Below are 57,671 nucleotides of genomic sequence, written 5' to 3'. Positions count from 1 at the left end.
TCATCACTTAGAATAAAATCGATGAACTTCTGCCCATTTGCAGTTAAATTCCCATCTTTATAGACAAATAAAAATGGTCTTGATAACTTATATTTTTGCTCTAATACATTTTCGGCAGTAGCAGCAACGCCATCAATATCGATAGTCGAAATAGCATCATCAATATATTCAAAAGAAATGAAGCCTACGGCATGTTTATTATTTGCAACTGTCGTTTTAATATTTCCATTTCCGCTGGCAATGATAGAGTTTCTAATTAATTCACCAGAGCTATAGCCTACAATTTCTTGAAAAGCATCACGTGAACCAGATCCATCTTCACGAGAAACAACAACAATCTCCATATCATCGCCGCCAAGCTGACTCCAGTTTGTCACTTTCCCAGTGAATATTTGCTTTACTTGTTCTAATGTCAATTCTTTCACTTTATTGCTAGGATGTGTGACAACTACTATTCCATCGTAAGCAATAACTACTTCTTTTAATTTTCCTTTCTCTTCATCTTTTAAATCTCGTGAAGACATTCCAATTTCGGAAACGCCACTCATCGCATTTGTAATTCCTGCGGAAGATCCAATTTGATTTATTTCAATTTTAGTTTGATCGTGTTCATGATATTTTGCTGCTAATTTCTCAGCAAGTGGTCCAACGGAAGTAGATCCTGAAATCGATATGGGTTTACTGTCATTTGTTGATTGTTCCGTTTCTTCATTACTTGAACATGCTGATAATAAAAGGAGTATAGACAGTAACGAGAGTACTATTTTTAGTTTTTTTATAATGACCATGATTTACCTCCAAAAAGAATAGCAACTATTTATGTCATTTCTTGTCTAATAGTATGATAAATCTCCACTGTAAATATTCTATTGACTGAATGTAAAGGTTTTGTAAATAACGTTAAAAGCAATCTACCTAATGTTATTTTTTGTAAATATCCAAAAAAAAGATAACAGTTATCCTGTTATCTTTTTCACTAAGTTCCTATATTTAAACTGGTATAACTTACTATTTTCCCCAACAACTTAAATGGTTTTGCTGCACATAGAATAATTAAAGGTGATTATCCTAATAAAGCTTACGCTTGAAGCAATACTGCCGCTCGCTTTATACTTTCTTTTACATAACTAGGTGCATGTGAATGATCTAATACCTCTTCAGTTGTCAGCCATTCTATATTTTCTACTTCATCAGGACTTTTAACAAATGCTTCGCCTTGCTCATGCTCGCATAGAAATACTATATCAATTACATGCTTCCCACTTTCTGTTACAAATGAGGTGCTATGCACATATTCCATTTTATCTCTAACCGTCACACCTACTTCTTCTAAAATTTCTCGTTTGACTGTTCTTTCGAGAATATCTATGGAATTCCCTTCTAAATCTACTTTTCCGCCTACAAGAGAGAGCATTCCCCCAGCATGTTCCTCTTTTCTACTTCTTTCTACAATCAACCACTTATCCGCTCTTCTAACTGCTCCTTCTACATTTACAATAAACATTTTCGTCTAGCTCCCTCCTCTATTCCACGATACCTTTTTTATGCTTCTCCTTCATTTCTATTAAATACTCCTCTGATTTTCCTTTTGGAATACTAAGACTCTTCCATTCTGTGTCTTTTATGAACTTTCCGATATAAACGATTTGCCCAACATGATAGGCATAATGAGCCATTTGTCTTTCTATAGCTTCGAGCACTAAATGTCCTTCTCCACGAATGTAAATAGTTTTTAATAAATCCTCTTCCTTTAAATTAGTCAATGAATCTATTAATACCTTCCACCCATTTTCCCACACTGTATGAAGCTCTTCCTTTGAAGAAATATTATCAGTAAATTCCTCCTCGCGATTCCTATATTCCTTTTCTCCGTCTGTGTTTAAGAAATCTGTCCATCTAGAAATCATATTTCCACTCATATGTTTTACAATAATGGCTATACTATTGGACGAGCTATTATAAGTCCAATTTATTTCTTTTTCCCCTATTTGCTCAAATGTATTATCTCCAAGTTTTTTTACCTCTTTAAATCGATTAACGACAGCCTGCAAATATTCCCTTTCTATGCTCATTTAGCATCTCCTCCATATTTATAATATCCCCTGCACTTCAAACACCACATCCCCTTTTCAAAAACAGCTTTTGAAATCTTATAAGAAAAAGCTTCCTTAAGAATATATTCGAATAGAAAGATCGAAAAACCTGCATATCCATCCCTGTCTTATTTATTCACTTATTCAATCGTTTATTTATTCAATCTATTATGATAATATACCTTTAATAAAAGCTAAGAAGAGAAAAGTAGAGTAGATATGTTCAAGCATTACAGAGAACTCCTATCGCTGGAAATGGAGGATGTAGCAGCATATTGAAGCAAGTCATTGAGCTGCACATAGGAAAGCTTCTGATTTTTGATTATGTGTCGGGTTCCCCCGTTATCGAGAAAAAGTATACACATTTATACAAATGTCATACTTGAGAGGTTTCTATGGCGACATAGTAATAAACTGGGGTGGCATCGCAAACTTCTAAATTTACAAAATCTCGTCCCAAAAGTAATACACCTTGGAGATGAGATTTTTTTTTGGAAATAATTTTGAATTTAGGGGTCGATTAACATGAAATGGAAAAATCCTTTATTACTATTGATAGGAATTAGTGTAGCAAACCTCGGTGCATGGGTCTATTTGATTGCTTTTAATTTAATTATTTTAGGATATAAGTATTCCAACAAAATATGAGCCTCCAAACAAATATACGTACGTATTAAAACATTCGTTTATTTGTTTGGAGGACTATTTATTTTAAGAATAGATATATCAGCTCATCACCCGCAGACTGAATATACACCGTGTTCCATGTGGCGTTCGCAAGTGCTGTGGGGTCAATCTCCCATAGGGAGTCTACGTATATTCAGTTTGCTCCGTTTTCTTTTGAAAAGGCTTATGGCAGAAATAGCAATGTTTCCCTATTGAACAATACCCGCGTTTTCCAAATATTGTTCGGCAACTTCACGCGGACTTTCCCCTTCTACATTTACTTGATAATTCATTTTTCTCATATCGTCATCGCTTATTTTTCCCGCTAACTGGTTTAGTGCTTCTACCATTTCAGGATGCTCTTTTGCCGTTTCTTCTTTCATTAAAGGAGCCCCTTGGTATGGTGGGAATAAATTTTGATCGTCTTCTAGCACCTTTAATTGGTATTGTTGCAACTCACTATCTGTGGAGTAGGCATCGACTAAGTTAATTTCACCTGATTCAACTGCTACATAGCGTAATTTAGGCTCCATTGTTACAAGATTAGGAAAAGTAAGTCCATAAAGATACTGGATACCTTGATAGCCATCTTCACGATCTGAAAATTCCAATGTAAAACCTGCCTGTATTTGCTCTTCTATCCCCTTCAAGTCAGAGATAGATTCTAGCTGAAATTGGTCTGCAAGATTCTTGGAAACTGCTAATGCATAGGTGTTATTATACTGCATTGGCTCTAACATTATCATTTGATATTTTTCTAACATCCCATCCCTCGCTTGTCGATACACTTCCTCCCGATTTGTGCTAGTAGCCGTTTCCTTTAAAAATTCAGAAATAGCCGTCCCTGTAAATTCCGGATAAAGATCAATGCTTCCTGTTTGCAATGCTTGAAACACAAAAGAGGTTTTTCCTAATCCCGGCTTCAGCTCTACTTGTAAATCTGTTTTTTCTTCAATAAGTATTTTATACATATTAATGAGAATTTCGGGCTCAGACCCTAATTTCCCTCCAATAACAATCTCTTCATCCTTCTGTCCTATTAATGGCATTAAGATTATTACAAGCGATAAAAGTGCAATCACTCCAATAGAAATAAAGGCTTTTTTATAGGATAGCTGCTCAAATTTTTTCAATAAGTAGTCAAACAGAAGAGCAAGCAATGCTGCTGGAATTGCCCCTAGAAGAATTAGATTTGTGTTATTACGATCAATACCTAATAGAATAATATCGCCAAGACCTCCAGCTCCAATTAAAGCTGCAAGAGTGGCTGTTCCTACAATTAATACCATGGCTGTCCGAATCCCCGCCATAATAACTGGCATCGCAAGAGGAATTTCTACCTTAAATAATCTTCTTCGTGTATTCATCCCCATCGCTCGAGCCGCTTCAATTAAGGACGGATCTACTTCTTTAATTCCTGTATATGTATTTCTTAAAATTGGCAGCAAGGCATATGCAACTAAAGCAATAATTGCTGGCACTCTGCCAATTCCGAATAATGGAATCAGAATACCTAATAATGCCAAGGAAGGAATTGTTTGAATAACAGATGTGATTCCTACTATCCCTTCGGCCACCTTTCTATGTCTAGTAATATAAATTCCTAGTGGAATAGCAATAATGACTGCAAAAAAGAGAGCAATGAAGGATATTTGAATATGCTCAAACAGCGCACTTGCTAATTCAGCCTTTCTGTCTTGAAATACTTGTGTCAGCTCCTTCATCCCTTACACCCCTTTCTGAAGTAGTCTAGAAGATACATATTTCATCATTGACCTGCGATTAACCAATCCAATTGGCGTTCCATCTCGTTCGATTATTACTTGTTCATACTTCACTAGCATATCCACTATCTCTTGCATAGTGGTAGTAATTGGGGCACTCACTTGATTTATTTGCTTATCCTCTTTTTCAATAATTGGCTCTAATAAGTCCTTCAGTTGAAAATCATTGCTCCAGCTATCATGTTTATTTCCAACAAAGTTCTTCACAAAGTCATTAGTAGGATTTGTGATAAGTTCTTGGGGGGTGCCTATCTGAACGATCTTCCCTTTCTTCATAATGCAAATTCTATCTGCTAGTTTTAAAGCCTCTTTCATATCATGTGTAACAAATACAGTCGTTTTTTTTAGATTTTTCTTTAAATCCAACATATCATCTTGTAACTTTTCACGGCTAAGCGGATCCAAGGCACTAAAGGGTTCATCCATTAATAGAATCTCCGGATCTGCCGCAAGAGCACGAATAACCCCAACTCTTTGCTGCTCTCCTCCTGACAGTTCACTAGGCTTTCGATTGGCATATGTTTGATGATCGAGACCAACCATATCTAAAAGCTCCTCGGTTCTTTGTTTAATTCTGTCTCTTTCCCACTGTTTTAATTCAGGTACGATTGCGATATTCTCTTCAATTGTCATATGGGGAAACAAGGCAATTTGTTGGAGAACATAGCCAATATTCCACCGTAATTCATGAATATCATATTCGCTTATCTTTTTTCCCTTTATATAAATGGTGCCATCTGAAAGAGGAATTAAACGATTAATCATCTTCAATGTCGTTGTTTTTCCACAACCACTTGGTCCGATAATTACAAAAAATTCCCCTTGCTTAATTTCAAATTCAATCGAATCAACTGCTGCTGTTCCATCAGTGTATCTTTTTGATACATTTTCAAATTTTATCATTGCATTTGTTTCTCCTTATTTAAATTGTAGGACTACTCATACCCCGCCTCTTTCACTAACAGATAGAAGCTTATTCTATAATCCTGTCTACCCATATTTAGAACTAATCATAACACGACATAGCACATCCTAAAAAAAGAATAGCTTAGCCAGAATCTCATTTTTCGATCTACTTATTTTCCTTATAAAAAAATGATATTTTAGAGAATAGCTTTTACGTTTATACTAAGCAAAGAGATATACAATTAGGAGGACAACGAAATGGACAAGCAAGGGCAAGAAAAGTTTTTAGCTTTTATCTTACAGCGAGTACAAGAGGGGAAAGAAGAAGAAGCAAAGGCTATACTAATGGATAACTTCCGAAAACAAGATGAGGGTACTTTTTCCAAAAATGATATCGAACAGTTTCTGCCTAAAATGATCAGTCTAATAAAACCAGAAAGATTAGAGGAAATCCAAGCAGTAGTAAAGCAGTTTTCTGGAAGCTTCGGCAGCAAATAAAAGGATTATCTTCTTTTTGAAAAAACAACTTGGAAACTTTATTCCAAGTTGTTTTTATTATATCCAGCTCGTTTTTATCCCATTTAAAACATTTTTGAATATGTTAGTTAGTGTAAAGGGAATGGGCGGTTGATATGGAATGAATGGTCATTTTAAAGAGATATTCGGATCAGCTATCAATACGATTGGTACTATCCAAGCAGCTATCGGAAGTACCCCCTCCTTCCACTTGTCTAGAGAAACAAATTATCAGCTTCGTTTAGTTGGCAATATATTACAAGGAACAGGCAGCGCATTGCAAGCTGACGGACAAGGGACTATTTCATTAGAAAAGCTAGGAGATGAAATTCAGGCAATTGGAAATTCAACGGTTGTAACCGGCTTACTTCTTTATAAATGGAGCAACACCCCAACAGAGCAGAAATTAATTATTACAGGGAATTGGCTTCAAGCATTAGGAAGCTTTGTCGGACTTACAGATGAATTTTTTGATCATACAGCAGATGGAAGAATCGAAAATATAATTGGTGGTTTATTACAGGGAATCGGGAATTCTTTACAAGCGATAAGTGGAACAGAACAATTACATGAAATAAGTAACCATGATCAACAAAATATCGGTGTATTAGGCAGCTGGATTCAAGCCGTTGGATCGGCTATTTCCCTTATTGGCCAAGTAAAAGAAGAATTAGAAGAAATTGCCCTAAATATTAATGAATAAGATGATGGAGGAAGAAAAATTCTTCCTCTAACCCTTTTTCTTTTTTGGCCAAATAAAATTGGAAATCGCGATAATCAAGTCAATGCCTAATACTACTGTCCATAATTTTAGTACACCGTCTAGTGCTTCTGTGCGAGCAGTATCCTTGATGAAAAAAATTAAGCCTAGTAATATCCCTGCCCCAATAGCATAAGCTAGCACATGTTTCCCCCAACTTTTCAAGTAATGCTTAGCATATGCCATCCCAAACAATGAAATAGGTTTAGTTCCTTGTTTGGCGACGTAATAACGAAATCTCTCATCCGCCCATTTAATCATGTCTTTTCCAAATGCGATCGAAACGCCTATATAAACAGCTGCAATGGCATGTGCAGTGGTGGCGGTAGCTCCTCGATACATATCCAAACTTGTTGTAATCAACAAAAGCAAATCAATTACTGGTGTTAGTGCTAAAAAGAAAAAGCCTAATTTCTCTCTTTTAAAAACATATCTAATTAGTAATCCTAAAATAATCACAATCCAAAAGCCTATTTCACTAGCAACAATCATCCAGGCAACAAAATTCAAAAATTCTCCTCCTTTATATGGCTTATTCCCATGATATACTTGGTCCGAGGTAAGTAACGAATTTCATATTTTTCATTTTGGAATACTTGTATGTTAAAATCGGTATTCGTTATCAATTTTTCACCATCCACTCCTGTATACACATAATCAATTGCTCCGCCATACATTCCAGAAGGATAGTCTACCTTGTATTCTTCTAAAATAATGACCTTTTCTTCTGCTCCCTTTTCAAAGTAATCTAAAGAAGCTGCTACATTATCACTCCAGCCTATTCCTATGAAAGCGTAACCCAAACCTAATAATATTAACGTGAGGAACGGCGCAATCCAGGCTAATTTTTGGGGACTCGCGGCCTTTTTAGTTAGGATGAGATAGATACTTATAACGAGAACAAAAAGGCCTGGAACGATAAATATTCCTCCCCAAATAACCGTTACCATTACATCCTTCAAAAAAAGAATAGGAAGGGATAATGGCCTTCTGTCCATTTATCTCGCTAGGTTTCCGTTTATTTCTTATTTTGTTTATATTTGTTATTTCTCTTCCTTTTCAAAGCCATTTTTCCCCCTCCATTTCTTCATAAGGGATTACGAATGCTAAGAGTGAAAAGTTCCCTTTACCAATTTTTCAGGAAAATAGTCGGGTAAGCAGAGAAAGGTTCTCAGAGGCCTAAGAGGCCTATAAATTGAGGTAGTGATATTAAAATAAAAATACTGTTTTATATATAAAGAAGCGGCGTCCAACTGAACGCCACTTTCCCCTATTTTATGTATTTAGTATACACGTAAAAGACTACCTATACCATCCTTTAAACAACGATCTTCCCACTAAGCAAATTTGCCTATTAAGAAAAAACCTTCCAACAAGAAGGTTTTTCTAATCAAGTTATGATATTAACTTATTCGTAAAATCGGTTTAATGACTTCTCCATTTTTAGAAGCTTCGAAAGCCTCATTAATTTGATCAAAGTCATAGAATTTAACTAATTTGTCAAATGGAAATTGACCGTTTTTGTAGTATTCTACTAGCTGTGGGATAAAAACATTTGGTACAGAGTCCCCTTCAATTACACCCATCATTGTTTTTCCTTCTGCCATTATATCATTATGAACATCAATATTCATTTCAGGTGTAACTCCCACTACCGCTGCCACACCTAATGGACGCAATGCTTGTAAGCATTGACGTACTACTGGAGGAAAGCCAGTTGTATCGACTGCATATTTTGTTCCGCCAGTTGTTAATTCCTTAATTTCTTTAACAACATCTACTTTTGTTCCGTTGAATGTATGTGTTGCACCAAGTTCTTTGGCAAGCTCTAACCGTGAATCATGAATATCAACAGCAATGATTGTTTTACAGCCAACTATTTTAGCAGCCATAATAGCACTTAAGCCAACAGCACCTGCACCATAAATAGCAATAGTAGCTCCAAATTCAGGCTTGATTTTATTTAAAACAGTACCCGCTCCTGTTTGGATTCCACAGCCTAAAGGTCCTAAAAGCGCTAAATCTACCTCTTTATCCACTTTAACAACGTTACGTTCATGGGCAATCGCAAATGTACCAAAGGAAGATTGACCAAAGAAAGTGGAAAGTGGTTTACCATCTTTAGATAAGCGATGTGTATGATCATCATGAGCGCCACCAAAGTTCAAGTCATTAAACGTTTCACAAACAGTTGGATGACCTGTTAAACAATTTTCACAGTGTCCACAATGTGCAAAGGATAATACAACATGATCCCCTTTTGCTAGACGTGTAACGCCTGAACCAACTTCTTCAACAATCCCTGCTCCTTCATGTCCCAGTACTGCAGGTAGTGGAGCAATTGCTGCATCACGGGCAACAGCATCTGTATGACATACACCTGTTGCAACAATTTTCACTAATACTTCATTTGCTTTTGGGGCAGCTAATTCTACTTCTTCTAAAAGAAAATCTTTACCTTGCCCTGGGGTAACGGCTGCTTTAATCTTCATACGATCTACTCCTTAAATATATTCAATTTAAATGTGACAAATTTGTGAATTCGTTTTTATCGTAATCCTTTCCGAAAATGGATACAATAGAAGCAAAGGAATATATATATTTATTATGATTCATAAGAGGGGTTCGTATGCAATTATTACAGTTACACTACTTTCTAACTGTTGCCAAGACTGAGCATATGTCTCAAGCAGCACTTCATTTAGATATTTCACAATCATCACTAAGCAAAACAATCGCTAGATTAGAAGAGGATTTAGGTGTTCCTTTATTCAATAGAAATGGGAAGAATATTCGGTTGAATAATTATGGGAAGTTTTATGCGAAAGAAGTAGAACACGCTCTAAGAATCTTAGAAGACGCCCATGAAACAATTCAAGAAATGGCTGAAATAGAGGAAGATCAAGTATCGGTTAGTGTCATGAGTTCCACTATTCTTCCTTCTATATTCAAACGTTTCTATGAAAGAAGACCCAATGTACGGATTCAACAATCGATATTACCTGATTTTATTGCAAAGGAACGGTTAATGCGGGGAGAAATTGAATTATGCGTTTCTAATACACCCATAACAGGGCCGGATATAGAATGGCTGCCTATCTTAAAAGAACGGTTGGATTTAATCGTTCCAAAAAACCATCGACTAGCACACTTAGATGAAATTGATTTGCAAGATGTAAAAAATGAACGATTTATTGGCTATAAGTCAGGATTAGAATCTACAAGTATGTTTGAACAATGTTGTATACAAGCTGGCTTTACACCTAATATTGTATTTGAAGGAACGGAACTGTCGATAGTTCTGCAGCTCGTTGACGAAGGACAAGGTATTTCCTTTTATCCTCAGTATTCTTTTTTAGGAAAACAACTAACTAATAGTAAAATCATTCGTTTAAAAAATCCCCATTGTTATCAAATGGTTGGTTTCGCTTGGTTAAAAAATAGACATTATTCATATGTAGCAAGACAATTTCGGCAGCATATGATTGATTCGTTTAAGGAAATTAATAAAAAGAACTGAGACATTTGCAAAAGAGGTAAGATATTTTTAGGATATTAGCCAAAGTTAAGGGCTTATCAGCCAAACTCCAGCTCTTATCAGCCAAACTCCAGCTCTTATCAGCCAAACCTGGGATTTATCAGCCAAACTCCAGCTCTTATCAGCCAAACCTGGAATTTATCAGCCAAACTTCAACTCTTATCAGCCAAACCTGGAATTTATCAGCCAAACTTCAACTCTTATCAGCCAAACCTAGAATTTATCAGCCAAACTCCAGCTCTTATCAGCCAAACTCCAGCTCTTATCAGCCAAACCTAGAATTTATCAGCCAAACTCCAGCTCTTATCAGCCAAACTTTAGCTCTTATCAGCCAAAGTACAAGAAATTAATGATAGCTTTTAAGCTATCAACCTCCATCATTCAAAAAAGAAAAAAGACTGGATTAATGCTCCAGTCAAAATTCTGTTTTCTCCCCTTATATAACTAGACTGTCATTTTCCAATTAGATAAAGCTAGCCACTTCTCTTTCTCCTTGTAGTTAGGCATTATCTTCCCAACAAGTCTCCAAAAAGAGCGATCATGATTAAGATGAACCATGTGACACATTTCATGAACAACAACATAATCAATTACCTCAATTGGAGCCATCGCTAACCTCCAATTGAAGGTTAATTGGAAATTAGAATCACAGGTGCCCCAATTAGTTTTGCTATCCGTAATCCGTATCGACCGAGGCTTTGTTTTAAAGTTACTTTGATAGAAGGAGACCCTCTCTTCCACTAAAGACTTACTTTGCTGATAATAATACCTTTTTAATAATTTTTTTATTTTTTTCTTATCATACTCTTTTATATAGATACACAGCTTGTCCTCTTCGAATTTAACCTGTTCTTGGACAACCGCCATTTCTTGGATAATATGAATAGGATAGGTATTACCTAAATAAAGAAATCTCTCTTTATTCTCATATACCTTTTTCTGTGGACCTGCCATTCTTGTCTGCATTTCTTTTATTCTGGTTTGAATTTGGTTCCAATTTTGCTCTAGTACTTGATGGACATATTCGTCTGGTGTCTTTTTGGGAGCCAAAATTTCAATGTTTCCATAGCCATCCATTGTTATTCCAATGGAGGTACGATTTTTATATTTATTTCATAACGGATTGTTTCCCCTAAGTAGGTATGTAGCATATCGTCACTACCTTTACTTATCCTCTGTATTTAATAGCTAATCCCTTTAAGAAGTTTCTGGCGAAATTATCTAAACATACTTTATAGTTTTTATGGCCTTCTTTTCTTAAAAAAGCTCCTAATTCTCCTTTGGACACATTTAACCCCGCTTTTTTAAATATATCAATCATATCCTCTGTCGTTAATGACAGCGCAATTTTAACTTTCTTTAATAAAATGTTATTAACACTTGTATTGTTTTTTATCGATGATTCAGGTGTGTTTGGTTGTCCTGGTTTTGGCTCTTGCTTTCCTCGCTTATAAATAATAAAGCCATTTAAAAAGGAATCTAACATACTATTTGTCAATTTGATTTGATCATCATTTTCTGCCTCTTCATCTGTCTTCTTCAGTATTCTTACTACTTCAGGTACAGAAACCTCTTTTCCCCCAAGCTTAAAAATTTCTGCCATTTCACTATTTTTTATTTCTAACGCGTATCTTAAACGAATTAAAATATCATTATTTTCCATGATTTTACCTCCATTTTTCAAAACAACTATATGCTTTTCATCTACCTTCAGTAGAGTTCTAGTGTTAATCATAAATAATTATCCTTAAAAAGTATAGTACCTCTAGATCACAAAGGATCTTCTACTAATAATTAAATAGTCATCAGCTTGCTCTCTGAAAGTGCATAGCTAACCACTAGGCATACCCCAATTCAAAAAGAAATGCATACTGCTTCCTTTCCTTAAACAAACAATCCCTTTCTAACAAAAATAACCCAATTTCTTGGGCTAAATGAATTTTAATTAGGGAGATTATCTAACTTAGATATCCACTTATAATACAGTAATAAAATATACAAAAGTACCGGATCAACCATTACAGAAATCCACACATTCCACCATCCGTAATGAAAATATCCCCATGGCTCTGGTAAAAGTGTAATGACCTCATAAATTAAAATCCCTATCGTCCAGCAGGCAAAATAAATCAAACGTTTAATAAATGATTTTTTAAACGGATACCAATTTAGGAAGATAATATTCACAGGTGGCACAAGAGCGAGATGTGGAAGAAGCCCTATCCATTCAATCGCATCTTTATCAAAATACCAGTAACCATGGTATTTAAAAGATATATAAATATCAAAGCCCGCTTGAAATGCAACGGTAAAGGCCCAGATGCTTACCATTTGAGCTTTTGTTACATATTTGTTTACCTTAAATGCAAAAATATTGACCCCAATAATAGCGATGAAAAGTCCAATCATTTGTTTATTTCCTTTTTTATTAGTTATCCCCATAAAGAAAAAAATCATTCCAATCGTTTTCCTTTTTCATCTATAAAAGCTAAAACCTAGAGAAAGAGTATTCCCTAGGTTTTAGCTTTCTATTTATACTAGATAATACGGAAAACGAATGATGGTCGTCGTTCCATAATCCTTTAAGCTTTTAAATTTTAGCTCGCCATTATATTTTTCTACTATATTAAAACAAATCATCAAGCCAAGACCGGTTCCTTTTCTTTTTAAAGAATAAAAAGGGGTTCCTAGAAAGGCAATTTCTTCTTCTGACATCCCTTTTCCATAATCGATGACATTTATGACAACAAAATCTTGCTCTCTTTTTGCCGTTACCCTTACTAAATCGCCATATTTAGAAGCCTCAATAGCATTTTTTATAATATTAATAAACAATTGCTTTAATTCAATGATGTTTGCAGAAACAATACAATCATCTGTCACATTCAATTCAATTTGATTATCGTGTAAATGTCCATATGAATGCAGTAAATCTGTTACACTCTGAAGGACAGCTTTAACATCTACGATTTCTGTTACTTTTTCTTGTTCCGGTTTCGCCATCGTTAAAAATTGAGAAATTACTTCTTCTGCCATATTCAATTCATCGATCATTAATGCAAAATGATGCTTCTGATTAGGAGTAAAGGAATGATCTTCTTTATAAAACTGCAAAAAACCTTTCACAACCGTTAAAGGATTTCTAATTTCATGAGCAACCGCAGCCGCAAGCTGACCAGATGTCTTCAACCTCTCTGAATGCTGAATTTGTTCGTCATATACATGTTGCCGCTTCATTCGAACATTTGTTAAATAAAAAATAAAATAAACGATAATTTGGCTCGCAAGAAAGCTCAATAAATTTCCAATTACATCTTGTTCTATATAGCTATATTGAGATTTTTGATTTACAAAAAGAATGTAAGCAAATAAAAGCAAAATGAAGAAACTATTTAAAAACAAGGAAAAATAAAATAGCTTCGAATTGAAAAATAAAATAGAAAGCATTGGTATAAAACAAAGTAAAATAAAATTGGATCCAGTTTCGGGATATAGGATACACAATGTATAAAAGTAGGTGGAGCCCAATAAGATAATGATTAATCTATAACTATCTGTCCCATTCTTTGGATACAGCAACAAACAAAGAGATAGACAAAATGCCATTATCAGCTGAAATACATATGCCACTCCAAAATCATCTAGACGGGGATTATTAATAAATAATCCAGCTATAATAATAGCTATCACTGTCCAAACGATAATATAGTATATTTTTCTATTTACATTATTTTTAATCTCTTTCATGAGTACCCCTTCTGCTCTTAATCTTTTTCCATCTAAAATATAACATTTTTTCAGAAGAAAGGGGTATATTTTACTATTAACTCTATTTAACACACCTTAATATTTGATTCTTTAGACTCATTACCACAATTAATTTTCACTACAATAGATAAAGAAAGAACGAATCTGTGATTATTCCATTCGTACTTTCTTAAACTGCTCTCTTTTTTATCCAATTTCACTATATCATCATATTTTTTGGTCTTGCTAAAATTCTTTTACTCTGTATGTTTTAGTTTCCACCTATTAAACGGAATCTTTTCATATAAAAATTGAAAAGCATATAAGATTAAAGCTAACACCGTAAAAACATACATTAGCTGCATTTTGGATATTCGTACCAAAGATGCTATTCCAAACTTAGTTAAATAAGGTACAATAACATAGGTAAACATGGAATCAAATGCCATATTGATCCCCATATAAGTAAAGAACTTTCCGTATGTCCATTTTAATATCCAAATGGAACCTACAAAAAAGGATCCTAGCATAAACGGAATGTCTCCTGGTAGTATTTGATGGATTTTTTCATACCACCACCACCATTTACGTCTTTTAGCAACAATATTTGTCACTCTCACCATCAACGCAATAAACGTGCTTGCAGCTATATATCGTTTAAGTGTATTTTTACCTAATAAGGGTACCGTAACCCAAGGTACGATCATCGACAAAATCAACAGTGTCTTGGAATATTTCATTATTTTCATCGTGCCCACCCTTTATTATTCATTAAGATTACTATTCCCCAAAAATCGGATTTTATTTTTTTATATACAGCGCCTTTTATAAATTACCTAACATTAGATAGTAATACTATTTCAAATATATTTATAATTTCCTCTCAAGTTTAAAGATGTAAACCTACTAAAAAACCCTAAAAAATGCGGTTAGGCAATTTTTAGGGTTTTTTAGTATTTAATATAAACGAGATTAATAAAAATCAATTACTAATTACTTCTTAAAAATTTGTTTTTCTTCTCTTCACAAAATACAAACCAATACCAACTATAAGTAACATAAACCCTGCAACTAAAATATTAAAGTTGTTTGTCGCTGTATCTGGAAGCTCATTAGCTTGATGAGCTGGAGCATTAGAAGACTTTGGCTGTCCTTCAAATACACCATACGTACTAAAGTGATCCGTATAAACGGACACCTTGCCGTTCTTATAGTCTCCACCAATCAATTCCCATTTTCCTGCTTTTTCATTCCAATAATAAACTTTTACATTTTTAGGATTTTTGACTCGTTTTAGATCAACTTTAAATGTGAGTTTCACTTTATCATCAAATTCATGGTACGTTTTCCCATCAGCTTCTATTGTAAAGTCATAAGCAATAATGGAACCTTTTACTTCCATTTTCTTCACGTTAATATTTACGTTTTCAGCTAACGGAAGAACGGAGGCAGGGATTTGTACTTCTACATTTCCATTACTTACTACAATCGATGCTCCTGCTTTCTGTAAAGCTTGGACTTGCTCTTTTGTTAATGTAAATGTTGCATTGATTTTGTTATCCAGTTTGATAACAACTACAGCATTATCCGCAATATTTGCAAGGGCAGAATCACTAATCTTATACTTGCTACCATCCTTTATTACTTTCGGTTTAATTTCTTTTACTTTATTTGAGTTACCAGGTTTTTCTCCTGGCTTATTGCCTGGCTTTTCTCCAGGTCCTTGTCCTGGCTCTTTACCTGGTTCTTCACCCGGCTCTTGTCCTGGTTCTTCACCCGGCTCTTCTCCTGGCTCTTCTCCTGGCTCTTCTCCTGGCTCTTCTCCTGGCTCTTCTCCTGGCTCCTGACTCACATCAATAATTCTGCCTTCTACTTCAGTAGGAATTCCCTCGCTTCCAATACTTACTAAATGGTCACGGAAGTTTTCCCAATCAGATAGTCCTAAGTCTGTAACGCGTCCTTCTGCATAAGCTTTAGCAAAAACGTCATAGCCGTCTCCACCTTTGGCAGTAAATGCATTTGTAGCAATTGTGTACATCGTATCATCTTGTACTTCTACATATTTACCAGCTTCATTTAAATAGGAAACAGATACAATTCGCTCTCCAGGTAGTTTTGTTTCATCATATACAACTTTTCCACCCGCTACATGTAAGAAACCACCATTTTCTGTTGGATACTGACCTAAAGAAATTTCAAATGCCTCTTTTAGCTCAGCACCTGTTACATCCATGGTTGCTAATGTGTTGTTAAATGGAAGGACCGTGATTATTTCACCAACAGTGATTGGTCCTTTATCAATTGCTGCACGGATTCCCCCCCCATTTTGCAGGGCCATAATAATATTTTTACCAGTGAACGTTCTTGACTTCTCAAGCATTCCATCAGTAATCAAGTTCCCTAAAATCGTTTCATTCTTGCGGACACTTGGTTTTGTATCATCGCCATTCGTACGTGGACTTTCTAATGCAATTGGTGAGGACACGCCGATTTCCGTTTTTGCCACTTGATTAATTTTCTCTTTAAATGGCTCCAATACTTTAACAGCTTCTTCATCCTCTTCTTGAGCACCGATAGCTACTAAGTGACCGTCATAAGTCTTCACTACATCATTTTCATCAAAAGTTACATTTACAACGCCAAGATTGCTGTTTGAGTTACCAGTTTGAACAATTAGCGTAGGTGTTTCATCCTCGTCTACTATTACTGGTTTCTCCAATGTTGTATGGCTATGACCACCGACAATCACGTCAATACCTTCTACTTTTTCCGCAAGAATTAAATCATTATCAATTGCTGCATTATCGTCATATCCAATATGGGTCAAGGCAACAATTCGATTTACCCCTGCTTCTTCAAAAGCTTCTACTGCTTTTTCTGCTTCTTTCAAATAGTTTTCAAAAGCAATCGATCCTGGGCTAGAAATATCCGCCGTTTCCGCTGTCGTTAATCCAAAAATCCCAACTTTCTCTCCGTTTACTTCTTTGACAATGCCATTATATATCTTTCCGTTTTCACTATTCGATTCAATCGATTTGTTCTGAAGTCCAGTAAATTTCTCATCTTTCGAAAAATCAACATTCGCACTGACAAATGGGAAGTTTGCTCCCTTAATAAAGTCAGCTAGCGCTTGATGACCTTCTGCAGAAGATCCTAAATCAAATTCATGGTTTCCAAAGGTCATTGCATCAATGCCAAGCAAATTCAGCATCGCTAAATCAGCTTTTCCTTGGAATTCATTAAAGTATAAGGTCCCTGTAAACTGGTCTCCTGCATGAAGGAGAAGGGCATCTGGATTTGCTGCTCTTATTTCTTTTACCGCAGTAACTGTCTTCGGTATGTTATCCAAAGCTGAGTGGATATCATTAGTATGCATAATAGTTAAATCAGGTACTTCTGGTAAATTAGATAAATCAAGTTGAACCATTACTGGATCATGGTCAGATGCTTGTCCAGTTGCTTCCGTAAAGTTTGCGTTAATATGAATCATATCAGCCGTTGTTACATTTGCTAATCTATTTGTTACTAAAATATGGTCTAGTACTTGGTTGTTACCTTGGAAGAAGTAGGAGAAACGATCTTCAGCTGGAACCTTTTCCACCATATTTGTTAAAATCTCACCCTTTAAAGCCTTAAGAGCCGGTGTAAATTCAAAATCATTCATGTCTCCAGTTACAACCACATTTAAGTTAGGGTTTTTGACAAGCCCTTCTTTAATAAAGTTGTTTACTTCTTGGGCAAGCTTGATGCGCTCTGCTTCAGAAGACAGTACAGGCGGCTGGTTAGCTCCCCATAAAGTTTGATCTCCACCTTTAGAATTCAAATGGTTTCCGATTACTACAACACGCTGACCTTTAAATTCAAATTCTGCAGCAAGTGGTTTACGTGTGTTAGTAAATGCTTCTGGGTTAATAACACCTGGGTTTAATGTAAGGTTCCCTGTTTCCGTCCATCCATTTGCTTCCGTTGCTTTTCCCTTCGTTCCTTCAACCAATGTTACACGTTCAGGGTTGTAAAGATGACCAACACGAATATTGCCACCAGGAGCTCCACCGTTTGTGTTATTTACAGGAGCCACGTCTATCCATTTATATGCTGGACCACCTGCAGCAACAATTGCATTGATTAAACGTTGATAGCTTTCTGATGCATCAGAGTTTCCTGAATCAGTTTCTCCATCATTATCCTGAACCTCTACTAACGTAATAATATCAGGAGATTTCATGTTTTCTACAAATGACTTGGCAATTTTAGCTACTTTGGCATCTGGAGTGTTTGCTTTATTATTAGAGAAATTCTCAATATTGTATGAAGCCACGGTTAATTTATCCTCTGCCGGGACAATATGAGTAACTTCTTGTGTTAAATTGGATTTTGTTAAAGTAGGTAATTCGTTTTTATTAACAGATAATTGATAACCATTACTTGAATAGGTTACGACACCGATAACATCACCATTAAACTTATCACCTGGCTGGAAATCACTTCCCACATTATCTAAAAAGATTTTTTCTGGGTTATAATCGTCTTCAGCAATATTTAATCCACCTTGATTATTTAACGTATTATTCGTCGTGCTTTCCACAATAATAGGCACATCATTCGAATACGGTGGTCCTACTACTAGTGCATTTGGGAATGATACACGCATATATTCAAGAGATTCCCAAAAGTCAATTCCATCTTCATCTGGATCAAAAGATGTCATTTCATCATTATCAATTACTTTGTTTGGAGGAAAAATATCTTTCCCAATAATAAGTGGAGCTGGTAGTTCAGCCGTCCCATCTTTAGTAATGGATGTTGCGGTAATTTGTGTTTTGGACAGATTAGCTCCTCCGCCATATTCCGTAACAGTTCCATTAACGGAAACTTTGTCTCCAACAGAAACCCCGTGAGAGGACTTGTATACTTCAATTGCTTCAGATGTTTCGATATCTGTATCTGCTCCATCCACATCCTGCATAACAAAACTGCTTGACCCAAACACATGGGTTACAACACCAGTTATGTCCGTAACAGAAGAACCATTATATTCAGAAATATGCCCTTTTCCTTGTATATCATGGATACGGAGATTTTCCGTATTTAGAATTTTAAAAGTAAAGCTAAATACATCACTTACTGTACCATTTGTTACAGCAATTGCTTTAATCGTAGTTTCACCCGTTTTTAAAGAGATTGGCTGTGTGTATTTTGTACTTTTTTCAGTTGGTGTAGAACCATCTGTTGTGTAGTAAATAGCTGCATCTTCTAGACCAGAATTCAATTCAACCTCTGTACCAGCTGGGACTACCCCTGGTGTTTGTGTGGAGTAAACGGCTGGCTTATTCACTAAATCATAGCTATTAAGACCAGTAGTTTTTAGATGATACCCCGTTTCATCGATTGATCCGATTCCGGTAAGATGAACTTTATCTCCTTCTTTGTATTGCTTGATTAAGTCATCATAAGTGGAACCTGTACGATTATCGTGGATAACACGTACCTTTTCTCCACTTTCAAATACAGCTTGGAATGTAGCAGTGCCATAGCTATCCTTTGTCATTTCAGAGATTGTAACATTTTGTAATGTAAGCAATTCACCTTGTGTGGAATCAGTTACTTCCGTAACAGACTGCGCTTCTGGCAGATCATTGTCTGAAGACACGATATCAAGACTTTCTGGTTCAATTTCCAGTTCATTTTTATATGTCTTCAATACGCCCGTTATTTTTATCTTCTCTCCTGGCTTAACAGATTTAGGGCTAGCATAAACATACATTCCAGCAGTGGAATCTTGCATATAAAAAGTTTCGCTTCCCCAAAGTCCTGAATTTGTTGTCACAATTCCTTCTATCGTGACTGTTTTACCAGTGCCAAGTTCACGAGCATCTGCGATCGAAATAGCAGGTTCTGGTTCTGCAGGTTCAGTTGGCTCTTCAGGAGCAGCTGTACCAAAAGTATGTATGCCAAGATTATCAAAGGAATTAATTCCTTTGTTCGTCCATTCTACATTTCGATCAAAACTATCTTTAATATTTTTGTCACCAGATAAAACATCACTATTTCTAATTAACGTAACGTCTTTAGCAAAATCAGCATTCGAACCAACTTGGCCAAGTGAATCAATAATAGATTCTCCTTTTAATAGAACAAGAGGATCGTTACCATTAAAATTAATTACCGTCGAATTTTCTAGATTTCCTTTTGCCTTTATTTTTTCATCGGCTTGACCGTGATAAATAACATAAGTTTCGCCATTTTTTAATGTACCGTTTAGTGAGAGCTTATGGGAAATTTTCTCTGCACCATTTGTATGAATTCCAAGACTGTACTGACTTAAATCAAGATCAGCGCCAGTTCCGTTATATAACTCAATCGCCTTATTAAAGCTGCTTCCCTCGATATATTCTGAGATAATCAAATCTGTAGCTACAACCGTTTCTGCCTTTACATTTAGATTAGCTACTGGTGAGAATAAACTAAAAAGTATAGCAATTATCGTAATAACACTAAGATTCCTCTTATTTCTTCTTTTCATGTTTTTTCTCCTCATATTTTTTAGATTAGCTTCATGATTCGGACGTCTCGAAAGGAGACTATCTTGTTTGAAAATGACACATACAAGATTCTGAAGATGAACTACTAAGGTCCTAGTCCTGTTAGAAAATTATCCTAATAGAATAGTAGTTTTCCATATTCAGCTTCCCATCCATAACTTTTTCACAATCCACTGTACCACTGCAAAATTAGCTAGTTTCTTTGTCACATCCTTTTTCTTACAATATAGTTGTAGCTCATAAAATGTTATAGGCCTAAACACCTATACAACTAATCGAAGGATAATAAGTTATATTTTTACTATTAAAATATAACAAACCTATCCGTGAATCATTGTATAATGATATAAATCGCATAACAAGATACATTTTCAAAAATATAAAGAATTTACAAAAAAAATAGAATTTTAATGCTATTTGTCGTAATATGAATAAGTTTTTTTTAATAAAAAAACGTTTTCTATAACATGAATTCGGAATAACAATCTTTAAAAAGTCCAACTTCTTCTGTCTAATTTTTTTGATACCAAATAAAAAAACTAGTAACAAACTCCTATTTATAAATCAGCATTCCTTTAGATATTTAGATATACTTCCTACATGAATAAAAATAAAATAAGCAAGTTTACGACTAAAAAAAGCTGAATTAAAAAATTCAGCCCTAAATTGGATCCGTATTTTGAAAATGAGAATGACTCCAGACATAATGGAAAAACTCCTCATCACTACTTTGTATAATATAACAAAAGTGTGGTATATTGTAATCTTCATAGATTACAATATATCAAGTAGAAATGGAGGTTAAATATGCCCTTTTTATCATTCCTTTTGTTTGTATTAGTTAGCAGCTTTACTCCAGGTCCAAATAATTTTATGGCAATGTCGTTTGCTAATAAATATGGATTTAAAAAAACTATTAAGTTCAGTTTGGGAGTTTCAGCTGGCTTTTTTGTTTTAGCTTTGATGTGTAGTATTTTTAATCTTTTGCTTATAAGTATCCTGCCCATTATAAAGTTACCATTAACTATTTTAGGTGTCGGCTATATTCTTTACTTAGCTTATAAAACACTTACGAGTAAAAGCATCCATAATAATAATGAAAAAAATGATGAGACAAACAAAAATCTTTTTTTAATCGGCGTTTTGATACAATTTATTAATCCAAAAGGAATTTTGTATGGGATTACAGTTGTATCAACCTTTATATTGCCTTACTACACTTCTTACTTTAGTTATTTTATCTTTTCATTATTTTTAGGGATTATCGGATTTCTAAGCTCATTATGTTGGAGTATATTTGGCTCCATCTTTCAGAAGTCATTATCAAAATATCAGAAGCCATTTAATATCATAATGGCCTTGTTATTAATATATAGCGCTATTTCCATTGTTTTACATTAAATTCATACATACGACAAGAAGGAGGGTGGTGAATCCCCCTCCAATTTTTCTTGCTGAACTCTTCCTTCTTAAAAAAATTTCAAAACGATAAAGCATAGATAATAAGAGACTGTTCCAAGAGCTTGTCTTTAAAACCAGCTCTAAAAAAACAATCGAAAAAATTCATCTATATCCCTTTACTTTTAAAATCATTATCTTTTGGAAAATTCCGCTGCAACACTATGCTCATACCAAATTTCTCTGTTCCCTCCTTATCACTCACCAGAAGGAATGGTAATCGGTGTTGATGTACATAATGGGATTCCAAAATTAGGAGAACCATCGGCATTCCAATTGAATTTTTGAATTCGGGTACTTCGTCGCTGGCTGCCTCCTTCTGATTCGGAGATAGCATGATATACAATCCAATCTTCTGTGCCATCAGGGGATTGTGTAAAACTATTATGGCCAGGAGCAAATACCTTATTTTCGATACTTTTCTTAAACACAGGCTCTGTAGATTTAAGCCAAACTTCGGGATTCATAACATCCTCATTTTCTGAAATGGTTAACATCCCCAAACTATAATCATCTGACCAAGTGGTACTAGCAGAATAGATTAGAAACAACTTATTATTCCTCTTTAACATTACTGGTCCCTCATTAATCGCCATTCCACCTTGCTTTTCCCAATCATACTCAGGTTTTGACAATAAAACATTCGGACCAGTAAGTGTCCACGGATTTTCCATCTCAGCTATATAGAGAGCTGATCCATACTCAGGAAAGTTCCCATATCCAGCATATATAAAATAAAGTCGACTTTTATGTTCAAAAATCGTTCCATCTAAACCAGGGTATTCTGTATTTACATATCCTTTTTCTACCCAATCCCCGTTAAACGGGTCTTCCGCCGAATTCTCTAGCACAAAAATCTTCCTTGATTGATCATCGCCTATTCCGTCATTCGCGGTGAAATATATAAACCATTTCCCATTTATTCGATGAATTTCTGGAGCCCAAATATTTGCACAATTGATTCCTTCATTCGGAGCAGACCAAATCGTTTTACAACTTCCTTTTGCTATTCCACTTAATGTGGGTGACTTCCATAAATCAAGTCTTGTCCTTTTCGTTACCATAAAATAGTAAGTATTGTTATCTTTATACACCCAGGGATCTGCCCCAGGTTCTAGAATTGGGTTATAAAAAGTTAATTTGCTCATCATTTCCTCCACTATCCTTTTTTTATGTTGAAATCATCCGTAAAGTAAGGGTTTTCATTTTTCTCCCTATCAATAGCTATGATCAGATAAGGAGCAAGCTCTGCTTCTTCATTATCTCCCCGTTTGTTTAGAATCCCCCGCTTCATCGAAAATATATAATTTTTATTCTATTAATCTCCTAAACGAATATTTATAGTTTCATTAATCCCCGAATTCCATACATATCCCTACTCTCTCTTTTACTTATCTAATCTATTTATTCTCTACAATTCTTTCTTTTCCTTTAAAATTACCAAAGAGTATGAATAGGCTGCACTTTTTTTAGATCACATAGATTATTATATGTTTAGCCGCTCTATCTTTTCGCCTTACGATGGAATGTACCCTCTAAATTTCTTTTTAGTCATCAACCAATTATTTCATTTTTTATTCAACTATTCCCATATGGGAAAACCTCTTATCATATTGTATAATAGATTTTTATCCTATTATGAGAAGTAAGAAAAAGATTTCCATATAGAATCAATAAAAAACGTTGAAAGTTCCTTTACCATCCAAATCAAAAGACATTTTAGACAATATAAATTTCCAGTTAGAAAATCCAGCCAAAATCAAGTATGATATCAACATGTGATAGTAGAAAAGGGGTTAAAAAATGAGCGTATTAAACGTAAAAAATTTAAGTCACGGTTTCGGGGATCGTGCAATATTTAATGATGTGTCTTTTCGGCTTTTAAAAGGAGAACACGTTGGACTAGTTGGGGCAAATGGTGAAGGTAAATCTACTTTCATGAATATTGTTACTGGAAAGCTACAGCCTGATGAAGGGAAAATTGAGTGGTCACGAAAAGTCCGTGTTGGTTATTTAGATCAGCATGCAGTCCTTCAAAAAGGGACGACGATGCGTGAAGCGCTAAGCACTGCTTTTCAATATCTTTTTGATGCGGAAACAGAGATTAATGAGCTTTATGCAAAAATGGGTGATGAAGGTGCTGATATTGATGCATTACTTGCAGAAGTGGGAGAGCTGCAGGAAACGCTAGATAGTAATGATTTCTACCAAATTAATGCGAAAGTCGAGGAAGTTGCTCGTGGTCTAGGATTAGACGATGTCGGACTAGATCGTGATGTAGCTGATCTTAGCGGTGGACAACGCACGAAGGTTTTGCTGGCTAAGCTATTACTAGAAAAGCCTGAAATTCTATTACTAGATGAGCCTACAAACTACTTGGATGAACAGCATATCGAATGGTTGAAACGCTACTTACAGGAATATGAGAATGCATTTATCTTGATTTCCCATGACATTCCTTTCTTGAACAGTGTTGTTAACTTGATTTACCACATGGAAAACCAAGAATTGAATCGCTATGCTGGCGACTATGATAACTTCTTAAAAATATATGAAATGAAAAAGCAGCAACTAGAGTCTGCTTACAAGCGTCAACAACAAGAAATCGCTAATTTGAAAGATTTCGTTGCTCGTAACAAAGCAAGTGTTGCGACTCGTAATATGGCCATGTCTCGTCAAAAGAAGCTCGACAAAATGGACATTATTGAATTAGGGAAGGAAAAACCAAAACCTGAGTTTAAATTCAAAGAAGCTCGCGCAGCCAGTCGTTGGATTTTCGAGACGGAGGATCTTGTTATTGGTTATAATGAACCACTTTCTCGCCCTCTTAATCTAAAAATGGAACGGGGACAAAAAATTGCCTTCGTTGGGGCAAACGGTATTGGTAAGTCTACGCTTTTAAAAAGTATTCTCGGCTTGATTAATCCTCTTTCGGGTAAAGTAGAGCGCGGTGATTATCAACATATTGGTTACTTTGAGCAAGAAGTGAAAGAATCCAACTACAACACTTGTATCGAAGAAATCTGGAGCGAATTCCCAAGTATGAATCAAGCAGAAGTCCGTGCTGCTCTTGCAAAATGTGGATTAACAACGAAGCATATTGAAAGTAAAATTGAAGTCCTTTCTGGTGGAGAAAAAGCCAAGGTTCGCTTGTGCAAGATTTTAAACACAGAAACGAATTTATTAATACTAGACGAACCTACCAATCACTTAGATGTAGATGCAAAGGAAGAATTGAAGCGTGCTTTAAAGGAATATCGCGGAAGCATCTTAATGGTATCCCACGAACCTGATTTCTATCGTGAAATTGCGACAGATATTTGGAATTGTGAAGATTGGACAACGAAAGTATTTTAAATAAAATTGAGGGGTACTCAAATGAATAGAATCCAATTGGGTACCCCTTAATCTTTATATCCCAGCTATATACATCAATGTTTTATCTTACAGGTTTCCTTTCCTCATTACTTTCAGATTACTCCGGTAAAATACAAATAATATAAAGATGAGAAGCAACAGACAGATGCTAATTAAAATGCCTATTAATAAAGCCATCGATAGCTCTGTAGAATTTTCCGCTCCTACACTGTCCACTCTGTAGTGAACATTCTCTTCATCATCTGTAAATAACTGAAGCTCCTCTGCTTTCCTAGTAATGCTACTGCCTGTTTCCACCTTTTGTGTAAAAAGCTGTCCTTTCCATTTGTCATGGTCATTTGCTTTGCTTCCATCAAAAGAAATAGCACGTTTTTCTGCAGTTAAACCATCTTTCTTAGATGATTGGCTCGATTCTTTTAGAAAATCTGTATTCTTTTGATTACGACCGCTTTCGTATTCATTAGGCTGTAATCTATCAATCATAGAATCTGCCCTTGCCGTTTGCTCGGTCAGCCAACTGAAGATAGCCATGATTACAATTAAGATTAGACTAAGAAAGATATGTTTACTATATCGATTCATTTCTCGAATCATCCTCTATTTCATTGCTTTTCCATCTTTCTATAAGAATTTGTACTCCTATCAGTATCAGTAACCCAATCAATAGAATGATAGCTGCCGGAGCAAATAACGATTGCGTTCCATATTGAATAGACATATAAACTTTGGACATCGGATCATCATAACTGAAATTCGGTGTTGTTAAAGCTAATAGCGGTGTTACATATAAAATAATTAATCCGACTGTAAGGAATAAACCAAGAAGTTTTTGTGCTGCAAAACTGACTGCAATTATGCTAGAACTCACCAATAATAAAAGGATAGTAAATACAGTCCATTGCATCGTACTGGCTTGAGAGAGTTCATAGATATTTAATCCATATAAACTAATCACAAAGCCGACAATCAAATTAAGTAAAAGAAAGACGGTTCCACGGAACCACAATGGAATACGTTTAAAGTAATAGGTTGTATACCCAATTAGTAAGCTGCTAATTAAAACAATAAACATAATAACCACAGGCGGAATATTTTTTTCCTGTTTTACTTCACTTGCACCAGCTGTTAATTGTAGTGGACTAGATAAGAAATTATAAACGTCACCTTTAGAGCGTCCTTCAATAAATGCATTTTGCAGAACACTAAAGACATCATCCTTTATTTTTCTTGTTGAATCTACATTTACAGCCCATTTATTATTTAAGGCATCTGCATCTGTCTGTACAAACGAAACTTCATCATGCAGTTCATTCGTATGGTCAATAACAGTCTGCTGGTGCTTTCCTGCGTCTTTTATGGAAGAATGAATAGCATTCACTTGCTCGATGATCTGTGAATGTACCGTTACCAATTGAGTTCCCTTTGCCGATCCTGGTTCATGTGTCGTAGTTTGTTCCCCTTGCTGTATTTGCTGAAGTAATGCTTCCCCTTCTGTTTTAATCTCGGATAAATTCTGAGTTAATTCTGTGTGATGTGTGTCAAGGCTTTCCTTTGATTTAGCCAAGAATACAACAAATTGGTCTTGAAGTGCTGTTAAGCCATCTCCAATTGTCGGTATTTCTGCTTCCACATTTGTCCAGTCAGTTGTTTCCGCATCTGTTAATTGAAAAATCCTTGTAAGTTCTGTAAGGAATTGTTCGTTTTTCATTACTTCGCTCTTTGCTTTGTTCTCAGAAAGCATATTGTTCAACGTCGTTTCATATTGATCTAGATAAGCATAGTAATAGAGCAAATCCATAATATCTCCAGTAAGAAATTCCTTATGGAACCAAGTTTCAAGGATAAGTCTTCTATCCCCGGACAGTGCTGGTGATGCTAAAATTGCCTCTTCTTTCTCTTCTATTCTAGCTATAATAGAATTCATATTGTTTGTAAGAAGTGTCAGCTGTTCTCGCAATTCATCATTTACTTCTATGAGAGATTCTATATATTCTTTCAGCAATCTGTTCTCTTCGGTAAGAGAATTTTTATTTTCTGTAAGCTCTTTGATCGTATTTGCCAGCGTTTCATTGTCAGTGAGAAGTGCAGCAATTTTTTCTTTCAATTGCTGAATAATTTGATTGTTACCCTCGTCACTCGTTTTAAGTGATTGCTTCACATCCTGCAAGTTTTTTTGAATGTCCTTTAATTGTATTTCAAACTGACTCTTACTTTCATCAGGAATTTGTTGATCTGCCTGTATATATTCATGAAGTTTTTTCAATAATTCTTCCATTTGTGCTAACTGCTCTTCTGCAGACAAACTTTTCGTTTCCCTGTTTGCTCCATTATCAGTATTTGAATTTCCCTTTGTATGTTGCGTACTTTTTAATACAAACTCTTCTCCTGTTTGGTCGTCCGTATCCTTATCTTCATCAGATGTCGGCAAATTAGGAGATTCTGGATTTTCTGGCGGTGCTTCTGGTAACAAGCTACCTTCCCCTTCTGCTAATTTTTCTTTGGTTTTCACTATCTTTTCTTGAAAAGAATTCAAGGATTCTGTATCAATTAATTGCTTGTAATAATCTAGCATTCTGCTCTGATAGTCAAGAATTGCTTCCCTTTGTTTATCCAAAGCCAGTAATCTATTTTCTTTTAGTAATGTTAATAGCCGTTTACTATTGTCTAGCTTTTCATAAACGGAATTAACGTTGCTCATTAATTGTTGGTTATTCTCAGACAGAAAAAGTGACTGTTCCGCAAAATAAGGAGATGAAGCTTCTGTCGCTGACTGTACTGTAGAAAGAGCAGTAGTCTGCAAGTCTGTCAATTTTTGTTTTTGTTGTTGCTGATACTCTTCATATGCCTTGATATAGTCAACTAAACTGCTTAAATCCTCAGAAAATGACTTCATAGATTGATTCTGACTATCACTTTGCGTGCCAATTTGTTCTATAGATGACTTCATGGACTTTAATACGCCCTCTTGTTCTAAAATCTCATCAGCAAGATTCTTGGAACTTGGTTTATAGAAAGCTAGCATTGTCTGCTGAAAGTCTATTTCCTTTTGCAAAATTTCTTCAAATTCAGAGCGTACCATTTCCATATCTTTCGCTACATAATTCCAATATAAGGAACTGATACGTTCATTTGCCCGCTTTGTAGCCCTTTCTATCTCCAAATTTACTTTTTCAGTATTTACTGCATTTAACTGACTTTGAACATTATATTTAAATGTCACTTTACTCGGATTCTCTTCTTCATATGCCATCACTTGTTCAGAGAAATTAGATGGAATATAGATGACAGCATCATATTTCTTATTCCTTAATCCATTCTCTCCAGCGCTTCTAGAAACAACAGTCCACTGAAAAGAAGACTCGTTGGAGAGAATGGAAGAGACATCTCCCCCTAAAAGTCTATGTTCTCCAGCAATATCAACACCAGCATCTTCATTCACAATTGCAATTGTTTTGGTTGTATTTGGCTTCTCCAAAAATGGATGATCTCCAATCAGCTGAAAAAATAATACTGGAACACCAATTATAACAACCAGGGCAATAACCATCTTCCACAATTTCACTTTTCCCATCAAGAATATACCTTCCTCTCCATAAGCACTAAAGGAATTTGAATTTTTCTCTCAAGCCCATTTTTTACATAATATCCATAGCCAGGCTGGATTTCTGGTTCCTTACGCTCATATGACAAAGTGTACAAGGATTGTTCCGATTTCTTCATTAGCAACAATGCCTGCCTAATTTGCTTTATTTCTAAAGTTAACGGATCATAGCCTTTTGTTAATTCATTAGTACTGCCTGAAACTACAATCTGAAACCCTAAGTGACTATAATTTTTCATTAGTCTCACAATCATCTCCTGCATTCTATTGTCTATTTCCTGAAGTAATCTTCCATATCCATCTACAACAAACAACAAAGGAGTAAAGATCGGAAGTGCCTTTCCTTCTAAAATCGCCTTATCATATTGACGATTTCTTTCTAAAAGCATGGCTTCAGTAGATTCTAGCCATTTAGCAACAGTACCTCGATCTGTTAGATATTGAACCCGGTCATCTTCCGCTAAATAAGCTAACCCGCGATTGATAGAATCCCATATTCCAATTCCTTCCATACCTTGTTGGATGGCATGGTTTATAAGTAGCTTAATAACATTTGTCTTTCCTTTTTGTGCTTGGCCTAAAATCATGAAATGATTCATAGCATGAAAATCAACAAATACAGGCTGGACAGATTCTTCGTCTAAACCAATAGGTAAGAGACCGACTGAAGTTTCTTCCTTTATATATTCCTTAAAGCTAATGTTAGTTAACTCTTTTGGAAGCATTGGAACCCTTTGAGGAGTTCGACAGGATTCATATTTCTCTCGTAGATTTTGAATGGATGCCTTGAGTTCCGTTAGCTGGTCGAAATCATTATCACCAATGCAAGACAGTAAAATCTGCGTAAAATATGTGCCTTCTTTTTTTATAATAGCCCTGCCTGGAATAGGCTCGGGTTCATAAGGAATTCTTCCCAAAATAGAATAAGCTTCTGTATGGTCCATTAAGTAATGCACTATTTTCGTCTTTAAATTATTCATCAAAGATGGTCTAATGGAACTTACACGAGTAGCGCCAAAGAACATATATATTCCTAATGATTGACCATCCCGAGCGAATTGATTTATCTGTGCTTCTAAATCAGCCATTTCGTCTTTGACAATATCGTAATTATCAATCACGATAAACCACACTGGAAGCGTCTCATCATTTAGCTGATTATACATAGAGATAGAACTTACTTCTGTTTGCTGAAAAAGCTGTTTTCTTAGATTTATCTCATTCTGCAAAATAGCCATAAATTTATTGATTTTTTGCTGTTCATCCATTAAGAATAATTCACCGACATGAGGAAGTTGCTTAAGAGGCATTAATCCACCATTGCCAAAATCCATTAAATAAAAATGGACCTCTTCTGGAGAATAATTTTCTGCAATTCCCATAAGAAGAGTAATTAAGCTCTGCGTTTTTCCATAGCCAGATGTGCCAAAGACTCCAACATTTCCGTCTTCTAGCAAAGTATAGGGATAGATCGATTGACTTTGCGCTTCAGGATCATCTATCATAGCCAGATTAATTTTTCTGTAGTTCTCATCAGGCTGATAATCTGGACGATATATTCTTGGAGATAAAGGCGGAAGCCATGGACTTGATAGTTTTGTTAGCTGAAGCTCCTTTTGTAGCTCTTCTATTTTTCCCACGATAACATCAATCTCACTGCTTGCTTGCACTTTCGTTTTTTCCTGTACGGATAACTCTGATAAAGGAATTAACCCTAGATCCGATACAATTGCAATTTCATCTTCCATTTGTGAAGTATCTTCTTGATAATTCGCACCGCTCCATGCAGATTGGAATAATTCATACACCTCATTATTGCCGACTTGCAGATAGCCCCTACCAGTAATAGTAAGAGAGGCTGCATCACTGTTCTTTAAAATCTCCCTGCTGTCTTCTGCATTTTGAACCTTAAGGGCAATGCGGAAACGAGCGTTACTCCAGATTTGAGAATCAATTACTCCACCTGGCTTCTGTGTTGCCAATATTAGATGAACCCCTAAACTTCTCCCTATTCGAGCAGCACTTACCAGTTCTTTAATGAAATCAGGCTCCTCGCTCTTTAATTCAGCAAATTCATCAGAAATAAGAAATAAATGCGGCAGCGGCTCCTCAATTTCTCCCCTTTTATACATGCTTGTATAGTCATTAATGTGATTGACTTCGTATTTATCGAACAAACGCTGTCTTCGTTTAAGTTCACTTTTAATAGAAGCAAGAGCACGATTACTAAAGTTTCTGCTGCCTTCAATATTGGTAATAGTACCTAACAAATGTGGCATATTTCGAAATGGCTGTGCCATCCCTCCACCTTTATAGTCAATGAGTAAAAATGCTACTTCATGTGGATGATAATGAACTGCAAGTGATAAAATATATGTTTGCAAAAGTTCACTTTTCCCCGACCCAGTTGTACCTGCCAACAATCCGTGTGGTCCATGAGCTTTTTCATGGAGATTTAAATAGACAATATCAGACTTACCTTTCAGTCCGATTGGAGCGGCCAATGTTTTAGCAGACTCATTTGTGAGCCAATTTTCTTTAATTGGAATTTCATCAACATCTTTTGCCTTAAGCATCTCCATAAACGAAACCGTTTCTGGTATAGAATTAGTAACCCCCACCTGATGATTAAGTGTTTTAAGCATGCGGGCATACTCTTCATTACCATTTAAAGCATGATTATCCAAATTAAAAGGAATCTGCACTGCGGCTTTATTTTGGATTAATATATCGCCCTGTCTTCCGTTCACATATCGAATCAATGTATGAATATTATTTGAGAAACTTTCTTTTGCTTCACCTGCAAAGATAGCAGATATGCCCAGATGACTGTAAGAGCCTTCTAAATATTCTAGAATTACATGTTCAGCTAGGAGTTCCTGATTCGTAACAATAAAGACAAAATGGGGAGCAAAACGAGTTTTTTCATCTGTTTCTTCCACATCTCTTTCCCTGATCAATTCATAAATAGATGACAATAGCTGATCCCTCGTTTGTTCATTATAAATAAACCCTTTAGCAAAAGATTGAGGAATTTGAAAATGAGGCAGCCATTTCATCCATTCCCAATACTTATATTCCTCCTCATGAAAAATAAAAAGAAATCGTACATCATGATAACTATGAAAAAATGCAAGCTGCCCAATGATTTGGTGCAATTCTCCCTTTAATACGGACATCTTACCAATAAGACCAATGGATCCTTTCGATAAATCGGCAGTAATTGGAAGATTTTTCACATGCTGATAGGTCTTCTGCAGATGCTTTGACCTTTCAAGCAATTCATCCATCTCCCGATTAGATAAATCAGCAGAGTTTACACTTATTTGGTAACTTGCAGGAACATCCCCTGTCCCCAGTCGAAATTGTAAAAAGTCTTTACTATCTATACTTCGCTCCCAGATTCGGTCAGAAATCTGTTCCGTCAAATATTTCATTCTTTCAAAAGAAGGAAAATGAAACTCCAGTACTTGTCGCTGCTTTGAAGCTAAGGATTCAAGCTCCCTTCTTTTTTCTTCCAGATAATTAGAATAGACTCTTTTTCTTCGTTCTTCTTGCTCTTTTCTGGATGTCTTTTCTTTAAAATACTGAATCGTGGAAGTAATAATAGTCATAGAGAACATCACAATGGAAATAAGAATAAAAATTCCTCTTGGTATTAATAAAGCAACAAGTCCCATCACGATCATCATCACTAAAGGTGGAAGAATGATTAGCCATAGACTTCTTTTAGATTGCATCGATTCTTGACCTGGAAAGGATAACTGCACTTTCTCCTTAGGTAATTCATACAGCATTCTAGGTGTCCTCCGATAATTCGGATAGCGTTTCATCATCTCTGATTGAGGAAGGGAAATCTCTTTTAGAGATGACTCAAATTCATAGAAGCTCTCTATTTGAATTACATCCTGATCCATCAATGTAACATATATGCCATTCCAGAAGAGTATATCGCCAACCTCTAGCTTTTGTTTGTCTAAAACCATATGACCATTTAGATAAACTGTAGAATCTCTAGAAATAATTTCCCAATACTTCTGATTTTTTATTAAAGAAAGCCCTTTTGCGCCATGTTGCATATGCGCTTTTTTTATGTAAATAGATTTTTTTTCAAAATGGCATTCTTCATCCTTTGAAACTGGTTCTACCATACATACTACTTCAGACTGATTTCCAATATAGTAAGTTTTTTCGAGCTTCTTCCTGCTTGTCATAAACAGCGTAAGGCTTTGACTTTCCAGGCTTAGTTGATAAAACTTCTCTGTCCCCATCACAGTTTCAGTCGAATCTATCCTATATATCGCCCTGTCATCTTCCCCCACTTTTACAAGTATGGAAGAAGGGAAAGATGGAAGAGTAATATTGTCTCCAAATTCTGGACCAATGGTAATACTGCTATTTTTTGTTAATTTAATAGAATAATAGGTTTGTTCATGGAAAACAAACAGCGTATACATTACATCACCTCACAATTGTTGCTATTATTATTTTTATATTTTCTTCTTTATTTAGGATTCTGGCCTTGATCTTTTGTTGGCTGATCTTTTTTCAGAAGAGTATCCTTTTGAGAAGATTCTTCTTTCATGTCTTGCTCATATTTATTTAGCTCATTTTCAATTTTATCGATTTGTTGCTGACGCTCTTCACTGGTGAGCGAATCATCTCTCTGAACATGGGCCTGATACTCTAGCAAAGCATACATGATAAGACTGCGATCTTCTAGCAAGCGAGCATTCTCCAAGGCAGCTTCAGCGTCCCCTCTTCCAATATTAATCCAGTATTCATAATAATTAGAATCAGATTGAAGAGTAACTGTATTTTTTACAATATCCCTTTGTTTATCGGATAAGTCCGCACTATATATATAGGCTGTTGCTAATTCATATTGCGCAACAGTCGGCAAACTATCAATATCATATGATTCGAGACTAGTGATTACATCACTGTAAGCATCCGCTAAAAAGTGTTGTTGGGCATCCATTATATGATTATGTTTTGGCTGGAGAAAAAACAGGGTATAGATAGAGTAAATAATTGCTGGTACTAATAAAATACTAGTTGCCCAAATGGCATATTTCATCTGCTTCCACTTATTTTTCGGAAGTTCGACCAACTGTTCATATTCCTTTTTTTCCTGTAAAAAAGCTTGATCAAGAACAGCTTGCAGATCATCATAATTATTTGCTTTCATAATCGCAACTGCTGCTTCACTTAATTTCAATGTTTCATAATAGGCAATATATTGTTCAAAGGAATATTGGTTATCAATCAATGCTGCTGTCATTGCTTTCAGCTGCAGCCATTCTTCCTCCCTATTATCTTCATATGGAGGAATACTTTCTTTTACTCCATAATGGAGGAAATAAGGCGCCAAACCTTGATCGACAGCAATATTTTCTGGACATATAAATAAATGAAGACGGGATAAGGAGTGATTGCGGACCTTTTCAAGCAATTGATGAGCAATTATGTATTGTTCCTTTTTTTTCAAAGAGAAGATTCCTTGATTATAAATAAAAGACTTAGGCAATTGAACCTCTATCTGTAATAAATCCTCATGTTTATTAAGAGTTCTCTTAACTTGACTATCTATATCTTCTAGAAAAGCTGCTTCCAGCAAATGATTCAGCTTAATTTTCTCAATTTGAAAATTAAATATAATTCGCTGGTCTTCCTTCTGGATAACAGCATCCAGCTTTTTTTCCATATATGATACATGTTCATTTGACATACTTGCTGTCTCCTTTATAATATTTGAATCTTGTCACCTGTCATTATTCCGATATCTGCTAACCGCTTTTCTCCAGAAAAAACTCTCTTTTTATTCATTACCTTTATCCAATATCCATTTCTTGGTGTATCTAGCCTGTTAGTTGTCTTCCAGGCAATATCCACTAACTTCTTCACTGAATGATAATCAGAGAGTCGAAGTTCTAAATATTCTCCATTATATTTAGAAAGATCTACCGTTACTTCAATGTACATGTCATCACCTCTTAAAAGAAAAGAGCGCCTCCATTTACAGAAAAGCGCTCTTAATAAACCATATTCAATCTTTCAATCTTATCCTCGAATCTGATTTGCAATTTGAGCGTCTGCATCTTCCAATGCTTTTGCTGTACTTTTTAATTGAGAAGAAATTTCTTCAAGCAACTGCTGCATATCTACAAAGGATGGTCTTAACGATTGATATTGTTCGCTAAACGCTCTGCTTGACTGACCTTCCCACATAGTTTCTAATTCTTGAATCATGTTGTCTAAGCGAGAAATTTGATCTCCCACTTGACTTCCTTCACTAGAATAGCGATCGGCCATACCTACTAATTCTTCTGGTGTAACGCGAATGATCCCTGACATATTATCTCTCCTTTTGTTTTTTATATATAACACACAATGAATGACATTATGCAGTTACCACAATTAAATAATCTTTTAAATTATATTCATTTTATAAACTAACTATTATAATCTACTAATGGCATGAAATTAATTTTTCTGGTAGTCAATTTCATATTTACTTGCCAACTTTTTCATCTCTTCATGATAGCTATTAATTAGTTCAATGTATTCTTGTCCTTTTTTGTTTGACTCTTCAATAAGTCCTTTATCCTTCTTTTCTAGTGCCTTTTTCTCTAGTATTAAAGCTTCATAGTAAGTGCTAGTCGCTTCTTTGATTTTTGATTTCATTGGCTCTAGCTCTTCAGTAGACACTTGAAGGTCCCTCGCTTCATTAACAGCTTTTTCATAAGTAGGAATGACCTTACTTGTCAGCACCTCATATAATTCCTTATCGGAATTATAATTATCGCCAGAAACGGTCGCTAATTGCTGATTCGCTTCTGTTTCATATGCTATTATTTTTTGGATGTCATTGTTAATAAAATCCACGATTTCCCCTTGTTTGTCTTTGTAAGAAATTTCTTCTTTATTGACATTTCCTTTTGTCTCTTGCTTTTCTGAAGTAGATGAATCATTGCTACAGCCAACAAGCATCAATACTACAGTGATTATGCTGTATAATAGTTTGGTCAAGATGCGATACCTCTTCTCTATTCTATGATTCTATCAATGTAGGATCATTTTTTATAAACGCATTCCGGCGTTTTAGATACTTCTTCTTTTGCACCAATTTAATAATGGTCATCATCAACAGCCCGACAATAATTCCTGATAATGCATAAAGCTTTACGATAAAAAGCAAAATAATATAAACAAAGAAAATAACTAAAAATAGCGAATAGATTACTAGGAGCAGAGTATTAAAGACCTGAAGCTGAGCTATTCTGCCTTTTTCCTTTGCATTTGTTCCTGAATCTTTCTTCAAATTAGCTAAATAATGAAATTCAGACCATATAATATGATATGGTTCCCCAAAAAAGCTAACTATCTTTTTCATCACTTTTCATCCCTTAGATGAAAGGAATTTAACTTTTCTCTCATTAATTTTTCTCCCTCTGATTCCAATCCTTTAAAGATGACTTGTTTGATTTGCTCATGATTGAAAAAAACATTTGTTTCATCAGAGATATGTCCTTGTGGATAAGGACATGCCACATATTGCCAAATTTTGTTTTTCTCTGCTTGTTGCTGCATTCTCCCATAAATCATCAAAGGCTGTGAAAATATATCGAGCAATACAATTGTTCCAATCGGCAATAATTCGGTTCCTTTATCAATGATTAATGAGTTGACCTCTTGCGACATAGTACTTTCTCCTTTTATTACTGGATTTCTTTATTCCTCTTTTTCAAAACTTATGCCTATCTTTACTCCTAATAGCAAGCGAAGATCGAGAACAATTTCTTTCCCTACTTTTGCCTCTCCACCTATCCCGACAGCAGAAGCGCCTACAGTCCCTTTAATCGTATAGTCTGTAAAAGGGATTGGCGCTATTCCCGAGACTTCTCCTTCCGCTACGGAAGCTTTTGCTCCAAAGCCAACGGAACTACCATCAACCCCGGCAAAGGCATTTGCTTTTAGAATTTCCCCTTTGGCTTCTAATCCAGTACTTCCTACAAAGTCGACCTCTTTATCTATCTGAGATTTTACTTGTGCAGTATAAACAGACCCACCTGCTTTAGCAATCGGCAGAATACTGCTTCCTCCAACACTTGCCTGGCCTTCTGCAAATAAAATATCTTGGCTGAAGCTACTATCCAAAATAGTTGTATCATATTCTAAGCCAGCATGAATGCCCCTGAAAGAACTAGCGCCACCAAGCTGGCCACTTCCATTTTTGAAGTCATCGAAACCAGACCAGTCATTTTCTATTTTTCCAAGTCCGCCTTCTGCTGAAAAATCCCCTTTTGTCACTTTGTCTCCGACTAGAAATCCGTCCTCATTAATTTCCTTATCTACTTCCTGCTTCTCTGATGATGAAGTATAATTTAATCCCAGCCATCTATATGGATATTGTCCATATGCATCTAATAGAAAGATAGATTTTTGGGAATCGTTACGATAAGGAGGGTTACTGTCAAATCTACTGTTAGATGGCTTTATACTAGAAACCAATAAAAAATGGCTAGTGCTTGTTAAAAGGTTGTATGGACTGAAATGACGAATCAGTTCAGGATTTAAGTTAACATTTGTATTTAGCTCTGATAAATAACTTTGCATGATTGCTAAGTCACTTTTTATTTCATTAAAGGAATCAGCATTTTGCCGATCTATGGTTTCAAGCTGATTAATTGTTTCCGCTATTTTATTTTTAGCATTTTTAATCTCGCTATTAAACATGGAATCATCAAGACTAGCTAAAGAAATAATATCTGAAATTTTTTCCATTACACTATTTCCATCTGCGATAACATCATTTGTATAGTTTTGTACGGACGTTAGGCGGTCTGAAAGCTCTTCTTGTAAAAAACTCTGTCGAATAAAACCATCTTCATTTGGCTCAAAAGAATTTATTGCCTCTCTGCATTTAGATATTTTTTCTTGATAATCTTGAATAACTTGTTTTAGTTTCACTAGAAAAGGCTTATGGCTTGATTCATAAAAGAATTTGATTGATTCAGCACCTTTTCCATGAAAGGAACCATCCAAACCTACTAATTCCATCACAGATTGTTCTAAAGAATGAATCTGCTCTACCTTTTCTTTAAAGGATTTTATCGTTTGGTCTAAATACTCTTCTAAACTTGCAACCTCTAATACTTTCATCTTAATACCTCTGAAGAAATAACGTCTCTCAGTGCTTCATCTGTCTCCCTCATTAATGTTACAGAATCTCTTACTGTATTTGCATTTTTTAGCAAAAGGGTTTTATATTCATTCATTATTTTTACAAATGATGCATTCACTTCTTCTAGTTCCGTTAATAAATCTAACTTATTATTCTTAGCATTATTTTCTGGCAGATTTGCTTGAAATGCAGTTATGTTAGTATCCATTTTTTTTAAAACACTTTCTATCCCACTATAATCAAACTTTATTTCTCCCATATTTTCACCACAACTTTACTACTAAAATTTAGAAAAAATAAATAAAATTATCTGCAGTAAATACCCTCATTTAATAATAATTCCATCTATTTCTTTTTCTGTTTTCTTTTCATTTCCTTTTCTCTTTCTTCTTCGAGTTCATGGATCGTATGTCTTATGCTGTTCATTTCACTTTGCAGACTGTTAATCTTTTCATTGATTTCAGAAATCCTATTAGGTAACTGCTTTATTTCAATATCTTGATATTGTTGAAAAGCTCCCTTTGTTCTTATATTTTCAAATTCTACAGCTAATGTCCCATGCCAAGTTGAAGCTGATAAATCTGGCTTGACAACATTATCACTATAACTTGTCATTTCATGCTTGATAGCCTTCAGATCAGATTTCCCATTCTTTAGCCTGCGAAGCTGGTCTTCCTTCTCTTGCAACAACCCATAATAATAGAATATAGACAAGTAAGATCACCCTTTCTGGTGCTATTCGTCTTAATAACTATGTATTTTTCCTTACGTGATGACGCCTTCTCAAAACCCCTTCTTTTTCCAATCTTTCTCATTATAACACGCCTAAAATATGGAATAATGAGAAAAAATATCTAATTATTCCATATTTATATTAGGTAAATAGAAGTAAATTAATTTGAAATCTCTGTATATGTAAGTATCTAATAGTCTAATTGCATACTGAAAGCTCAATCTGTAAATAAATTCCTTATTCTGCAATACCCTGTTTTTTTAGTTTTAAACATAAAAGTGAAAAAAAGGTCAATTGGAATAGATACTCTTCCTATTAATCAAAAAACAGGAAGTATCTCACAAAACTGCTTTCTATTATGAAATCGCGACTGTTTATTGGAATTGTGAGGATTGGGTACTGAATACATTTTAAATAAAAATTAAAAATTGCCAATGAATGAGAAATCAATTCTGCACCCTATCTCTTTTATAGTTCTAAAATTTCTCTTCATCCTAAACTTGCCAACAAAGCCATCATTCCTTTGTAATACCATGAATCAACGATGGCCATAGTGAGCTCATCCGCTCATATGCCAGCGCAAAAACACTTAAAATATTTCAATATATAGGAATACTTTCAGGATTTTTACCAATGATAAAATAGATCAGAAGTTATATTCCTCAAGGGAGTTTCGAAAATGGTATTAAAAGAAAAAATTTCTTTAAACCAATTATTCCACATTGTTATTGGATTTAATTTGGGGAGTTCTCTTATTATCGGGATTGGGATAAATGCAAAACAGGATGCCTGGATTGCTGTTTTATGCTCTTCCATTATTGGCATTCTCATCGCATTATTTTATTACCATTTCCAAGAAATATTGCCCAATAAACATTTTTCCGAAATACTGGAATACATATTAAATCGTCCCATTTCTATTTTTATTACATATATCTATACACTCTATTTTTTTATTTAGCCGCTAGGGTTATTCGTGATTTTGGAGAATTAGTTACAACCTTTATTCTCCCTAACACTCCAATAGAAGTTTGCAGCTTAAGCTTTGTGATCATCCTTACATATATCATATATTTAGGGGTGGAAGTGCTTGGAAGAGTTACAGAAGTATTTACACCATACTCTATTCTTTTTATTATCCTTGTGACCATTCTATTATTTGGTAATAACGATATAAAATTAGAGCGAGTTACTCCTATTTTAGCTACAGGGGTTAAACCATTGTTAAATACCATTTTCCCATACGAACTGATAAGGCCATATGGTCAATTATTCGCTTTAACATTTTTATTTTCTCATTTACCTAAACAACAATATGCAAGACACACATTAGTTTATTCTGTCCTTTCATCAGGATTTTGGTTAACAATAGGAACCTTCATTGTGACTACTTCCTTAGGTCCATACGTTGCATCTCGTAGTACTTTTCCTTTTGTAAGTGCAACAAGATTAATTAGTATAGGTGATTTCTTACAAAGGCTAGATGCCTTCGCCATATTTATTATTGCATTAGGTGTAGTAATTAAAATTTGTATTTTTTCCTTTGCTGCCTTAAAGGGGCTGGAATATATCTTTAAGCTCCCTTATCGCGTATTAGTCATTCCAATGATGTGTATTTTAACCATCTGTTCATCTTTGATTAGCATAAACTTTTCTGACCATATTACTGAATCAATAACGGTAGTTCCCTATTTTTTAAGCTTACCTTTATTTTTTCTTCTTCCGAGTTTATTTATGGTATTAGCCTTAATAAAAAAGAAAAAGGATGCTTAGACAAGTATCCTTTTTTGAATAGTTATATTGGCAAGATATGTGAAAAAAAGCACCTACCTTGCATAGAAATTCTATTATATCAATGTTAGTTGTGCCACACATTCTACGTGGCTTGGGTGGTGATCGCAGACATATTGATGTGGCAATATTTACCGTAAATAGTTATAGGCTCCAATTTGTTAACTTAGTTCCTTTTTAACCACCGCCAACGCAGACGCAATAACTTGGTGCATATCAAAATACTTATACATCCCGAGTCTGCCTCCAAAAATGATATTTGGATGTTCCTCAGCTAGTCTTTGGTACTTTCTATACTTTTCATTATTTTTGTTATCATTTACCGGATAGTAGGGTTCATCCCCTTCTTCCCAGCCTTTTGGATACTCCTTTGTAATCACAGTATTGGGTTGGTTTCCAAATTCAAAATGTTTATGCTCAATGATCCGGGTAAATGGAGTTTCAGCATCGGTATAATTGACCACTGCGTTTCCTTGATAATTTTCCTGATTCAATATTGAAGACTCAAAATGTAGGCTTCGATATTCTAACTTACCGTATTGATAATCGAAAAATTGATCAATCATTCCTGTATAGATAATTTTAGAATAACTCTTTACGTATTCATCTTTATTTGTAAAAAAGTCCTGATTAACCTCTACATCAATCAATTTACTAGACAGCATCTTTTCAATTATCTGGGTATATCCACCAATTGGAATTCCCTGGTATCGATCATTAAAGTAATTGTTATCGTATGTAAATCGTACTGGTAAACGTTTAATAATAAATGATGGCAGTTCAGTAGCCTTACGTCCCCATTGTTTCTCTGTATATCCTTTAATTAGTATCTCATAAATATCCGTACCTACAAGCGAAATGGCTTGCTCTTCGAGGTTTGTTGGATTCCCAATATTTGCGTTTTTTCGTTGTTCTTCAATTTTTTTCTTTGCTTCTTCTGGAGTAGCTACTCCCCACAATCTATTAAAAGTATTCATGTTAAATGGCAAGTTATAAATTTCCCCACGATAATTAGCAATCGGGCTATTTGTATATCGATTGAATTCTGCAAATTGATTCACATAGTTCCAAATTTCCTTATCATTTGTATGAAAGATGTGTGCTCCATATTTATGAACATTGATGCCTTCTATATTTTCGGTATAAATATTTCCTCCAATATGGTTACGCCTCTCAATGACTTTTACACTTTTTCCTTTTTTAGCTGCCTCATATGCAAACGTGCTTCCAAACAATCCTGAGCCTACTACTAAATAATCAAACATCATACATCTTACCTCCTGAAACTACACAACGTTCTTATTTACTATTTCCTGAATTTAAACGGATGTACTCTTAAAGTAAAAATAGCTGCCTATGATATTCTCATAGAAAGCTATTTTCAAATCATTAATTAAATCCAACCAGCTTCTGTGAGAGCTTATATGCACCTACAGAAATACTTCGCCCTGGTCGGCCAGGTAGATTCATTAATTGCCCCATCATTCCATACCGTATTTCACGGTACAATGCCAAGTCTTTTTCCTTTATATATCTCCATAATTCCTTTTTCTTTTGAAGATTCTCAGCTGTTCCTGATCGTATTAAAAGGATGGCAGAGATGACCGTAACAATTTCGAGATGGTGTAATAAATATTGACGAAGATTTGGATTCGCTATTTCGTCTAACTGAACAAGATCTATCATGAGTTTATTAACTTTTATCTGCTGGTCTATTCTTTTAATCATGATGCTTTCATGAACAGATTGATCTTCTCTACCAATATAGTATCTATAAAATTCAACATTTATATAGTACATGGTCTTTACATGTTCTAGTGGAACATACACAAACAGATTATCAACATAAAATGTATGTTTTGGAAGCTCTAGCCCACTTTCCTTAAGCAATTGGGTTCTATACATGAGTGAATGCATTAAAAGGTACTGACCTTTACGAAACGGTTGAATATCATCCCATGTAAATATTTCGCCTACTGGGAGAACATTTTCATACTTCATTACCTTTTTATACTTTGCGCCTTCTTTTTCATAGACAAAATTACTAATGACCATATCCACTAATTTGTTGCCAGCAACAAATTCATTAAGCTTTTGTAAGATTTTGAGATAAGCTTTCGTGTCAACCCAGTCATCGCTGTCAACTACCTTTAAATAGAGACCTGACGCATGGCGAATTCCTGCATTTACAGCTTCTCCATGTCCCCCGTTTTCCTGGTGAATAGCTTTTATAATAGTCGGGTACATTGCAGCATACTCATCTGCAAGGACTGCTGTTTGATCAATGGAACCATCATTTACTATCAGCAGCTCGACACTTTCGCCACCAGGTAAAAGGGATTCGATGCAATATCTCATATATTCTTCTGAATTATAGCAAGGAATGACCACTGATAATACTTTCATACGAACACTACCTTTACTTTTCTTGTTTAAAAATGATTTTAAAAATTGGAAAGAACACCCAGAATGAAATTGCACTATTAATAATCATGGTAATCACGTCAGCCGTTGTTTCACCAACAGCCCCCATTTCCCATGTATTCATCAATAAATTATATATTGGAGCTTTATAGAAACCTTGTGCAGCTGCCGCTCCTATGGTAATCACAATATATGCTACTAGATACCAAAAAGCAGCGGTCCAAATATTGCTGTTTGATTTAAATGTAATACTTCTTTGTGCAAAAAAGTTAAGAATCTGTGCGATTGCTATCGTAATTTGAACTGCAAGGAAATAGGCAAGCCCACCTCCACCTCCTGATGCAAGTGAGCCTGCTGCATAGTCAAATACATAATAAGGTGTACCATCAAAATTATGACCAAACTGTAAAACCTGAAAACTTGTAGATACTAAATCTGTTTTTGCAAATATGCTTTTAAAAACAGGCATAAAAACAAGTTGTAATACAGTGATCCCATTACTCAACATAAAAAACACAAGGAATTGTGCAATATTAGGATGCTTTTTCTTATAATTTTTCCAAAAACCTATAGGTCCTGAGAGTTTTTTAGGCTTCTCTGTATTTAAGTTGCTCATATATTTTACAACTCCTTTGCTGTTCCTGCTATGGTTTTTTCTGTTTTATCAGCCTTAAGCATCCTACTACGTTCCTTTAACACATGTCTAAGCCCCTTAAAGAATTGACCATTAACAATCATTAGGATTCCATCTAACATAGGCATATTTATAATTCCGCCAGTCATTCTGGCCACTCCTCTAAACGGCATATGGTAGATAGACATCATAATTAAATTCGCAGTACTTCGCTTTCCAATTTTCCGTAAAAACCAATGAGCAAATGTAATAACATGAAACGCAAATCGAGCAAATCTACCCTTTGCATACTGACATTGTGCAATTGTATCATTGTAACCAAGTGGCTTGGATCGATTCCATTGCGACAACGGGACTTTGTGACCAAGTAGGTTTTCAAATTCCCCTACACTCACACTATTTACTTTTCCAGTGTAATAGGAGGGTAGTTTCATTCTATCATAAGGAAGTGGTGCTCCAGTACCTTTAATGAATTGAATATCTACCAATCTAATATCTTCACTTGAGGCACCAATCATGATCTCATAATTCGCTTCTTCAATTTCCCATTTATTTGTTTTCACATTGAAATAACGGAAGGTTTTATCATCAAAAGGAATAGCCACTGATTTTGTTTCACCTGGGTGTAAGAAGATTTTCTTGAATCCCTTTAATTCTTTGTTTGCTCTAAAAATAGCACCTGTTTTGCATCCAACGTATAGCTGGACAACTTCCATTCCAGCACGATTCCCGGTATTTGTTAAATTAAAGTTAACTCCATCCTTATTAACCTTGAGATCAGAATACTCAAATGTTGTATAGCTTAGCCCATAACCGAACGGAAAAAGCACATTTACATTTGCTATATCATAATAACGGTATCCAATAAAAATACTTTCTCGGTATTCTACACTTACTTCCTTACCGGGGAAGTGATAATAGGATGGTGTATCCTCGTATTTTAGTGGATAAGTTTCTGCTAGTTTTCCTGATGGATTTACTTCGCCAGACAGAACTCTAAGAATCGCTCTCGCTCCTGCCTGTCCCGCTAGATATCCATGTACCAAGCCTTTTACCTTATTAATCCAAGGCATTTCTACAACAGCTCCACATGATAAAACAGCGACAATATTGGGATTTACTTTGTACAAAGAATTTAACAGGTTAATCTGGTTTTCCGGTATCTCCATGCTTTGTCTATCTAGACCTTCCGCTTCTGTAACCTCATCTAGACCAATATATAAAAGAACAACATCTGCATTTTTTGCAAGTTCACATGCATTATCTATTTTTTTCTGACTCTTCCTACCGTATCGGTTAAAACCAGGTTCAAAACCGATACTAGTAATTCCTGCTTCCTCAAGATAATCTAATGTTTGATCCAAAATAGTTGGATTCACGATTGATGAACCTGCGCCTTGATATCGTGCATTTTTTGCAAAGTCTCCGATTACTGCAACCTTTTTATCCTTCGATAAAGGTAATATATTTTCCTCGTTTTTAAGAAGAACGATTGATTCTTCTGCTACTTGTTGAGCAACCATATGATGTTCGTCAACACTAAACTCTTTTTGAGGTTTACTAAAGGCTTCGTTAGAAGTAAAAATTAAATCTAATAATCGATTTACACATTCATCTAAAACTTCTTCACTCATTGTTCCATCTTTAATAGCTTGAATAATTTCTTGATTTGTTTCACCGGCTGTTGTAGGCATTTCTAATTCATTTCCTGCAATTAATCCCGCTACGCGGTCATTGCTTCCACCCCAATCGGTAACAACAACACCCTCATAGTTCCATTCATCTCTTAAAATGTCGCGCATAAGGTGTAGGTTTTCATTGGTATAGGCGCCGTTCAGCATATTATAAGCAGACATAACTGTCTTTGTTTTACCCTCTTTAATGGCAATCTCAAATGCAGTTAGATAAATTTCCCGTAATGTTCTTTCATCGACAATCGTATCAATCGACATCCGTCTTTCTTCCTGATTATTAGCAGCAAAATGTTTTACACAAGCTGAGATGCCATGTGTTTGAATTCCTCTAATCATACTTGCCGCCATTTTCCCCGCAAGATACGGATCTTCACTGAAATACTCAAAGTTTCTTCCAGCCAATGGATTTCTTTTCATATTGATACCAGGTCCAAGTAGGACATTTACTTTTTGTGCAACTGCCTCTTGGCCAAGATTGTCTCCAATTTTTTCTGTTAATTCTTCATTCCAACTGTTTGCAACTGTCGCTGCTGTTGGAAAGCATGTCGCTGGAATACTTTCATTAAGTCCAAGGTGGTCTGCTGCTTCAGCCTGCTTTCTTATCCCATGAGGTCCATCGGCAAGAAACATATTTGGGATGTTTAGTCGCTCTATATCCATCGATTGCCAGAAATCTTTCCCTGACATTAAAGAGGCTTTTTCTTCTAAGGTCATTTTTTTAATCAAGTCTTTATATTTCATGATCAATTCCTCTTTTGTGATTAGGCGGTACCCGAATCTATACGGCCTAATCACATATTTTTAGTATTGTTATAGCTAGTCTAGTCTCAGTGATTCTGTCATTTATGCAGAACGTGTATTTTCTAGTTCTTCGTCTCTTTTCTTGCTATTACGGAAGACAAAGAAGAATGCAGTCGCAATTCCTAAAACAAGAAGAATATCAACAATAATAGTGATAACAACCCATTTCGGTGTTTCCGCACTTAAATTTCCTTCAATAGCACTACTGTTAGCTGTGGTGTATAAAATATTGTGAGCAGCGTCTCTTAATGCCCATAATGTATCATTACTACTTGTATTAACTTCTGGTACACCCATTGGCGCAGCACCAGTTAGCATTAAGTCGTTCCCATTACGTACAGCAAGCTCAACATTCATGTATGGATATGTGTTAAGCCCACTACCATTCATATAGAAGTCTGTAATAACATGGCCATTGAAACCCCATTCTTTACGAAGAACTTCTTTAAGAAGACCATCATCTGCACCAGCCCACTTATTACCAACACTGTTAAACGAAGACATTACCGCCTTTGCACCGCCCTCTTTGACAGCGATTTCAAAAGGCTTTAAATAAATTTCCCGAATGGCTTGTTCATTACTCCATGTTAAAACACCAAGAGTACGGTTTGTTTCTTGATCATTTAATGCAAAGTGTTTAATGTATACATATCCACCTTCGCTTTGGTACCCTTTTGTTACAGCTGCAGCCATTTTACCCGAAAGAAGTCCATCTTCTGAATAATATTCAAAATTTCTTCCAGCGAATGCTGTACGGTGTACGTTTATTCCTGGTGCATACCAACCAGTAACACCGTACGCCTTTGCCTCAGCTCCAATATGTTCACCCATTGCTTTTGCAAGTTCAAGGTTCCAAGTAGATGCAATCATAATTTCTGCAGGAAAGGCCGTACCAGATTGTCCGTTAGCTGCCATATTCATATTGTTTATTGCAGCTGGCCCATCGTAATCTAAGGTTGCAGGTTTACCAACACTCTCTATTTCAAGCGTTCTATAACCGCCTAGTGTAGCAAGTTTAACTAGTTCATCAACAGTAAACTGATCGAGTAATTCGTTCCAGGACTTATCATTAAAATCGACACCAACAAAATCTTTTAACGTTTTGCCATTGTCAGCTCCCGTTGTCGGCGCTGCATCATGAGTATCACTAGGGACATCGTATCGAATACTATTTATCAATTTGACAAATTCCTTATCTACTATCTTTCCTTGTACTGTTTTCTTTTCACCCTCAGGTGTTGTAACAGTAAATTCCTTATTCTTATCCATTTTTGCAAGACCAGCAAAATTATCTGCTCTAGTAAGATAATTGGTAATACTTCCTTCACCTGTTACTTCGTCATCAAACTGATTAACAGCTACTTGCTTATCAGTTGAACGTCCTGAATCATACACCACTTCAGCAAGTTCCTTAGAACCAACATCAGCTATTTTGTCATGAGAGTTACTCATAAGCATGAGCTTATATTCGCCTGCCTCAAGAACGTATGAACCGGTTTTACTATACTCTTTGTTAGCATCGTAAGAAGCCATATCCTCTACCTTAAAAGTAAGTGTTACAGTTTCAGATTCTCCTGGTTTAATCACATCTGTTTTTTCAAATGCAATTAAATCGATTGACGACTTTTCAATCCTTCCAGTGTAAGGGGCTGAGAAGTATAATTGCACAACCTCTTTACCTTCTACTGAACCAGTGTTTGTTACATTAACATCCACTGTTACTTCTGTATCAGTCCAATTTAAACTATCTTGAACAACTTCTTGTTCAAAGTTTGAATAGCTTAATCCATAACCAAATGGATATTGGACTTTTTCATCATAATTAATAAAACCTAAATCTGCAGCAGTTTCATAAAAACGGTATCCAACATATATACCTTCTGAATAATCAACATATTTTAATAGAACATTACTTGAGTCCACAGCTTGCGAATATGAACCATCATTATTTTCGAATACATAATCAAAATCACCGAAATTTGCCATAGCAGGTGCATCGAGAAGATCTTTCGTATATAGATCCACTGTTCGACCAGATGGGTTAACTTCACCAGAAAGAACCCTTCCCAATGCATTAAATCCGTTTTGTCCTGGTCCTGCCACATTCAAGATACTTTTTATCTGACTATAATTTTCAACCCAACCAAGTTCAAATGTATTCGCACTGTTTACTACTAGGATCACGTTATCAAAATTTTCTGTAACAGCATCAATCATACCCTGTTCTCTATTGCTCAGTTCAAGGTAATGTTTGCTTGTATCTAGATCATCTTCATTACCAAATTTCTGACCAGTTGCACCAAATGCACCACCCTCAGGATCAAATGTGTCTGGACCATCCATACTACGTGGTAGGTCCGCTCCCTCTCCACCTGAACGTGCAAGGAAAATAATTGCGACATCTGAAAAGCCTTTCGCTTGTTGCATTAATTCATCTGTATAGAAATCAGATGGTTTTGGTTCTGGAATCGTCCAGTCTTGGCCATCCATACCTACAAGTGGTCTCTCTATACCTGTATCAACATAAGCTTTATATAATTCCTCATTGACTTTAAAACCGGCCCCTTCAAGACCATCCTTTGGTGTAACTGCTTTCGACGCATCTGATGCGCCTGATCCAGTACCACCGTAAATTGGATTAGTAAAACTCCATCCGAAAACGTTTACTTTTTCGCCCTCAGACAACGGTAAAGCGTTTTCATTATTTTGCAATAGAACAATACCTTCGTCTGCAATCTGCTCAACTACTATCTCTGAATTTTCACGGGCTTTAACTGCTTCTGCACTTTCTAAATCTATTGTAGAAAAGTACGCTGAGATAACATCCGAGAATTGAGCTAATGCAACGTTTGCAGCAACAATAATAATGATTAAGAAAGACAGAATTGAACTCCAAACAATCCGAAATTTTTTCTTGCTCATTTTCTTTTTCGCCATTTGGTTCCCCCCTAACTATATTTACAACAAAATATTACCATATTATTTTTCTGATAAATTTCATCTGCATAAACTGTTGTTATTTTTGCATGAACTGTAAATCTATTATGTGAATTCTGTAAATAAAAAATAGACTTAGATTTTACATATACTCAAAACCCAAGTCCTTGCATTACATTAGTTATTATTCAACTAGTTTAATATTGGCATAAATATCTTTAGTTCAAACCACTTACCCTTTTGATCCACACTAACCACACCATCATACTTTTGAACAGTGTATCGAATGCTTTTCAGACCATAGCCATGATTAAATGAATCCTTCTTAGTCGTTACTGGTAGTCCAGCTTCTAGTTTTAGATCTCCTTCAAAATAATTTTCAATACGAATCATAAGGAACTTCTTTTGAGTAAAGACAGAAACATGAATTAATCTTTTTTCAGCTTCTTTGATTTGTTGTACATGTTCTATTGCATTATCTAGCGCATTCCCAAAAATGGTGGTGATATCAACGACATCCATATCGTTCAGCAAGGTGCCATTAGCAACGCAGGTTAGAGTAATTCCATTCTTAATGCAATAGAGATTTTTGCTAGTAAGTACTGTATCCAAGACATGGTTACCCGTTTTGTTTTGTGCTTCGTAAAATTTAATATCATTCTCCATCTTCTCTAGAAATTCATTTCTCTTATCTACGTTTTCTTCAGCTCTAAGTGCTATAAGTTGATTTTTTAAATCGTGATATTTAAAATTAATCATTTCGATGCTTTCTTTTGATAGCTGATACTGAGCATATTGATTCTGTAAGATATCCTGTACCGCTTTTAACTCATGCCTTGTTCTTAAGTCGTTTATTTGAATATGGTATGCATATAAGATAGACAGTCCACCCAAGTCAACCAAGGTTCGAATATTAAGAATCTCTTTGGCATATTGTCCACTAAAGGGAGTCCTAGAGGTCACAAAGCTCAAATTGCTTATTGCAAACACGGCTATACCCGTCATTATTGTTGACCAAAATTCACGCTTCCTAATATTCAATCTACCTTCTGTAGGAATATGCCTTTTTTCTAACAAGCATAATGAAAGAAAAAGAAAAGCATATACAAACAATAGTAAAAGAAGCTCTAAAAATATATCACTGCTTTCAGCATTCCAGAAAAAGAACCGAACCTGCCATTCCAGAGATGCTACAAATTCTGCGGCAACAAACGCTCTTACACTAAAATATCCTGCTTCAATCATACTAATATCACAACACATATAAATCAGAAGAAACATCATTCCCATGGCGACAACCATACATGGTACCCAAAAGACAATCGGCAAGTCTTTGGTGATTACTAGAAAAACAGACTGAATGATGAGAGCACCACTTGAAAATGCCACCAATCTCCAGCCATATAGTTTCTTTGCCAATATCGATATATATACAAGACACGCAAGCCACTCCGCTAATGCTGTAAGTATTCTCGGGATATCCGGAAGAACATCATTCACTTTATCACCTCACCCCAATAATGGGATAAAGCTTCCATGAATGCTTTTCGTTTATTTCGGCTTACTAATAGTTCTTTCCCTTTCACGATTGCACAGTTATCATTCATTCCATCCACATGCTCTAAATTGATTAAGTAGCCCTTATGTGCACGAAAGAAGTGGAATTCAGATAATTGTTTTTCCAACTCTTTCATTGTACCGGTTGTCATAATTTCTTCTTTATTCATGGAAAAATTAAGCTTATGCCCGAAACTCTCCACATAATATATATCTGAAACCTTTAGACGCATAACCCCACCTTTGACCGCTATCGTAATAAAGCGCGACTCTCTTTTCTTCATTCTTTCAATCGCCCGATTCAGCCGTTCCGAGAACGCAAAATAAGAAATCGGTTTCAACACATAATCCAATGCATCCACTGAATATCCTTTAATCGCATACTGTGCCATATTGGTAATAAAGATAATAACAACCTCTGAATCCATTTTTCTAATTTCTTCTGCGGCAGCCATCCCGTCCATAAAACGCATTTGAATATCCATTAAAATAATGTCAAATTGAGCATGATAGTTTTCAACAATTTCATCTCCATCCGAAAAAGTCTCCATTTCTATATTTTCACCTTTCTCTTGTTCGAACCTTCTAATATACTCTATTAATTGCTCCTTATATTTAACATCATCCTCGACGATTGCAATACGTATCATTTCCTTAATTCCTTTCAATTTATTCCATTACCCTCTAAAAAAATTAGAGATTATTATCTCTCTTAAAACTTTGTATATAATTAAACTTTTAACATAACATTAAAGAAATAGAAAGAGGTTGACTAGACTTGGCAGATAGGAATTTTAAAGTAGTAATTTTAAATTAATAGAATAAGTAGACATCTAAAGTATTTTTAAAATTTTAAAAAACTCCCTCCAGAAGGAAAGGTTTACTATTCAATATTGATTACATCCACTATTATCTTTCTTAACAAGTAGCGACAGAACTTGAGGCATCTAGAGTATATGTGGCAACCTATGAGATGATGGTGATTATAACCACGGCCTCAGCCTCCTCAACAAGCAAGTTTTTCTGCTGATCTTCACCTCATGCTATTCACCTGGAGTTTCCACCTTCCGCTACAATCATAAAATCCAATTATCAACATTAGATTTTACCCCCCCCTTATTTATAGTCGCTTCATAATGCTCTTTACTAAGTCTTACTACTTTAAGTTCTTTAATTCTCTCATTCCATTTCAATGCTAGGCTCTGAATTCCAAAGAATTTTGTGAAAGTATGACTCCCAATGATAAGATTTATCCCTTTAAACTCTGCATATTGAATTGTATGGACTTCAGCATCATACCGATCTTTGCATTGCACCCCCCTGGAACTTTTGCTGAATAACGAAGGCGTTTAACCCCAACAAGCCCACCTTTTGAAAAATCATCCTTATATGGAAGCATCCACATCTCCATACGTCTGTTGAATTCCTGTATATCACTAAATTTGAATAGTCCTCAAAGTTACCAATTGTGCCCGATTTTAAATCCATACGAATGCACCACCCTTTCACCGTTGTTATAGAGAGATGATGGTAAAAAGGTGGCATCCGTTTGCATTTTTTGTGGGAAATTAGTGAATTAAAGAAAATCTCCTTTAAGCCTATCATTTATACTCCATTAGAAAAAGCACCTATATACAGCACCTTTAATTGTTTGCTATTATTTATGATATTTTTAGACAAAGTCTAAAAATATAAAAGCCTGTGAAATTTACGATGAAATTTCACAGGCTTTTTCATTTCAGAGGATTGTTTTATCACAACCTCTGCCTTAATAAAGAAACTAACTTTAATTCAAATATAGCTACTAAGCGTCCTTTTACTTCATGATTTTTCAGTTTTTCTATCCTTTTATCGGTTTTCTCACCAGTCTCTTAAACCTAACAACAGCCTATCTAAATGACTCTCACTCAGAAACATTTCACAGACTAAAAGCAATAAATCGTTTTTTACCCAATATATCCGATAATTCATGTTTCCTAATAGACATTTGTACAATTTTTTCAATATAGTTTAGGAAATATCAAGGGTTGCATCGTCTATTTTGGGATATTTCCTATCCATAGCACAACTAACCACATCTTCATCAATTGCGATTATAAAGGTTGTCTTTTTTACAGCTAAAAATAACTTTATTGCTTCCAGTGTGTCAATTATACGTTCAGAACTGAACCTATCTAAGTCATCTATAATGATGATAAGATTCTCTAAGTTAGAATTATTCATCATTTGCTCAAATTCCTCTTAAACAATCTAATATGAAGAACCACGTTTTCCTCTTCTGATTGTTCTTTGAGGAATTCTTTTGCCTTCATCATTCCTGCTAATGTTTCTTCATCCTTTTTTCATCTTTGGGTATAATTGATGGGTAGGAAGTTTAATGGTTAGTTACACCGCAAAACCATCTGCGCCACGCACTCAACATGCTAAGAATAATTATTATTGACAATATCCAATGACAGTAGTAATAATGTTTACCTTATAAAAAAATCTTCCTACAATAGGAAGATTTTTATTTTAATAGATATTAATATCAACTACTCATCTTCCAACATTTCTAGAACATTAAGTGTAGGAAGAATTAAATTTGGAACTCCCGACATAGAGGTTACGTGACTAATATAACTTCTAACATATGGGAATAGTATAGCTGTTCCATTTACTTTACATAGATTAATAAAGTCTACTCCTATCTCACCTTCTAAAGAAAAATCCCCTACTATTTCTATACTCATATAGAATGGATAGTTATTTTCTTTTGCATCTTTAAAAATCTCACACATTAATATTACCAATGCTTCATCTTGAGTTTTATTAATTTTAATATCTGAACTAAGTTGAAAATCCAATGTTACATTATCTGTAGGTTCAAAACTTTGATTAACTTCAAAGATTGATTTATTAATAACATAATTATTAAAAGTAAAACTACTAGGTACAATTTCTTTAGTCATAAATTAAGCTCCAATAGGTAGTTTAGTAGTATCTTCATCATTTATTTCTCTATTTACAATAGTAAAGAAGGAACTGTAGTTTTTACTATTCCCTTGTTGATACGATACTGTACCTAAAGAAAACCCCTTACTAATATTATCAAACTCACTTCTAATATAAGCACTATGAGCTACAGCTGTTCCTTCAAATTCATAACTAAATTCATTGTCAGGTAACTTAAATTCATTGTCTACCTTCTCCATAAACTCTAAACTACCTGTTTCTTCTAAATCCCTTAAAAGTTGCTCCTCGGTTGTATTGCTAAAGTAAGCATCCAACTGATTCATCAATTCTTCTTCGTTCCACATTATTTTATCACCTCTATGATAGTTAATAATCAGGATACAGTAGCAATTTCTTCACATGGTTCTACAATACAATTTTGATTTCTAACACATAATACTATCGCATTGTCTATTCTAGACCTTATTTTTAATTCAACATCAATGTCAGTTTGATAAAACTCTGATTTTCTGATGACATGTATTGGTCTATTTGAAAAAAACTTATTCCACATATTAAAGAAAACTCCATCAACAAATCCATCTTTAGGTGTGTACCCTGCCATTTTTAACATACCCTTAATTGCTCTATTCTTTAACTTATTCGTGGTAGCTACTGTTGGTGCATCAGTTAAATCCAATAATGTTTGAGGATTTACTCTGATTGTATTCTTTATTATTCGAGGGTGTTGCTTCATTCTCCTGCCCCAAACTTGAGCATGTTCCAAACCATCCATTGACTCGTCAAAAAAATATGTACCATTACCTAACCAATGAGAATGTCCCTCACTTATATGATAAACACCATTTTCAATGGTTGCTTCAATAACCTGTGCTTCATTACAATGATATCCAATAAACTCCCTCATTAATCCACCCTCAACAAAATAAATGTAATTTATTACAATTACCCTTTATACAAATATACACTTGCAAAAGCATTGTATGCAAGATAAATAGCATAGATAAGACTAATTTTATTCAAAAATATATCAAAATTATCTTAGGATTATATAATTATGCATAAATAAGATTCTAATAGATAATAGATAATAGATAATAGATAATGGATAAACCTTACAGTGGGGCACTGGGGAGAGAAGAGAAGTATTATGGTGTTATATTACCATTAATATTTTTCTCTACTATTTTGAACAATTCTTTATAAGCACTAGAAAGAGTTAATCCTTTTAAAGAAATAATTCCCCTCTCATTTTTCACTGTTTTCTTCAGATATAACATATAATATGTCCTTGCTAATCGCTCAGTATATTTATATTCTGAAACTGGCAGTATAACCCCTTGAGATATAAGCTCTTTTATGACATTGCTTACTGTTTGACGAGAAACTCCTGCAAGTTCCCCAATAGAATTCATGCCTGCAGAGAATACTCCCTCATCATGGTATATCTTTCCTATGAGAATTATGGCTAGCATGACCTTTCTGGTAGTTTTCCTTTCTTGTTTTGCTATGAAATTAATATCTCTCATACTAATTACTAATTGTCTTCCTCTCCTAGTATATAAGCCTTGATATTTCCCTTTTGCATAAACATAATTCACATGCCGTTCTACTTCTTTCCTTAAGAACTCAAGACTTATTTCATTAGTTTTCTTATTCTCCTTTTGTCTTTTAACCCAAGAACAAATATGCTGAATCGCCTCTTCACGAGAGACAGATTGTTCCTTAAAATAAAGAGCTAGAAGAAACTGTGCTTTATGCCGCTCCCCTTTTTTCCTTAATCCTTCTGTTAAATACTGTTCAGAAATCTTCTTAAGGCCTTGAGAATCATCAAAGTATAGTTTCATTTCTATAAAACTCTTTTTCACTTTATTATCATTCTCTTTCTGTAAAATTACCTTTTCAGTATGTCTACTATCATTTTTCCCCTGCCGATTATTATCAAAAACAATATCAATTGCCTTTTCAATAATTTTATAATTGGTAGGAACTATTTGTTTAAAGTAATTAAAACTATCTACCACTGGCTCAAACTTATCTTGTTTCATATAATAAGAAAATTGTTTTGTCTTTTTGTGAAATGCCAAGGGTAGCTTTACTGCTCTTCCATTTATATTTTCTGGTCGCAATTCTATTCCATTTCCTAATTCACCTAAATTACCTAATATTATTCTTCCAAAAAATGCAACTCTCTTTATTGGTAGTGGCTTATCAAAAAATATCTGAACATGGTACCCTTTACTACCACTAAACATAATATGTATATCCCGCCGATTTAATCCTGCCTTTTCCAACTCTGAAACAATTGCTAAGACTCGATATTTCTGTCCTTGTGCATCTCCTTCTACATCAATGTCAAAGACTAAAAATATTGTTGAGTTTCCTGCGTAGTATATTCCTATTGTTCTCTTCCCAGTTATATGTGACCGAATAATATTATCTGTTATTTTATGTTTTTTCTGCACCCAACCAACAAAACCGTCCTTCGTTTGATATTGTTCAATAAATGGTTCTCTGGTTCGAATTAAAATTTCATTCATTTTTTCTATAATAGTTCCTATATCATGTTGATGTAATTTTCTCATAGTTGTTATTCCTCCTAAAAAAACTGAAAACTTACCGATTTTTGTTTGTTAGGAAAAATTAAGAACCCTTCTACCTTCAACTCTAGAATGAAATAAAAATTTGCATAAAAAATGAGAGTTAGTAGAAAAAAGATGTTCCTTTGCAGGCTACTGCGGATTCTTAGGCAAAGCCTATCCGCAAACCTACAAGAACATCTACAAACTAACTCTCATCCATTAGAATAATATAGTATAGTAAAAACCAACTTATAGTTAATTTATGTACTTGCTTTATATTCTCCCGTATAACCACAAAATAATTCCATGACTTTACAAAAATCATATAAACCAGAATATCCCCTCATACGTTTACTTGTCTTTACAAAACCTACTATCATGTTCATACGTTGCTCATCGTTTAACTTCCATCCAATTCTTTTTAAATCTGTGAATGTCCAGAAGGTAATTGGTATTCCAGTATTTTCATTTTCTGTAAAATCAAAAACTGGTAATTTACTCTCTTTTACTTTCCTAATATCAAAAAGTCCATTTTCCATTAGAATCATTTTTGCTCTCCGACCTTTTGTAGATTTCTTAAAAATGAGTTAGCTATATTAACAAAAATTGTTTTCCCTTCAAGAGTTTCTATTCTTTCTACTTTTAAAGTCAAGTCAATCTCTGCATCAACTAAATCCCATGTTTTAACACCGTCTACTTTATTTCCGATTAATACCATTTTTTCATATCGTTTACTATCTAAAAGAGTGTATAGATTCACCTTTCCTTTCTCTTCTATCCTAGCAAGTATATATCTCTGTTGAATTGAAAATTTCATCAAATCCCCTCCTATAGAAAAAGAAATTTTATAGATTATAAGCTATTTTTTTTCTTTGTCAAATAAATTCAGAACATTTTATAGTAACAAATTCATTTTAAAAAATCTGAGTTTTATTGATATTTTTTTGTTCTTTAAAATTTTTTTGTATTTTAAAAAAAAAAAAACGATTTTCGACCAAAAATGTTTTTAAAAAATGTACTCTATGCTTGTCGACAATATCCATTACATTGTGCACATGTAACACACTATAACAAGCAACAGGAGTGTCTAAATGGTTATAAAGCGGTTCTTTGAAGCAGACGATTCAAAAAGTCTAGATGAGTTATTCAATGACTTATTAAAATGCAATATTGACATTATCATTAAGAATACTTACGATTCAGATAAGGTAAACATTGCTACTACTGCTTATGAAAGGAAGGAAATCTGACATGAGTTTAGTAGTAGGAAATAATAATAAAAGAATTGCGATTTATGTAAGAGTAAGTACCAAGCATTTTGCCCAAGGAGAAAGTGTTGATAACCAAATCTCTTACTTTAAAAACTATGTTGATAATTTAGGAGGAC

Annotated in this window: 49 protein-coding genes and 2 pseudogenes (2 of these 51 cut by a window edge); 9 read left to right on the top strand and 42 right to left on the bottom strand. The window is 34.9% G+C overall.

What is annotated here, in order from left to right:
• The 3 genes from C2I06_RS22765 to C2I06_RS22755 form a co-directional block, all read right to left on the bottom strand.
• Positions 1-788: the 5' portion of a phosphate ABC transporter substrate-binding protein gene (locus tag C2I06_RS22765; protein WP_095330855.1), read on the bottom strand. The gene continues 46 nt to the left of window position 1, outside the view; the window shows 788 of its 834 coding nt (coding positions 1-788); it begins with the start codon at positions 786-788; the stop codon falls past the left edge of the window.
• Between the two features lie 290 nt (positions 789-1,078).
• A complete protein-coding gene (locus tag C2I06_RS22760) occupies positions 1,079-1,504 on the bottom strand; it encodes an NUDIX hydrolase (RefSeq protein WP_095330854.1) in 426 nt (141 codons plus the stop codon).
• A 19-nt stretch (positions 1,505-1,523) separates the two neighbouring features.
• Complete coding sequence (locus tag C2I06_RS22755) at positions 1,524-2,072, bottom strand: DUF1572 family protein (protein ID WP_123258921.1); 549 nt, start codon at positions 2,070-2,072, stop codon at positions 1,524-1,526.
• 546 nt (positions 2,073-2,618) lie between these two features.
• Here C2I06_RS22755 and C2I06_RS25890 point away from each other — a divergent pair.
• Complete coding sequence (locus tag C2I06_RS25890; RefSeq protein ID WP_275068620.1) at positions 2,619-2,741, top strand: hypothetical protein; 123 nt, start codon at positions 2,619-2,621, stop codon at positions 2,739-2,741.
• Positions 2,742-2,968: 227 nt separating this feature from the next.
• Here the strand turns inward: C2I06_RS25890 and opuFB are convergent, their stop codons facing one another.
• Positions 2,969-4,483, bottom strand: a complete 1,515-nt coding sequence (gene opuFB, locus C2I06_RS22750; RefSeq protein ID WP_123258920.1) for an osmoprotectant update ABC transporter permease/substrate-binding subunit OpuFB — start codon at positions 4,481-4,483, stop codon at positions 2,969-2,971.
• Between the two features lie 3 nt (positions 4,484-4,486).
• Positions 4,487-5,446: an ABC transporter ATP-binding protein gene (locus C2I06_RS22745; RefSeq protein WP_123258919.1), complete on the bottom strand. Its 960-nt coding sequence runs from the start codon at positions 5,444-5,446 to the stop codon at positions 4,487-4,489.
• A gap of 261 nt (positions 5,447-5,707) precedes the next feature.
• Here C2I06_RS22745 and C2I06_RS22740 point away from each other — a divergent pair, with 261 nt between their 5' ends.
• Both C2I06_RS22740 and C2I06_RS22735 read left to right on the top strand, forming a co-directional pair.
• Positions 5,708-5,947: a hypothetical protein gene (locus C2I06_RS22740; RefSeq protein WP_095330846.1), complete on the top strand. Its 240-nt coding sequence runs from the start codon at positions 5,708-5,710 to the stop codon at positions 5,945-5,947.
• A 139-nt stretch (positions 5,948-6,086) separates the two neighbouring features.
• The gene (locus C2I06_RS22735) at positions 6,087-6,668 is read left to right on the top strand and encodes a DUF6944 family repetitive protein (protein WP_123258918.1); all 582 of its coding nucleotides are present in this window, start codon (positions 6,087-6,089) and stop codon (positions 6,666-6,668) included.
• Positions 6,669-6,695: 27 nt separating this feature from the next.
• On the opposite strand, the gene C2I06_RS22730 is transcribed toward C2I06_RS22735, so the two are convergent.
• The 3 genes from C2I06_RS22730 to C2I06_RS22720 all read right to left on the bottom strand — a co-directional run bounded on the left by C2I06_RS22730 (position 6,696) and on the right by C2I06_RS22720 (position 9,217).
• On the bottom strand, positions 6,696-7,235 hold the full coding sequence (locus C2I06_RS22730) for a hypothetical protein (RefSeq protein ID WP_095330842.1): 540 nt from the start codon (positions 7,233-7,235) through the stop codon (positions 6,696-6,698).
• Positions 7,232-7,675 carry a hypothetical protein gene (locus C2I06_RS22725; protein ID WP_123258917.1) on the bottom strand — a complete coding sequence of 148 codons (444 nt, stop codon included), beginning with the start codon at positions 7,673-7,675 and terminating at the stop codon, positions 7,232-7,234. The genes C2I06_RS22730 and C2I06_RS22725 overlap by 4 nt, the downstream gene beginning before the upstream one ends.
• Before the next feature lie 453 nt (positions 7,676-8,128).
• Positions 8,129-9,217 carry an NAD(P)-dependent alcohol dehydrogenase gene (locus C2I06_RS22720; protein WP_123258916.1) on the bottom strand — a complete coding sequence of 363 codons (1,089 nt, stop codon included), beginning with the start codon at positions 9,215-9,217 and terminating at the stop codon, positions 8,129-8,131.
• 137 nt (positions 9,218-9,354) lie between these two features.
• On the opposite strand from C2I06_RS22720, the gene C2I06_RS22715 reads away from it, so the two are divergent.
• Entirely contained in the window at positions 9,355-10,245 is an 891-nt protein-coding gene (locus C2I06_RS22715; protein ID WP_095330836.1) for a LysR family transcriptional regulator, read from the top strand.
• A gap of 462 nt (positions 10,246-10,707) precedes the next feature.
• Here C2I06_RS22715 and C2I06_RS22710 read toward each other — a convergent pair.
• From C2I06_RS22710 to C2I06_RS22685, 6 genes and pseudogenes are all read right to left on the bottom strand, one after another.
• A pseudogene (locus C2I06_RS22710) lies at positions 10,708-11,414 on the bottom strand (M48 family metallopeptidase).
• A 17-nt stretch (positions 11,415-11,431) separates the two neighbouring features.
• On the bottom strand, positions 11,432-11,926 hold the full coding sequence (locus tag C2I06_RS22705; protein ID WP_095330824.1) for a YehS family protein: 495 nt from the start codon (positions 11,924-11,926) through the stop codon (positions 11,432-11,434).
• A gap of 278 nt (positions 11,927-12,204) precedes the next feature.
• Positions 12,205-12,720 carry a hypothetical protein gene (locus C2I06_RS22700; protein WP_338068390.1) on the bottom strand — a complete coding sequence of 172 codons (516 nt, stop codon included), beginning with the start codon at positions 12,718-12,720 and terminating at the stop codon, positions 12,205-12,207.
• 75 nt (positions 12,721-12,795) lie between these two features.
• Positions 12,796-14,010: a sensor histidine kinase gene (locus tag C2I06_RS22695; RefSeq protein ID WP_123258915.1), complete on the bottom strand. Its 1,215-nt coding sequence runs from the start codon at positions 14,008-14,010 to the stop codon at positions 12,796-12,798.
• A gap of 257 nt (positions 14,011-14,267) precedes the next feature.
• Positions 14,268-14,759, bottom strand: a complete 492-nt coding sequence (locus C2I06_RS22690) for a hypothetical protein (protein ID WP_123258914.1) — start codon at positions 14,757-14,759, stop codon at positions 14,268-14,270.
• A gap of 251 nt (positions 14,760-15,010) precedes the next feature.
• Positions 15,011-20,533 carry a 5'-nucleotidase C-terminal domain-containing protein gene (locus C2I06_RS22685; RefSeq protein ID WP_164463765.1) on the bottom strand — a complete coding sequence of 1,841 codons (5,523 nt, stop codon included), beginning with the start codon at positions 20,531-20,533 and terminating at the stop codon, positions 15,011-15,013.
• An 826-nt stretch (positions 20,534-21,359) separates the two neighbouring features.
• Here C2I06_RS22685 and C2I06_RS22680 point away from each other — a divergent pair.
• Complete coding sequence (locus C2I06_RS22680; RefSeq protein ID WP_095330810.1) at positions 21,360-21,953, top strand: LysE family transporter; 594 nt, start codon at positions 21,360-21,362, stop codon at positions 21,951-21,953.
• A 254-nt stretch (positions 21,954-22,207) separates the two neighbouring features.
• On the opposite strand, the gene C2I06_RS22675 is transcribed toward C2I06_RS22680, so the two are convergent.
• Entirely contained in the window at positions 22,208-23,158 is a 951-nt protein-coding gene (locus C2I06_RS22675) for a glycoside hydrolase family 43 protein (protein WP_171510286.1), read from the bottom strand.
• 655 nt (positions 23,159-23,813) lie between these two features.
• Here C2I06_RS22675 and C2I06_RS22670 point away from each other — a divergent pair.
• A complete protein-coding gene (locus tag C2I06_RS22670; RefSeq protein WP_047941682.1) occupies positions 23,814-25,367 on the top strand; it encodes an ABC-F family ATP-binding cassette domain-containing protein in 1,554 nt (517 codons plus the stop codon).
• A gap of 87 nt (positions 25,368-25,454) precedes the next feature.
• On the opposite strand, the gene essA is transcribed toward C2I06_RS22670, so the two are convergent.
• The 12 genes from essA to C2I06_RS22610 form a co-directional block, all read right to left on the bottom strand.
• Positions 25,455-25,970 (bottom strand): type VII secretion protein EssA, encoded by a 516-nt coding sequence (gene essA / locus C2I06_RS22665; protein ID WP_164463764.1) that lies wholly within the window; start codon positions 25,968-25,970, stop codon positions 25,455-25,457.
• Positions 25,957-28,959, bottom strand: coding sequence for a type VII secretion protein EsaA (gene esaA, locus C2I06_RS22660; RefSeq protein ID WP_123258911.1), 3,003 nt, complete (start codon positions 28,957-28,959; stop codon positions 25,957-25,959). The genes essA and esaA overlap by 14 nt, the downstream gene beginning before the upstream one ends.
• Positions 28,959-33,446, bottom strand: coding sequence for a type VII secretion protein EssC (gene essC, locus C2I06_RS22655; protein WP_123258910.1), 4,488 nt, complete (start codon positions 33,444-33,446; stop codon positions 28,959-28,961). Before essC ends, esaA begins: the two co-directional genes overlap by 1 nt.
• A 47-nt stretch (positions 33,447-33,493) precedes the next feature.
• Complete coding sequence (gene essB, locus C2I06_RS22650; protein WP_123258909.1) at positions 33,494-34,720, bottom strand: type VII secretion protein EssB; 1,227 nt, start codon at positions 34,718-34,720, stop codon at positions 33,494-33,496.
• A 14-nt stretch (positions 34,721-34,734) separates the two neighbouring features.
• Entirely contained in the window at positions 34,735-34,974 is a 240-nt protein-coding gene (gene yukD, locus C2I06_RS22645; RefSeq protein WP_123258908.1) for an ESX secretion system protein YukD, read from the bottom strand.
• Positions 34,975-35,052: 78 nt separating this feature from the next.
• Positions 35,053-35,346: a WXG100 family type VII secretion target gene (locus C2I06_RS22640; RefSeq protein ID WP_095330795.1), complete on the bottom strand. Its 294-nt coding sequence runs from the start codon at positions 35,344-35,346 to the stop codon at positions 35,053-35,055.
• Between the two features lie 129 nt (positions 35,347-35,475).
• On the bottom strand, positions 35,476-36,021 hold the full coding sequence (locus C2I06_RS22635) for a hypothetical protein (protein ID WP_095330794.1): 546 nt from the start codon (positions 36,019-36,021) through the stop codon (positions 35,476-35,478).
• A gap of 22 nt (positions 36,022-36,043) precedes the next feature.
• Positions 36,044-36,385 (bottom strand): hypothetical protein, encoded by a 342-nt coding sequence (locus C2I06_RS22630; RefSeq protein WP_095330792.1) that lies wholly within the window; start codon positions 36,383-36,385, stop codon positions 36,044-36,046.
• Positions 36,385-36,693: a DUF4176 domain-containing protein gene (locus tag C2I06_RS22625; RefSeq protein WP_095330791.1), complete on the bottom strand. Its 309-nt coding sequence runs from the start codon at positions 36,691-36,693 to the stop codon at positions 36,385-36,387. The genes C2I06_RS22630 and C2I06_RS22625 overlap by 1 nt, the downstream gene beginning before the upstream one ends.
• 30 nt (positions 36,694-36,723) lie before the next feature.
• Positions 36,724-38,154, bottom strand: coding sequence for an LXG domain-containing protein (locus C2I06_RS22620; RefSeq protein WP_095330789.1), 1,431 nt, complete (start codon positions 38,152-38,154; stop codon positions 36,724-36,726).
• A complete protein-coding gene (locus tag C2I06_RS22615) occupies positions 38,151-38,435 on the bottom strand; it encodes a DUF5344 family protein (RefSeq protein WP_095330787.1) in 285 nt (94 codons plus the stop codon). Before C2I06_RS22615 ends, C2I06_RS22620 begins: the two co-directional genes overlap by 4 nt.
• 86 nt (positions 38,436-38,521) lie before the next feature.
• Positions 38,522-38,890, bottom strand: a complete 369-nt coding sequence (locus C2I06_RS22610) for a YwqH-like family protein (RefSeq protein WP_095330785.1) — start codon at positions 38,888-38,890, stop codon at positions 38,522-38,524.
• Positions 38,891-39,588: 698 nt separating this feature from the next.
• On the opposite strand from C2I06_RS22610, the pseudogene C2I06_RS22605 reads away from it, so the two are divergent.
• Positions 39,589-40,682 (top strand): annotated as a pseudogene (locus tag C2I06_RS22605) (GerAB/ArcD/ProY family transporter).
• A gap of 179 nt (positions 40,683-40,861) precedes the next feature.
• Here the strand turns inward: C2I06_RS22605 and glf are convergent.
• The 15 genes from glf to C2I06_RS22525 all read right to left on the bottom strand — a co-directional run bounded on the left by glf (position 40,862) and on the right by C2I06_RS22525 (position 57,101).
• Positions 40,862-41,965 (bottom strand): UDP-galactopyranose mutase, encoded by a 1,104-nt coding sequence (glf, locus tag C2I06_RS22600; RefSeq protein ID WP_123259202.1) that lies wholly within the window; start codon positions 41,963-41,965, stop codon positions 40,862-40,864.
• 124 nt (positions 41,966-42,089) lie between these two features.
• Positions 42,090-43,106: a glycosyltransferase family 2 protein gene (locus tag C2I06_RS22595; protein ID WP_123258907.1), complete on the bottom strand. Its 1,017-nt coding sequence runs from the start codon at positions 43,104-43,106 to the stop codon at positions 42,090-42,092.
• Positions 43,107-43,119: 13 nt separating this feature from the next.
• Positions 43,120-43,740: a hypothetical protein gene (locus tag C2I06_RS22590; RefSeq protein WP_123258906.1), complete on the bottom strand. Its 621-nt coding sequence runs from the start codon at positions 43,738-43,740 to the stop codon at positions 43,120-43,122.
• A gap of 5 nt (positions 43,741-43,745) precedes the next feature.
• A complete protein-coding gene (locus tag C2I06_RS22585) occupies positions 43,746-46,193 on the bottom strand; it encodes a beta-glucosidase family protein (protein WP_123258905.1) in 2,448 nt (815 codons plus the stop codon).
• 102 nt (positions 46,194-46,295) lie between these two features.
• On the bottom strand, positions 46,296-49,190 hold the full coding sequence (locus C2I06_RS22580) for a glycoside hydrolase family 3 protein (RefSeq protein ID WP_123258904.1): 2,895 nt from the start codon (positions 49,188-49,190) through the stop codon (positions 46,296-46,298).
• 192 nt (positions 49,191-49,382) lie between these two features.
• A complete protein-coding gene (locus C2I06_RS22575; protein WP_123258903.1) occupies positions 49,383-50,690 on the bottom strand; it encodes an ATP-binding protein in 1,308 nt (435 codons plus the stop codon).
• On the bottom strand, positions 50,687-51,397 hold the full coding sequence (locus C2I06_RS22570) for a LytR/AlgR family response regulator transcription factor (protein WP_123259201.1): 711 nt from the start codon (positions 51,395-51,397) through the stop codon (positions 50,687-50,689). The genes C2I06_RS22575 and C2I06_RS22570 overlap by 4 nt, the downstream gene beginning before the upstream one ends.
• 599 nt (positions 51,398-51,996) lie before the next feature.
• A complete protein-coding gene (locus C2I06_RS25235; RefSeq protein WP_164463763.1) occupies positions 51,997-52,146 on the bottom strand; it encodes a hypothetical protein in 150 nt (49 codons plus the stop codon).
• A gap of 611 nt (positions 52,147-52,757) precedes the next feature.
• Positions 52,758-52,973 (bottom strand): P-loop NTPase fold protein, encoded by a 216-nt coding sequence (locus tag C2I06_RS22555; RefSeq protein ID WP_123258901.1) that lies wholly within the window; start codon positions 52,971-52,973, stop codon positions 52,758-52,760.
• A 308-nt stretch (positions 52,974-53,281) separates the two neighbouring features.
• A complete protein-coding gene (locus tag C2I06_RS22550; RefSeq protein WP_123258900.1) occupies positions 53,282-53,698 on the bottom strand; it encodes a protein-export chaperone SecB in 417 nt (138 codons plus the stop codon).
• A gap of 3 nt (positions 53,699-53,701) precedes the next feature.
• Entirely contained in the window at positions 53,702-54,046 is a 345-nt protein-coding gene (locus C2I06_RS22545) for a hypothetical protein (protein ID WP_123258899.1), read from the bottom strand.
• A gap of 29 nt (positions 54,047-54,075) precedes the next feature.
• Positions 54,076-54,609, bottom strand: a complete 534-nt coding sequence (locus C2I06_RS22540) for a hypothetical protein (protein ID WP_123258898.1) — start codon at positions 54,607-54,609, stop codon at positions 54,076-54,078.
• A gap of 241 nt (positions 54,610-54,850) precedes the next feature.
• Complete coding sequence (locus tag C2I06_RS22535; protein ID WP_123258897.1) at positions 54,851-56,287, bottom strand: TOTE conflict system archaeo-eukaryotic primase domain-containing protein; 1,437 nt, start codon at positions 56,285-56,287, stop codon at positions 54,851-54,853.
• 257 nt (positions 56,288-56,544) lie between these two features.
• On the bottom strand, positions 56,545-56,832 hold the full coding sequence (locus tag C2I06_RS22530; protein ID WP_123258896.1) for a hypothetical protein: 288 nt from the start codon (positions 56,830-56,832) through the stop codon (positions 56,545-56,547).
• The gene (locus C2I06_RS22525) at positions 56,829-57,101 is read right to left on the bottom strand and encodes a hypothetical protein (protein ID WP_123258895.1); all 273 of its coding nucleotides are present in this window, start codon (positions 57,099-57,101) and stop codon (positions 56,829-56,831) included. Before C2I06_RS22525 ends, C2I06_RS22530 begins: the two co-directional genes overlap by 4 nt.
• A gap of 274 nt (positions 57,102-57,375) precedes the next feature.
• On the opposite strand from C2I06_RS22525, the gene C2I06_RS25230 reads away from it, so the two are divergent.
• A complete protein-coding gene (locus tag C2I06_RS25230) occupies positions 57,376-57,534 on the top strand; it encodes a hypothetical protein (RefSeq protein WP_164463762.1) in 159 nt (52 codons plus the stop codon).
• Between the two features lies 1 nt (position 57,535).
• Positions 57,536-57,671: the 5' end (the start) of a recombinase family protein gene (locus tag C2I06_RS22520; protein ID WP_164463761.1), read on the top strand. It continues 1,415 nt past the right edge of the window; the window shows 136 of its 1,551 coding nt (coding positions 1-136); the start codon lies at positions 57,536-57,538; its stop codon lies beyond the right edge, outside the window.

This window comes from Niallia circulans (genome assembly GCF_003726095.1).
GTDB lineage: Bacteria > Bacillota > Bacilli > Bacillales > Cytobacillaceae > Niallia > Niallia circulans_A.
Note: the sequence above shows the minus strand (reverse complement) of the source record. Positions and strands in the feature narration are given on the sequence as shown.

Bases quoted from the DNA above. Each gene is read 5' to 3' on its own strand.
- essA (WP_164463764.1), bottom strand. From the start codon at position 25,970: ATGAATCGATATAGTAAACATATCTTTCTTAGTCTAATCTTAATTGTA.
- C2I06_RS22540 (WP_123258898.1), bottom strand. From the start codon at position 54,609: ATGAGGGAGTTTATTGGATATCATTGTAATGAAGCACAGGTTATTGAA.
- C2I06_RS22550 (WP_123258900.1), bottom strand. From the start codon at position 53,698: ATGACTAAAGAAATTGTACCTAGTAGTTTTACTTTTAATAATTATGTT.
- esaA (WP_123258911.1), bottom strand. From the start codon at position 28,959: ATGGGAAAAGTGAAATTGTGGAAGATGGTTATTGCCCTGGTTGTTATA.
- C2I06_RS22735 (WP_123258918.1), top strand. From the start codon at position 6,087: ATGAATGGTCATTTTAAAGAGATATTCGGATCAGCTATCAATACGATT.
- C2I06_RS25230 (WP_164463762.1), top strand. From the start codon at position 57,376: ATGGTTATAAAGCGGTTCTTTGAAGCAGACGATTCAAAAAGTCTAGAT.
- glf (WP_123259202.1), bottom strand. From the start codon at position 41,965: ATGTTTGATTATTTAGTAGTAGGCTCAGGATTGTTTGGAAGCACGTTT.
- C2I06_RS22595 (WP_123258907.1), bottom strand. From the start codon at position 43,106: ATGAAAGTATTATCAGTGGTCATTCCTTGCTATAATTCAGAAGAATAT.
- C2I06_RS22570 (WP_123259201.1), bottom strand. From the start codon at position 51,397: ATGATACGTATTGCAATCGTCGAGGATGATGTTAAATATAAGGAGCAA.
- C2I06_RS22670 (WP_047941682.1), top strand. From the start codon at position 23,814: ATGAGCGTATTAAACGTAAAAAATTTAAGTCACGGTTTCGGGGATCGT.
- C2I06_RS22590 (WP_123258906.1), bottom strand. From the start codon at position 43,740: ATGAGCAACTTAAATACAGAGAAGCCTAAAAAACTCTCAGGACCTATA.
- C2I06_RS25890 (WP_275068620.1), top strand. From the start codon at position 2,619: ATGAAATGGAAAAATCCTTTATTACTATTGATAGGAATTAGTGTAGCA.
- C2I06_RS22555 (WP_123258901.1), bottom strand. From the start codon at position 52,973: ATGATGAATAATTCTAACTTAGAGAATCTTATCATCATTATAGATGAC.
- C2I06_RS22755 (WP_123258921.1), bottom strand. From the start codon at position 2,072: ATGAGCATAGAAAGGGAATATTTGCAGGCTGTCGTTAATCGATTTAAA.
- C2I06_RS22615 (WP_095330787.1), bottom strand. From the start codon at position 38,435: ATGGGAGAAATAAAGTTTGATTATAGTGGGATAGAAAGTGTTTTAAAA.
- C2I06_RS22680 (WP_095330810.1), top strand. From the start codon at position 21,360: ATGCCCTTTTTATCATTCCTTTTGTTTGTATTAGTTAGCAGCTTTACT.
- C2I06_RS25235 (WP_164463763.1), bottom strand. From the start codon at position 52,146: ATGCTTCCATATAAGGATGATTTTTCAAAAGGTGGGCTTGTTGGGGTT.
- essC (WP_123258910.1), bottom strand. From the start codon at position 33,446: ATGTATACGCTGTTTGTTTTCCATGAACAAACCTATTATTCTATTAAA.
- C2I06_RS22720 (WP_123258916.1), bottom strand. From the start codon at position 9,217: ATGAAGATTAAAGCAGCCGTTACCCCAGGGCAAGGTAAAGATTTTCTT.
- C2I06_RS22715 (WP_095330836.1), top strand. From the start codon at position 9,355: ATGCAATTATTACAGTTACACTACTTTCTAACTGTTGCCAAGACTGAG.
- essB (WP_123258909.1), bottom strand. From the start codon at position 34,720: ATGTCAAATGAACATGTATCATATATGGAAAAAAAGCTGGATGCTGTT.
- C2I06_RS22580 (WP_123258904.1), bottom strand. From the start codon at position 49,190: ATGGCGAAAAAGAAAATGAGCAAGAAAAAATTTCGGATTGTTTGGAGT.
- C2I06_RS22745 (WP_123258919.1), bottom strand. From the start codon at position 5,446: ATGATAAAATTTGAAAATGTATCAAAAAGATACACTGATGGAACAGCA.
- C2I06_RS22545 (WP_123258899.1), bottom strand. From the start codon at position 54,046: ATGTGGAACGAAGAAGAATTGATGAATCAGTTGGATGCTTACTTTAGC.
- C2I06_RS22675 (WP_171510286.1), bottom strand. From the start codon at position 23,158: ATGAGCAAATTAACTTTTTATAACCCAATTCTAGAACCTGGGGCAGAT.
- C2I06_RS22620 (WP_095330789.1), bottom strand. From the start codon at position 38,154: ATGAAAGTATTAGAGGTTGCAAGTTTAGAAGAGTATTTAGACCAAACG.
- C2I06_RS22700 (WP_338068390.1), bottom strand. From the start codon at position 12,720: ATGATTTTTTTCTTTATGGGGATAACTAATAAAAAAGGAAATAAACAA.
- C2I06_RS22760 (WP_095330854.1), bottom strand. From the start codon at position 1,504: ATGTTTATTGTAAATGTAGAAGGAGCAGTTAGAAGAGCGGATAAGTGG.
- C2I06_RS22705 (WP_095330824.1), bottom strand. From the start codon at position 11,926: ATGGAAAATAATGATATTTTAATTCGTTTAAGATACGCGTTAGAAATA.
- C2I06_RS22625 (WP_095330791.1), bottom strand. From the start codon at position 36,693: ATGTCGCAAGAGGTCAACTCATTAATCATTGATAAAGGAACCGAATTA.
- C2I06_RS22630 (WP_095330792.1), bottom strand. From the start codon at position 36,385: ATGAAAAAGATAGTTAGCTTTTTTGGGGAACCATATCATATTATATGG.
- C2I06_RS22695 (WP_123258915.1), bottom strand. From the start codon at position 14,010: ATGAAAGAGATTAAAAATAATGTAAATAGAAAAATATACTATATTATC.
- C2I06_RS22740 (WP_095330846.1), top strand. From the start codon at position 5,708: ATGGACAAGCAAGGGCAAGAAAAGTTTTTAGCTTTTATCTTACAGCGA.
- C2I06_RS22525 (WP_123258895.1), bottom strand. From the start codon at position 57,101: ATGAAATTTTCAATTCAACAGAGATATATACTTGCTAGGATAGAAGAG.
- C2I06_RS22535 (WP_123258897.1), bottom strand. From the start codon at position 56,287: ATGAGAAAATTACATCAACATGATATAGGAACTATTATAGAAAAAATG.
- C2I06_RS22640 (WP_095330795.1), bottom strand. From the start codon at position 35,346: ATGTCAGGGATCATTCGCGTTACACCAGAAGAATTAGTAGGTATGGCC.
- opuFB (WP_123258920.1), bottom strand. From the start codon at position 4,483: ATGAAGGAGCTGACACAAGTATTTCAAGACAGAAAGGCTGAATTAGCA.
- C2I06_RS22690 (WP_123258914.1), bottom strand. From the start codon at position 14,759: ATGAAAATAATGAAATATTCCAAGACACTGTTGATTTTGTCGATGATC.
- C2I06_RS22725 (WP_123258917.1), bottom strand. From the start codon at position 7,675: ATGGTAACGGTTATTTGGGGAGGAATATTTATCGTTCCAGGCCTTTTT.
- C2I06_RS22585 (WP_123258905.1), bottom strand. From the start codon at position 46,193: ATGAAATATAAAGACTTGATTAAAAAAATGACCTTAGAAGAAAAAGCC.
- yukD (WP_123258908.1), bottom strand. From the start codon at position 34,974: ATGTACATTGAAGTAACGGTAGATCTTTCTAAATATAATGGAGAATAT.
- C2I06_RS22530 (WP_123258896.1), bottom strand. From the start codon at position 56,832: ATGATTCTAATGGAAAATGGACTTTTTGATATTAGGAAAGTAAAAGAG.
- C2I06_RS22685 (WP_164463765.1), bottom strand. From the start codon at position 20,533: ATGAAAAGAAGAAATAAGAGGAATCTTAGTGTTATTACGATAATTGCT.